The sequence below is a fragment of the Campylobacter troglodytis genome (genome assembly GCF_006864425.1).
GTDB classification, from domain to species: domain Bacteria; phylum Campylobacterota; class Campylobacteria; order Campylobacterales; family Campylobacteraceae; genus Campylobacter_D; species Campylobacter_D troglodytis.
In genome coordinates, this window is sequence record NZ_QHLI01000018.1 from 1 (window position 1) to 46,321 (window position 46,321).

Sequence of the window (46,321 nt, forward strand, 5' to 3'; positions counted from 1 at the left end):
CCAAGGCTGAGGTGCGTGGATTAACATTAAATCAATATAATCAAGCCCAAGTTTTGCCAAGGACTGCTCTATACTCGCCCTTGCAGCCTCGTAGCTTTTGTGCTGTGCTGCTACTTTGGTGGTTACAAAAAGCTCATCTCGCTTTAAGCCTTTTGCCATAGCATTTCGCACGCCCTCGCCTGTGCCAGCCTCGTTTGCGTAGGCTTGTGCGGAGTCAAAGTGGCGATAACCCACATTTACAGCCGCTTCGATGGCTGCACCTACCTTGTCATTGTCGATTCTCCAAAGCCCAAGCCCTAGTTTTGGCACTTTGACGCCATTTGATAGGGTAAAAAACTCGTTAAGAGTTGAATTTGTCATAGCCTGTCCTTTCTGTGAAGTTGCCAAATTCTCGCTTGAATTTGCCTTGTCGCTTGAATTTGTGGCATTGTTCTTGTTTTCACTGCAAGCAACAAAAATAGGCATTAGGCTTAAAGCACCAAAACCAGCACCGATTTTTGCGAATTTGCTTAAAAATTCGCGTCTTTGAAAATTGCTTGAATTTGTGTTTAAACTCACACAATTTTCGCCTTGAAATTTGCTTTTGCAAATTTCACTTTGAATTTTACTACTCATTTTTTGCTCCTTTCTTGCAAAATTTTGTTAGCATTATAAAGCATTACACCTAGTGTTTGTCAAGGGTTTTTTGAAAAATTTTGAAAAAAATTCAAAAATTTTCAAATTTTTTGCGAAAATTCGCCAAATTTTGACAAAAAAAGTGAATTTAGCCCTTATTTTACGGCTTGCGATGAAAAACACCAAAGCCACGATGAAAATGAGTGTGCCATAAAGCAAAAACATTTCAAAAAGCCCTATGCTTGCCACGAGTGGCTGTGTGAGTAGTGGGGAGAGAAACTGCCCCAAAAATATGCAGCTTGACAAAATCCCCACGACTTTGCCACGCACAGCCTGCGGAGCGAGCTTTAAAATCCACGCAGAATTGTTGATATACACAAGCCCAGAGCCAAAGCCGATGATAGCCATCGCCACAAGCAACGCACCAAAATCGTGGATAAAAACGATGATGAGAAAGCCCGCACCAAAAAGCACCATACCAAAGGCATACAGGCTAAAAAGGCTGAATTTTAGGGACATTTTCTTATAAAACAACGCACAAAGTCCGTATGTAAGCGGTGGAATGCCGATAGCCACGCCCACAAAAGTGCTGTCAAGCCCCAAATAATCGCGTATGTAAAAGGGCAGCTGCGTAGGGCAAAGATAATACACCACAGAGCCAAAAAAGCCCATAAACCACGCACCAAGATAGGGCGTAAAGCTCATTTTCACGGGTGCTTGTGCGACTTTTTTGCGTGTGAATTTTGGCTCAAAAAGATAAAGCGCGTTAGCAATCAAAATCACAAAACCAAAGGCATACACCAAAAAAATGTATCGCCACGAAAGCGTAACGAGTAACCCACCCGCAAGCGTGGCAAGTGCGCCGCCAAAAGCCATAACGAAGTTTTGAAGCCCAAGCGCACCTTGCATTCTGTCCTTGCCGCCTTTGGAAAAATAATCCCCTATCAAAGTCGTAGAAATCGTCATCACAAAAGCTGTGGCAATGCCAAACACCGCACGACACACAAGTATCAAATAAAGATTATCCACAAAAGCCGCCCCGCAACCTGCTAGCGTCCAAATCAAAATGCTAGGATAAAGAAATTTAAGCTTGCCAAATTTATCCACCAAAGCCCCTGCCACAGGCGCAAAGAGCAAGACAAAGAGTGCTGGCATCGTAACGATAAGGCGCGTGAGAATTTCGACATTTGCCGTATCTTTAAAATGCGTTTCTATGGCAGGCAGGGCAGGGCTTACGATGACACCCGCTAAAATCGTCATCATCGACACAGAAAAAAGTGCGAGTTTAAAGCCCACTCTCTCGGTAATATCCACAAGTTTTTTGTCAAATTTGCTATCATTGCTCGCGTATTTGTGTGGCAAAGCCTTGAATTTCGCACTTTTTTGCGTTTTTGTGAATTTATCGCTCATCATTTGCCAAAAACTCCGTCATTTTAGTTTGTAGGATTTAATCCTATCAATCGAAAACACCTTATCCTCGCCGCTAATAGAGCTTGTGTGGCAGTCCTTGCAACGAGCGGGATTGTCGTTTAAATTCACGCTTTTATCGGCGTTGTAAGGCATAAATTCCCACGCTTTGCCACGCTTTTGCATAGCTATGTAGCGATTTAACGCACCCTTTTTGCCGCCCTCGTTGAAGTATTCCTCAACCACGATTTTAGCACCATTTGGCAAGACACCATCTCTTTGAAGTGCGATTATATCGTCCTTTGAGATATACATATCCTCAATGACACCCCCTCGAAACTTGCTGTAATACATAACGCCTTGCTTGTAATCATCGCTTAAATCTTGTGCGAGAAGCGACGCAAAACTTACAGCAAGTGCAAGGCTGATAAATTTAGTCTTTTTAAAGGCAACACTTGTTTTCATTTTTTATCCTTTCTTTTTTCGGCTTGTCTGCTTTCGTTTAAAAAATTCACGCAAAAGCCTGAATTTTCAGTTAAATTTAAGTCAAAGGTGCAGTATTTCGAGCGAGAAATCGCTTTTGGCAAACGAGGCTAGACTAACAGCGAATGCGGTCTGCCGAAGTTTGTTAAAAGCGATTTATCGCCGAAAGACGAGCCTGCCTTGTGAATTTTTTAAACAAACACTTCAAAATCACAAGACAACGACATCAAACGCACCCACAAAAATGCCTCAACTATCTATTCAAACTCTCCCCAGCGGTTCTCTCATTAAACCACTTAATCCTTTGTGGGTCTTGATGGTCTAACAAAGGCTTATTCGTTTCAAGTTTGGCAATTTGTGCCATATCAGCTACTGTAAGCTCAAAGTCAAAAATAGCCAAATTCTCACGCATTCTCTCAATCTTTGAAGTCTTGGCAATGCTTACAATGCCCCTTTGATACACCCACCGCAAAATCACTTGAGCCACAGTTTTTTTGTGAGCTTTGGCGATTTTTGTGAGCGTTTTATCAGTAAGAATGCCATCACGCGTTTGTTTTAAGGGGCTAAATGCCTCCATTTGAATGCCAAGTTCTTTGAGATTTTGCTGTGCCTTAACTTGCTGAAAATGCGGATGGCATTCGATTTGATTGACAGCAGGTGTTATCTCATTGTTCTGCACGAAGTCCATAATGCGAGCGGGGTTGAAATTACTCACGCCGATAGCCCGCACAGCCTTGTCCTTGTAGAGCTTACTCATCGCCCGCCACGCTCCGTAGGTGTCATTTACAGGCTGATGAATGAGATACAAGTCTGCATAAGGGGTTTTAAGCTTTTTTAGGCTCTCAAAATACGCCTTGCCAGCCATTGCCTCGTTTGCGTATGGGCGAAAGAGCTTGCAGGTGATGAAAAGCTCGTCTCGTTTCACGCCTGTTGCTTTAAACGCCGCACCTACGCCTTCTTCGTTTGCATAGCTTTGTGCGGTATCAAAGAGCCTATAACCTGCCTCTAATGCTTGCTCCACAGCCTTTTGCGTTTGTTTCATATCGCCAAGTTTGAGCGTGCCAAAGCCAGCGGCGGGCATTTTCACACCATTGTTTAGCGTAAAGCTAGGCATTGTGGCGGCGATTTTCTCGCCTAAAGCTGAATTTGCCGAAGCTGCCCTTGCCTTGCTTGTGAAAATCGACACTCCGCCAAATAAAGCTACACCTGCTGTTAGCTTGGCTGAATTTTTAAGAAATTCACGCCTTGAGCTTAAATCAGCGGTGTTTGCTTGTGATGGCAAATTTTTGGCGAATTCTTGTGAATTCGCAACGCCGCTTGAATTTGTAGCGGTTTTTGGCAAATTTTCGCCGCCACGACTTGAATGAACGGCAAAGCCGTTTGAATTTGTGGCGAAAGCACCACGAGAATGCACCTTTTGCATTGTCTATCCTTTCAAATAAATTTGCAAATTTATTTTGCTTTTGAAATTTTACAAGATGAGAGTGGCTCTCAGTCAAGGGTTTTTTGAAAAAAATTTCAAATTTTTTGAAAATTTTTTATGAAAGGCTGAATTTATGGCGAATTTTTGGGTGAATTTTTTTGGTGTTTTGTGAAGTTTTTTAAGAAAGTTACAATTTGGCGTGAATTTTTTATGATTTTTATAAAAATCTGTGAATTTTTTTGTCAAAACACCTAAAAAATTCACAAAATTCCATTGCAAAAACGCTTAAATTAAAGCGTTTCCACGAGTGCAGTATTTTGGATGAGAAAATGATTTTTGCGGACACGAACTAGACATAATAGTCTGTTAAGTCCGCAAAAATCATTTTATCGCCGAAAGACAAACGAGAGACACGCTAAAATTATGGCGTTTGATAGCAAGAAACACTCAAAAATTCACACTAAAATTCAAGCAAAATTCACGCTTTTACTAGCGGTAGCGGTCTGCCGAACGCACAAAAAGCATTTTATAGCCAAAAGACGAGCCAGCCGAATTTAAAAAGCCCACAAAGAAAGCTAAAATTCACACAGCGACAACCTAAAATTCAAGCAAAACTTACCCGCCCCCCAAACCCCCCTCCGCAAGGGCGGGGGGCTTTTTTCACTAAAATTCAAAAGCAAAGCCTAAAATTCAAGCAAAACTTAACAAAACATTCACGCTTTTACTCTTTTCTTTGCACTTGCTCCGTCTTTTAGGCTTTTGTAGTTTCGCTCTTTATCGTAGTATTCTTTCAGTGCCTTGCTTTTGCCTACGCTTGTGTGGTTTTTGTCCTTTTGTGTGAGGATTTTGATTTTTTTATCAAGGCATTCAAGTGCCTTGCCGTAGGCTTCTAGAGTGCGAAGTATCTCTGTGCGTTGAAGTTGTAGCATTTCGATACGCTGTGGCAGGCTTGAATCGCCAAGTTTGCAAAGCTCGACAAACTCGAGCACCTTGGCGATGCTCATACCCGTCTCACGCATACACTGCACTAGCCCCACCCACTGCAAATCCCGCTCGCTAAAATAGCGGTAGCCGTTGTCGTCCCTGTCAATATGCGAGAAAAGCCCGCATTTTGCCCAGTAACGAATCGTGTGGCAGCTGACTTTTGTGATTTTTTCGACTTCCTTAATAGTATAAGCCATTGTGTAGTCCTTTGTTTTAGTGAATTTTAGTGTGGATTTATTAACATTTGGAATTAGAAAATGGATTGTAGAAAATAGAAAAGGAAATTTAGGCAAAGTGTGAAATTACAAGAATTTGAACGAAAGCGGACAAGGCGAAGTATTGCGAGACGATTTTAAGGGTTGTGCAGTGAAAATCGAACAAGGCTAGGTAGTGAAACCTGCCGCCGTGAGATTTTCACAAACTCCCTTAAAAGTGTCCGCAAGACAAGCCGCTAGCCACTACTTCACCAAATTTTTCAAAGACTCTCTCGCTTGCTCCTCAGTTACCGCCCCCACAATCTCGTGCGGCACATAAGGTGCTTCCAAAAAGGCGATTTCTTTTGCACTCAGCTTTATTTTCATAGCATCCACTGCCTCGTCAATGTATTTTGTCTTGTTCGCACCGATGATGGGCGAGCCTACACCCTTTGCAAGTAGCCACGCAAGCGAAATCCCACTCATCGACACGCCCTTTTTCTTGGCAAGTTCATTCACGCGAGCAGCGATGAGCTTGTCTTGTTCTTGCATTTTATCATACTTACCCACAGCCGTTTTGTCCGTCTTGCTACGCAAAGTGTCGCTTTTCCACTCGGTGCGTGCTAAACGCCCAGAAGCTAGCGGCGAATAAGGCATAAGCGTTACATTTTGCTCTTTGCAAATAGGGATTAGCTCGCGTTCGTCCTCGCGGTAAAGCAGATTGTAGTGATTTTGCATAATGCTAAATGGCGTTAGCTTGTTATCCCTTGCCACTTGCTGCATATTCATAAATTGATAGCCAAACATAGCACTAGCCCCAAGCGCACGCACCTTGCCAGCCTTTACCACTTCGTGTAAGGCTTGCATAGTCTCTAAAATCGGCGTGGTGTAATCAAACCTGTGGATAATGTAAATATCCAAGTAGTCAGTGCCTAGCCGTTTCAAAGTGCCATCAATCTCCCTTAAAATCGCAGCCCGAGACAGCACACCCTTGTTGAAATACACCTTTGACGAGATGACGACATTTTCTCGCTTTGCGTGCTTTTTCAAAGCCTTGCCAAGATATTCCTCGCTAGTGCCAGCAGAATAGACATTTGCCGTGTCAAAGAAGTTTAGCCCCTTATCCAAGGCGTGCTTGATGATGGCTTCGCTGTCCTTTTCATTAAGTGTCCAGTCGTGCAAAGTGCCTGCCTTGCCAAAGCTCATCGCACCTATGCAGATTTGAGAAATCTCAATGTCCGTGTTGCCTACCTTGACGAAATTAACGCCGTTTTGGGTGCGTGTAATCTTTGCACCACCGCTGTTTGCATTACTCATAGTGTTTCCTTTGTTTGAATTTGCGGTATTTAAACCGCCTTTGTTTGATGAATTCGCTGAATTCACGCCTGAATTTGCCGAGTTTGCACTAGCACAAGCCGTCATCAAAGGCAAAGCACTAAGCATCGCAAAGCCCGCAAACTTGGCTGAATTTGTAAGAAATTCACGCCTTTTGCCTTGAAATTCACTTGAATTTGTGTTTAAATTCAAGTCGTTTTCGCCTAATTTTAGGGACTTGTTGCCCTTAATTTTACTACTCATTTTTTATCCTTTCTTTTTTGCCAAATGCTTGAAATGCTAAATTTCTCGCATTTTCGGCAAAAATCTTAAAAATTTGTAACAACATTATAAAGCATTACACCTAGTGTTTGTCAAGGGCTTTTTGAAAAAAATTTTAAATTTTTCAAATTCTTTTGCAAAAAATTTAAAAAATTCATAAAAACCCAAAAAATCCGTGAATTTTTTTGAATTTTTGCGAAAACAAAACGCAAAAATTCAAAAAAAGCCGTGAATTTCTACGAATTTTTAGCTCAAAAATAAGCCAAAATTCACGCAAATGCGTAAGGTTGGATTGCCACGCAGTTTTTTGTAAAAAACTGCTCGCAATGACGGCTTGGGTTGAATATTTAGCCCAAAATCAAGCCAAAATTCACGCCTTTTATCAAAGCACAAAAATCCACAAAGCCACGCAAATTAGCTTAAAATTCAAGCCTTTTTATGATTTTTGTGGGATTGCCACCCACGATAACATTGCTTGGCACACTTTTTGTAACGACAGCCCCAGCGGCGATTATGGAGTTTTCACCCACTTCCACGCCCGGACAAATAATAGCCCCAACGCCCACCCACACACGATTGCCGATTTTCACGCCCTTGCAAAGTGTGGTAGAGCGGTTTTGTGGGTTAAAATCGTGGTTTATCGTAACGATATTTACCTTTGGGGCGATGAAAGCACTCTCGCCTATTTCAAGCCCACCTCTATCCATAAAAGTGCAGCAAGTATTGATAAATACGCCTTTTGCAAGGTGCGTGCCTCGTCCAAAGTCCGTGCAAAAGGGCGGCATTACCCACACGCTACTATCTAATTCATAGCCAAAAAGTTCGCTCAAAATCTCACGCACAGCCTCAGGCGAATGGTAGGCATTGTTGAGATAAGCGGTAATTTTTTGGGCGTTTGTGATGGCTTTTAGCATTTGCTCCCAGCCCTCGCTTTGATAATTCACGCCCTTTCCTGCCAAATCTTTTTTGAAAATCTCAGCACTAAAATCCACTCTTTCAAGCCCTAAACTTTCGCTTAAAGTCCTCATTGCCTTACCTTTTAAGAATCCCACGCGAAAGATGATTTATTTGTATCCATTGCATTTAGGGTTTTTCTATCGCTCTCATCAAGTGCGAAGTCAAATACAGCGATATTTTCATGCATTCTTTGCTCTTTGGAAGTCTTAGGAATCACCACTATGTCTTGCTCGATGAGAAAACGAAAAGCCACTTGTGCCACGGTTTTGCCGTGTTTTTGGGCGATTTTCATCAGCGTTTCGTTTTTGAAAAAGTTATTACGCCCTGCTACAAAAGGACTCCACGACTCTAAAATCGTCCCATACTTTTGCATAGCCGCTCGTAAGGGCTTTTGCTGATAAAAAATGTGCGTTTGGCATTGATTTATCGCAGGGGCTATCTCGCAAGACTTCACAAAGTCCGCAAATTCAGTGGCTTTAAAATTTGAAATCCCCAAAGCTCTTATGCGTCCGTCTTTATAAAGCTTCTCCATAGCCTTATACATCTGCTTTGAGCCGCTGTAATTATCGTATATAAGCAATAAATCCACAAATTCAAGCCGAAGTTTTCTCATCGACTCGTCAAAGCGGCGAAAGGTTTCATCATAGCTCATATCGCTTGACAGCTTGGTAGTGATGAAAAACTCGTCTCTTTTCACGCCAGAACTCGCCACAGCTGCGCCCACTTCGGTTTCGTTGCCATACATTTGTGCCGTGTCAATAAGGCGGTAGCCTATCTTAATCGCTTGCAAAATCGCGTTTTGCCCGTCTTTGCCACGCAAATCATAAGTGCCAAGTCCCAAAATAGGCATTGTAACGCCGTTGTTAAGCGTAACAAATTCCATTTTTATCCCCTTTAAAGTTGAATTTGCGGAATTTTCTGAATTCACGCTCTTTGTCGCTGCCATCAAAGGCAAGGCATTAGCAAGCATTGTCAAGCCTACTATTTTGGCTGAATTTTTTACAAATTCACGCCTTTTGCCTTGAAATTCACTTGAATTTGTGTTTAAATTCGTGTGAATTTCGCCTTGAAAATCTGCTTGAATTTTATTTGAATTCAAGGCAGTTTCGCCTAAATTTAGGGACTTGTTGCCCTTGTTTTTGTCTTTCATTTTTTATCCTTTCTTTTTTGCCAAATGCTTGAAATGCTAAATTTCTCGCATTTTCGGCAAAAATCTTAAAAATTTGTAACGACATTATAAAGCATTACACCTAGTGTTTGTCAAGGGCTTTTTGAAAAAAATTCAAAAAATTTGCAAATTTTTTTGTAAAAAATTTAAAAAAATCACAAAAACCCAAAAAATCCGTGAATTTTTTAAATTTTTGCGAAAACAAAATGCAAAAATTTAAAAAGCCGTGAATTTCTACGAATTTTTAGCCCAAAAATAAGCCAAAATTCACGCAAATGCGTAAAGTTATGGATTGCCACGCAGTTTTTTTGTAAAAAAAACTGCTCGCAATGACAGCGTGGCGTGAATTTTTAGCCCAAAATTCAAGTCAAAATTCACGCCTTTAACATTTTCGCAAAACTCAATTCCACCACGGTTTAAGCTCAAATTTTTCCCACAGCGGTGTTATTTGCCCAATTTGTGGCATTAAAAGCTCAAAGTCCCAACTGTCCTGTGTATAAAGTGTGTGAAGTTGCCTTAAAGGCTCATTCCAAGCGTGTGGAGCGAGTTTGAATTTGGCATTATGCACGCTCATTATGGCTTTTGCGTGAAGCTCTCTTGCTATTTGTAGGCTTTGGTGCGGAAAAGCGTGGATGAAAGCCCACTGCTCGTTGAATTGCCCATTTTCCAAAAAGGCTATGTCTATACTCTCAAAACGCTCGCCAAAGTCCCTAAAATGCTCTCCATAACCGCTATCGCCCCCAAAAAACAGCCTTTTGCCCTTGTGTTCGAGCAGAAAACTCGCCCAAAGGCTCTTGTTTTGGTCAAACAGCCCCCTGCCTGAAAAATGCCTTGTCGTTAAACAATAAAACACAAAGTCATCAAATTTAGCCACTTCGTCCCAATCAAGCTCGGTAATATCGCTCTCATCAACGCCCCACGCTTTAAGGTATTTGCCAACGCCTAAAGGCACGATAGCTTTATCCACTTTATGTGCGAGTGCTTTTATCGTTTTTTTGCTCAAATGGTCGTAGTGATTGTGTGTGATAATGAGAAAATCGATATTTGGAAGCTCATAGGGGGTATAAATATCCGCACCATTAAAGGCTTTGATAATAAAAGGCACGGGGGCTGCATTATCTTGCAAAATCGGATCGATTAAAATGTGCTTACCGCCTAGCTTTATAAGGTATGATGAATGTCCAAACCACACAAAACTAGCTTCTTGCATTTGCGTTAAATCACTTTTGATACTAGAAATTCGTACTTTTGGCGTATTTAGCAATGACAAAATGGCTTGAAATTTGCTTTGGGGCGAATTTTTGTGTGGAATTTGTGAATTTTGAGTTGAATTTAAATTCACGCTTTTTTCATTTAACTTTTGTGAATTTTCGTTTGAAAATTTTGTTGAATTTTGTGAATTTTCGCCCAAATTTTGCGATTTCAAACCCAAATTTTTCGCCATTTCTTCTTGCAAATGCACCAAATCATCGCCGCTTATCATCATAGACGTATTTTGTTTATTGACAAAACCGCCCTTAATAAAGCCAAACATAGCCCCCACCGCCTTATCCTTAACGAAATTTGGCGATTTTTCAATGCGTTCTTGCGATAAATCTTTCATAAAATTCTCCCTTTCTAGCCAAAAACCAAAGCCAAATGCTAACACAAAAAGCAAAATGGCAAGTTTTATCACCTTTCTTTAACACAATTTTGATCTTCATCAAAGCCCTTTCACAAAGGCTTGAATTTTTCTTTTATCAAGTGTATCAAATGCCTTGTTTAAGGCTATTTGCCTTTGATTTAAAGAAAGCAAATTTGGCACTATTTTTTCGTAATTTTTAAAGCTATAATCCAAAACCCCAGCAATTTGCTTAATCTTGGCGTATTTTTGCACGCTTTTTACGCTTTCTCCAAGCGAAAAACCAGCATTTGTGATGATTAAAAAAAGCCTTTTATCTTGCAAATTTACGCTGTTTAAAAGGCTTTTCATAGGCGCGCAAATATCCATACCCCAAAGCGGAGCGGCTATGATGACATTTTCAAAGCCCTTTAAATCAGGCTTTGCAAGTATTTGCGGCAAAATGTTTCCTACTCTTTGTTCATTTGCAAGGGCAACCGTGGCTTGATAGTCCTTTGGATAGGGCTTTGCCGTTTGCACCTGCCACAAAGCCCCACCCACAAGGCTTTGAGCGTAGCTTACCAAAATGTGAGTATTGAGCGTTCTTGTGTAATACACAAAGATATTTTTGCTTGAATTTGGGTTTGAAATTGTGCTTGCTAAAAGTGGCGAAAGCCCCATCATTACGCTAAATCCTGCAAATGCAAATTTGCTTGAATTTTTAAGAAATTCACGCCGATTTAAATCTTTCATTTTTTGTCCTTTCTTTGAATTTTGTGAATTTTTTAGTAAATTTGCTTAAAAATTCACGGATTTATTCAAAATCACGGCGAAAATTCACGCCAAAGCGTGAATTTAACGGACGAAGTCCGTTTTTGAACGCCATTTGACAAGGCGAAGTATTGCGAGACGATTTTAAGGGTTGTGCAGTGAAAATCGAACAAGGCTAGGTAATGAAACCTGCCGCCGTGAGATTTTCACAAACTCCCTTAAAAGCGTCCGCAAGAATTCGCCGTTGCCACGCAAACAAAAAAAACTAACGCTTATCAAACGCACTATTCCCCGCATCCGCAAAATCCGCCACCTTACCCGCATAGCTTTCAGTAGCTGTCATATCACTTTGCACGAAAGCGATTTTATTTCTCGCACTCTTAAACGCCGCATCGCCCATAAACAAGCTAAATGGGGGCTTTTTCATATGCGAAGTCTCATAAATAATGCGTGCAAACTCAGTAGGGTTGCCTGCTTGCTTGCCGTTGTAGGCATTTGTGCGTTCAATGAAGGCTTGTCGCTTTTCATTATAATCACTCAGTGTAAGCTCACCCAAATTCATACTCGCACCCAAAAATTCAGTGCGAAACGCCGCAGGCATCACATTTACAACCGCTATGCCAAAATCCTCTAAATCCTGCATCAGCCCTTCACTGAGTGCAGATAGGGCGAATTTACTCATACTATAAGTCGTGGAAACCCCAGGCACTCGAAAGCCAGCGATGGAGCTGAGATTGTAAATGCGAGCCTTGATATTTTGGGCGTTGCCGCCCTCACTTAAAGCCTGCGGACGCATTATTTTAAGGGCGTTTTGTGCGACAATGAAAGGTGCGAAAACATTTACCTCAAACTGTTGTCTTAACTGCTTTTCGCTCACTTCCTCGACAAAGCCTAAAAGCCCGTAGCCTGCGTTATTTACGACATTATCAAGGTGTCCAAATTTCTTTTGAATTTGTGCTAGATTTTGTGCGACTTGCCTATCTATGTTTTTGTCAAATGTCAGCACGAGTGGCAAGAAATTATCATCTGTCGCCAAGCCCTTAAATTTAGCCTCCACGCCCTTTTTGCGTGAAGTAACAGCGATTTTATCGCCCTTTTCAAGCAGGTATTTTGCCAAAGCAAAGCCCAGCCCACCGCTTGCACCTGTGATAAACCACACTTGTGGATTATTTTGTGTGTTTTGCATTGCGTTTCCTTTCGTTGAAGTTGCGGTGTTTGCACCGCTTTTATTTGATGAATTCACATTTGAATTCACGCCTTGATTTGTCGCCAAAAGTGGCGAAAGCCCCGTAGCAGCAACTGCTACACCTAATTTTGCAGAAGTTTTGATAAACTCTCTGCGAGATTGTGTTTTCATTTGCAGTCCTTTCTTTTTTTTCGGCTTGTCTTGCGGACACTTTTTTTGTTTCGCTACGCTCACAATCCGTTGGGTGTGGAGACACTTCGCAAACTTAGTGCGGATGAACTATCTGTTCTATCCACACTCATTTGCTCGTGCAACCCCTTCTGCTTGCAGTTGCAAAACGCGTAGCACGAAGCAAAAAAAAAAAAATCGTCTCGCAATACTTCACCTTTGTTTTCTCAAATTTTAGCTTTAAAAATTTGGTAACTACATTATAAAGCATTACACCTAGTGTTTGTCAAGGACGAATCTAAAAAATGTAAATTTTTTTAGATTTTTTAATTTTTTATGAAAACCATGAATTTTTTGAAGTTTTGTGTAAATAAGATGCGAGAAATTTGCAAAAGCCTTAAAATTTTGTGAATTTTTTACAATAAATTCACAAAATTGTTTGAATTTTGCCTACAAAATTAAAAACTTTGCCAACTTACTTGCGAATTTTTGGCTAAATTCAAGCAAAAAATCAAGCTATTTAAACACACTTAAAATCGCAATTTAAGCCTAATTATCATCGCATTTATATTTTGGCAAATTTTTGTAATAATGTTTGCTATTTTTGTCAAACAAATCTACATTCATTTCCTCCATATCCTCGTATATGGCAATTTTGCGTTTGATTTTTTTAAGCGAGGATTTAAGTTTGGCTAAATGTTCCTCGATTTTGATTTGCTGACGTTGCAGTAGGTGTTTGCGTTGTGTGGCGGTGTCCTTGCCCTGCGAAAAGAGGTAGAGATAGCGGCGAATGTCCTCTATACTCATATCAATGCCACGCAAGCACTCTATCCACTGAGCCCACTCGACATCGCTTTGTGCGAAGTAGCGTGTGCCGTGCTCGTTAAGCTGGGTAAATGGGAAAAGCCCCTTGCTCGCCCAAAAGCGAAGTGTGCGAGAGGCTATGCCCGTTTGACGTTCGACATCTATGATGGTGTAAGACATTTTTACTCCTTTATTTTTTTAAGTCTTGAATTTAGGCTATTTTTTAAACTTTTTTGTTTGAAAGTTTGAATTTTTCGTTGTAAATTCAAGTTTTTGCTTTAAAAATTTAATTTTACACTATAAATTCAAACTTTTTTTTGAATGCTTGAATTTTACCAACAAAAGCTAAAATTTAAATGCTGAATTTAGAAATGTAATTATAAAACATTACATCTAGTGTTTGTCAAATGCTTTTTAAAAAAATCAAAAAATTTGCAATTTTTTCAAAATTTTGTGAATTTTGAAAAAAATTACCCAAAACACTGCTTAAACAATAAATGAAAAGTGCAATGCCAATAAGCGTAAAGTCAAGTTTTGTAACACTCAGTAAAAATTCGCTCATATAGCTATAAAAACCAAACATAGCACCGATTGAGAAAATCACAGCAGCAAAGCTTATCCACACTATAGGTTTTACAAGTATATAAAGCTGTCTTTTTTGACTTTTTGCCTTTGTGCCTACCTTGCTTTTTACAAAAAAGAGCGTGGCTACAAAGGCTATGGCGTTGATAAGTGCAAAGAAAATAAAGCTTGTTTGAAGTGAGGTTTTACTTGCAATATAACTTGTAAAAGGTATGCCAAGTGTCATACCTGCCGAAACAGCCATAAAAATTTTGCTTGTTGTTTTTGCTGCTTCGCTTTCGGGCACGGATTTTGCTGCAACACTAAAAGATAAAGCACAATACACAGGATGAAAAAACGCTGGAATTGCACGCAAAAACAAAAGCAGTAAAAAATTCGTGGTAAATGCAGCTACAAGAGAGCTTATGCTAAACACAGCAAGACAGATAAGCATTACTTTTTGCGCATTAAATTTTGTAGCCAGCAAGGGCGTAATCGGTGCAGTAAAAGCCACAATAAGAGCAAAAAGACTTACCATCCAGCCTGCATCAGCTACGCTGACATTAAATTCTTCGGCTATAATGGGGATAATACCCATAGCTCCAAGCTCAGTAGTTAAAATCGCAAATACCCCAAACATAAGGCTTGGCATAAATAAAATAGGCGATTGATACTTTTAGCTAAAATGACCTAGGATTTTTCCTAATCAATTTTAACAAAATTTTATACAAATTTTCATTCTTAACTTTTACATTAGATCGAAATTCACTCTCTTTCAAATGCGTAAAAAGAAAAATTCTCTTGCCGTGAAACTGACTTAATCTAGCCTTTGTAAGGTCCCCAAAAATTCACAATTTCGTTGATATGGTTTCGCCCGTTTGCAAACTCGTTTTTGCTATGTTTTACTCTGTAATGAGCCTTTGCTCCTTCTTGCAAAGTTGCAAGACAAAACGAAGCAAAAAATCCACCAAGGCACCGTAGGCTTTAAGCTTATCGCTGTAAATTTCACTTTCTTCAAGCTATGAAAAGTCCTTTATTATAGGCAGTAGCTCTTTGGCGGAGCAAGTGTTTGAGCGTATAAACGCAACCATTTCGCTTTAACATACCGAACACAGTCGTTTTCTTGCCAGCCCCACGCCCACGCTTACCACGAACACGCCTTGCCCATTCTGCTTACAGTTGCGAGTGTAACGAAGTAAAAAATAATTCTCATCAACTTCAATCTTGCCACTCATTTTCTAGAGAAACTTCGTTTTGCTGATTTTTCGCACTCTTTAAGGGTTAAAAGCTTGCTACACAATTGCATTAACACAAGGGCGATAAACCTTGCACAAAACGGCGATTTTGCTTACGCAAATGTCAGCACAAAAGCACTCTAAAATTGATTAAATTTTCGCTTTTAAATGTAGGACAAAAATATATACTAAGATCGATTTTACCAAGCTTTGGGCTGTAATTATATTAGCTAAAAGTATCAATCGCCTTAAAATATGTGTTTTTGTAATTATCGTTTTTCCTTGGAAAATAAATTCTTTGTGTAATTATACGACCTGATAGCTACTCTTTGTCAAGGGTAAATTTTAAAAAAATTGCAATTTTTTTGTATTTTGTAAAATTTATGCAAAGTGAATGTAAAAAAATGTTATTTTATCTTTTGCTTTTATAATATGTCATAATGCAAGCTTTAAATAAAATTTAAATGTTAAGGACAAAAAACCTACACAAAAGTTTAATGAATTCTTAGCAAAAAAGGAGTTTTTAAAGATCTTTAAAAAGCATTGATTTATCGCATAGGCTTGTTGAGCAAAGCGAAGAGGCTTTAAAATTTAAAGAGCTTTTTGGATACAAGCTAAGATAAGTAAGGATTAAGATTTATAAAATAACTTTTTAAAAAAAGCCCTTATCAAATAATCATAAATCCTTGCAAAAAATTTTAGCTTAAATTTAAATTATCCTAACTAATTTTAAAAAAGCCAAGATAAACTTAGCCTATCTTTAAGGCAAGAAGTGAGGTTTAAATTCAAGCTTTTAAGCTTAAAATTTTATAAAAAATTCCTTACAAAAAACGGTTTAAGTGCTAAAACTAAAATATATTTTTTATCAAAAAAATTATATTTGTCCTTAAAATATGCTAAAATTCTACTTTTAATAAATTTTAAATATTTTAAGAATTTAGCCTGAATTCTTAAAAGTAAAAGGAGTTTTCAATGTTTCTTAGATTCATCAAGCAGTATTATTTTGCTTTGATTGTCTTGCTAGTCATTTATGCACTTGCTGTGAATAAAGAAATAGGCGAGCTTTGTGCTGGTGTGGCTATCTTGCTCTTTGGTATGATCTTCTTAGGAGATGGCTTTAAGGGCTTTTCAGGGGGCTTTTTAGAAAGGGTGCTTGCAAACTGGACCAAGACCTCGCTTCGTAGCGTTACCTTTGGAACTGTGGCTACTATGATAATGCAAAGTTCTAGCATAGTAACAGTTCTTGCTGTAACCTTTGCAGGAGTTTCTTTGATAACCGTGCTTCAAGGCATAGGGGTTATGTTTGGGGCAAATTTGGGAAATTCCTTTGGTTCTTGGCTTATAGTTGGGGCTAGTTCCATTAGCATTTCAGCCCTTGCCTTACCATTCATCGTGGGGGGGCTACTTTTGAATTTTCGTCCTAGCAAGGCTCAAAAATGCTTGGGCAAGATTTTGGCAGGCTTTGGCTTCTTCTTTTTGGGTGTTTTTTACATTAAGCTTGGCTTTGAGGGCTTTAAGGAGATAATGGATCTTTCTCAGTATAGGCTTGAGGGCTACAAGGAGGTCTTTGGCTTTTTGTTTATAGGTGCTTTAATGACAGGGATCATTCAAAGTTCTCACGGCTCCTTAGCCATCATCATAGCCGCCTATGTTGAAAATCAAGTAAGCTACTCAGGTGCTCTTGCTGCCGTGCTTGGCACAAGTGTGGGCGGAGTTGTTACCGCACTTGTAGCCTCTCTTGGATCTACTACTGAGGGTAGGCGCTTAGCAGTTGCAAATTGTATGTTTAATTTTATCACTGTCTTCATAGTGGCTGTGTTTTTCCCACTTTTTCAAATTTTAAATGATCTCATTGGCACAGCACTTGGCTTTTCTGAGGGCTCACCCTTTCGCTTAGCCATCTTTCATACCCTCTTTAATCTCTTTGGCATAGTGCTTTTAATAGCCTTTATACCAGCTATGGCAAGCTTTTTAAACAAGGTCATTAAAGGCTCTGCAAAGTCAAAAAGCACAGTTTCTTTCATCAACGATGGGCTCTTATCTTATCCAGATACAGCCATTCAAGCCTTGACAAATGAAGTGAAGCATCTTTATGATAATGCCTTTAACATTATAGCTCACGCCATAGGCTTTCATAGGGTTGATCTAAGATCTGATCAAAGGCTTGAAGAGGCTCTTAAAAGGGATGATTGGCTAAAACAAGAAATTGATGTCAATGGGCTTTATAAAACAGAGATCAAATCTTTGTTTAATAGCATAGTTGATTTTTCAACCAAGCTTCAAGGAAATGTGGACGAGCCAAAGCTCATAAGAAGGATAGTTGGGCTTCAAATTGCCTCTCGCAAGATAGCAGAGGCTACTAAGAGTGTAGGGATCTTGCAAGTAAACATCAAAAAATTCACCCAGGATACAAATCTAACGCTTAAAAAGGAATATGATGATCTAAGATTAGACCTAGGAAAGCTCTTACAGCTAATAGAAGGCATGAAGATCTCTCCAAAAAAGAAGATCAAGGATATGAAGCATATACTTAAAAAGCAAAAGCAGCTTTTTAAAAGAGAGGATAAAAATGCCTTTGTTGCCATCGAGGGGCTAATTCGCAAAAAGTCCATCAGCTCAGCAGCTGGAACCTCTTTGTTAAATGACATATCCTTTACAAACACGGTTGCAAAAGAGCTTATCACTGCTATAAATCATATTTACGGTTTATCTAAAAATGAGGCCATTGGTGATTATGAGATAAAGCAAAAAAGGGCTTTAAGAAAGGCTAGTAAGAAAAAAGGCGAGGAGAGCGTAGAGGGCTAAAATTTAAGCTTCTTCTAGCTTTAAAACCTTATTAAAGCTTTTAGCTGTCAAATTTTAAGTTTCATTGTGGCTTTAAACTTCTTAAAGCTTGAGGATAGCAAAAAAGGCTAAATTTAAGCCCTAGCTTTAAGCTGTTAAATTTCAAGCCTCATTTTAGCCTTAAACTCTTAGAGTTTTTAGCTAGTGAATTTTAAGAGCTGTGAATTTACGAGCTTGAAATATCTTTTTTAAGATCCAAGAAGAGATCTTGCAAGTGATCTCTTTTGGATCCCTTGCTTTTTTAAATCTTTTTTAAAATCTTGATTAAAATTTGCAAAAAAAAAAAAAAAGAATCTATGCTATAATTTAGCCTTCAAACAAGATTAATATAATCTTAAAGCCAAATTTAATTTTAAAAGGATGACAATGCTAGAAAAATTACACTTAGAACTTGACAAGGCACAAGGTTTATGGAATTTTGATGAGATGCTAAGTATATACGAAAAAGCCTTCAAACAGGGGGGGGGGGGGGGTAAGCCCCGATAAATCAAATTTAAGCCTAGATGAGCAAGGTTTAAGCTCAAAGGAGCTTAGTTTAAGCTCTGTCAATAAAACCTTAAACACTAATCCCTCTTTAAGCCAAGAAATTTCAGACAAAACTATAAATTCAAACTCCCCCACAACCTCTTTAAATACAGAAGCTTCAAGCAAAGAGCCTATCAATTCAAACCCAAGCTCACTTAAATTTAGCGACAAAAATTCAGATCAAGCCTTCCTCAAAGACTTTGCAATCTTTTTATACGACAGTGCAAATTTTAACAGGCTTTTTGAGCTTTTGCAAGCTTTCAAAGAAGAGCCTAGCTTTTTTAAAGAGTGCAATTTTGATCTTTCTTTCAAGGAATTTAAAGAGACCTTAAAGGATCTTTTGCAAGGAAAATTAAATACAAACGATCTTTTAAACGCCAAAGAAGCACTAATTCGCAAGGATATAATCGCCCTTTTTGTGCTTAAAGAAGAGATTAAAAAAGAAGCTCTCACAAAGGAGCAAGCCATAGGCTTTTTAAAAGGAGTTCTCTTTCACAGCCCATCTAAGATCACAAAGGCCGTGTTTATAAAAGCTTGCGTGGATTATTTTGAGCTAAGGGATCTAGCCTTTTTTAACATACATTCTATAAATCTTATCATCATCTTGCAAAATGACTTCTTTGGTGTCTTTGGAGCCTCTTTATACTATGATAAATGGAGCTTTTCTTTTAAGAAAAACTTCTTTGGCAAGGAAGAGTTAAAAACTCCTTGCAAGGTTGCCCTTTGCGTGTGTGGGGCATTGAGAGGCAGAAACTGGCCTACACTTTTAAATAAGATCATAGCAGATCTAGGCTTTGAGGTGGATGTGTTTTTGTTTGCCTGGGATGAGGAGTTCACCTGGGCAGGACTTGGAGGAGGGTCATCTTTAATTTATAGACGTGCTTATGATAATCCAACCTTAAAAAGCAAGGCTGTAAAAGAAGTAGCTACAAATGCCGAACTTGCAAAGCATTTTCCCAAAACCTATGCAAAATTAAACAAGGAAAAAAGCGTTCCCTTGTCCTTAGACAAAATCAAGCTAATTACAAATTTAAAGGCTTTCAGACTTGAAAAGGGAGAGGATTTTATGAAAAAATATGCCATAACTAATCCAAATCCCAATGTGGTGAAGTATTATTACGCCAAAAATCAGGTATTGAAGCTTTTGCAAAATTATGAGGCACAAAACAAGCTTAAATATGATTATATCATCCAAACTAGGCCTGATTGGCCCTTTAAATTAAACAAAAACTTAAAAGATTTTGAAAAGCTAGCCCCTCAGGACATACTTGTAGAAACAGGAGTAGGAGGGCTTACAGATGCTCTTGTCGTAGGACCTGCTAGTTCTATGAGCATTATGCTATCCATTTGGGATCTAGGAAATTTCAATAAGGCTAATGTAGCAATGTTTAGATCCTTGCCAAATGCTATGGGAACGCACGGACTAAGCTTTGCCTTTTGTTCTTTGGCTGGACTTAGGGTAATTTCATCAAATCCTGTTCCAAACTGGAGAGGCTTTTCAAATGATGATTGGATCTTGCCAAATTTTGACAGCGAGCTTGAAGAAGACATCAAGGCTTCAAAGCTAGACAAGGACACCTTGGATAAATGCCGTGAGTTTTTTGAGGCTTTTAAGGATCTATTTAAACACAAAGAAGGAGAGCCTTCAAACATAGTAGAATGCCTGAATTTAAACAAGCAAGATGCCTTAAATGCCAGTAAAGGCGAGCTTGCTACAGCCTTGCAAACAGTTGAAAGACAGTACAAGGCCTTGCTAACGCAGTATAAGCAAACTCAAGATGAGGCAGCTTACAAAAACTATCTAAGCTTTAAGCTAGGCCAAGCCCTAATCAATGCTTATAAGAATTTGTGGCGTGGGGATCTGCTTAAATTCTTCTTTTATGAGGCCTTTAAGATTAGAAAAGAACACAAAGATGCCATAAAGAGAAAAAAGAACTTAAAATAGGCTGTGAATTTGGCGTGGCTTGAAAGATTAGGCTCAATTAAGTTTAATAGAATTTTATCTTATCAATTTTAGTAAATTTCAATAAAGCTTTTGTCCTATTTTTATCTAAGTAGACTTTTAGCCTTGCTTGAAAGTTTTTATGAGAATTTAAACAAAAACTTGCATTCTTTGAGCCTTATTGAAAAATTTAAAGCTTAAAAGAGAGGTAAAAAATTCAAGTATTTTTGAAAATTGTATTAGAGGCTTGAATTTAAAGACTCTTACTTGGATAAAAAATGATAAAAATTCACGCAGTTTAAAAAAATTCATGCAATTTTAAAAAAATTCACACTTTTTTGTAAAAAATTCACGAGGGCAAAAACCTCGCAAATAAAGCCTTTATAAAACAACAAAGGTAGAAAATGACTCCAAAAGAGTATGAAAAAATTCATCAAAAATGCCTTGTCATAGACCTAGATGGCACTTTGAGCATAGATGAAAATAAGCCTTACAAGGATAGGGCTATAAATGCCGCCTTAGTTGCTACCTTGAAAGGCTATAAAGATAGGGGATTTAGGATAATAATTCACACAAGTAGGTCTATGAGAAGCTATGCTGGGGATGTGAAAAAGATTATAAAACACAGCTTGGATGAGATCTTAACTTGGCTTGATAAGCACAAGATCCCTTATGATGAGGTGGTGGTGGGCAAGCCTTGGTGCGGGGCAAATGGCTTTTATGTGGATGATAGGGCTTTGCGTCCCAGCGAATTTGTGAGTTTAAGCTATGATGAGATAAGTTTGCTTTTAGCAAGGGAAAAAGAAGTTACGGAGGCTAAATTCAATGAAAAAATTAGTTTAAACAAGCTAAATTCGCAAAAAAATTCAAGCACAAACTCATACAAAAATTCAAGCAAAAAGTCTTTAAATTCAAAGCCTAAAAATTCAAACAAAAAGCCTTTGAATTCAAAGCCTAAAAAGCCTTCAAAGCCAAAAAATGCTTCGCATTCAAAGCCTAAAAACTCAAGCAAAAATGCCTTGAATTTAAAAACTCAAAACTCTTTAAAAGAGCTTTCAAAATTAAAGTTTAACAACTTGTCTCAAACATCACACTCAAAAACTAAGAATCAAGCTAAAAGCACTAAAAATTCACAAAATCTGCCTCAAAATAATTTCCAGTTAAAATCTCAAAACTCAGCCAAAGAAACCTTAATTTTAAGCCCTCAAAAACTAGACACAAAAAAGATTAAAAATTTACAAAACCCACATAAAGATAGTTTAAATTCAAAGTCTAAAAATTCACACAGTGCAAATTCAAAGCCTTCAAATTCAACAGTCTTAAACTTAAAAAATTCAGCCAAAAAGTCTTTAAATTTAAAGTCTTCAAATTTAAAATCTAAAAATTCAAATAAAAATTCTTTAAATTCAAAGTCTGAAAACTCAAACAAAAATGATTTAAATTCAAAGCCAAAAAATGCCTTAAATTCAAAGCCCTCAAAATCAAAAGGTGTTACAAAGTGATATTAATCACCTCCGCAGCCTTTTGTCCTAGTGAGTTTGGGGTAGAATTTGGCAAGATCCCACCTAGCTTTTTGCCACTTGGTGGCAAAAGGCTTTATGAGTTTCAAGCAAAGCTTTTTAAAAAATTTAGCAAACAAAGGCTTGTTTTATCTTTGCCTCAAGGCTTTAAAATCAGCAAGATAGAAGTAAAAAGGCTTGAAAATGCTGGCTTTGAGCTTATCTTTGTCCCACAAAGGCTAAATCTAGCCCAAAGCATAAATTACTGCCTAAATATGCTCTTGCCCCTAAAAGAAGGGCTGATTATCTTGCACGGAGATAGCTATTTTTTAAACCTTGTTGAAGCCTCCAACGCTCTTGGCATCTCAAAGGCTTTAAATAGCTATGATTGGGTCAGTTTAAATGACACAAATATAATGCCTTTTAATGTGAAAGATAGTCAAAATTTCACGTTACAAAGCGAAGATGAGCTTTTTAAAAACGACACAGCTAAAAATGTCGTTTCAAAATTCACTTCCCAAAGTGAAAATGTCATTTCAGAGCTTGCACCACAAAGTGAAAATCTCGGCATTAAAAATGCCACCTCAAAAGCCACTGTGAAAAAAGCCATACCCAAAAATGATACACAAGAAAGGATTGTTGTTTCAAAAGCTAAGACACAAAGTGAAAATGAGTTTTTCGAAAATATTTCAAATAAAAACACAGAGTCAAAAAATTCTACACAAGCAAAGATTGCTACTTCAAAATTCACGCCCCAAAGCCAAAACACAGTTCCTAAAAAGCTCTCTTCAAAAACCACAAACACCCCATCAAAACCCACCACGCAAAAACTTACAAGCTCAAAAGAATTCGTTCTTAATGGCTATTTTTGCATACAAAGCCCCTATGATTTCATCCGCTCTATGCTAAAGGCAAGCTATGATTTTATACTAGAGCTTAAAATATACTCGCAAACCCATCCCTTTGAGCTGCTTTTAATCGATGAGTGGTTTGACTTTGGGCTTTTAAGCGCTTATTTTAACTCCAAATCCTCACTTACAACCCAACGAATTTTCAATGACCTAGTCTTGCAAGATGGGTATTTAATCAAAAGTTCAAAGGATAAGGCTAAGATAAGGGCTGAATTTGAGTGGTTTAAAGCCTTGCCTGAGAAGCTAAGCCTTTTTGTGCCAAGGGTTTTAGAGCATAAAGAGGGCTATAAAATTGAGTATTTATGCCTTAATACCTTGGCTGAAATCTTTGTTTTCTCGTCCTTGCCTAGCCTTGCTTATAAGCAAATTTTTGCTAGCTTAAAGGACTTTTTAGAAAAATTACACTCCCTTAAATCAAAACAAAGCTTTGATTTTAATTACAAAAAAAAGACGGTTTCTCGTTTAAAAGAGCTTGAAAGGCAAAGGGGCTTGAATTTAAACCTGCCCTTTAAATTTAATGGCAAAGTCTTGCCGTCATTGCTTGAAATGCTTGATTTTTTAGATGAAGTTATGCCCTCAAACAAAGAGCAGTGCTTCATACACGGGGATTTTTGCTTCTCAAATATCTTTTATGATTTTCGCACACAAAGGATCATTTGTTTTGATCCAAGGGGGATGGATTTTAGTAGCACACAAACGCCCTTTGGAGATGCAAATTATGATCTAGCAAAACTAGCTCATAGCATTTTGGGGCTTTATGATTTTATAATTTTTGGCTTTGCAGACTGTGAATTTAAGGCAAATTCTACAAATTATGAAATAAATTTTTCTTTGCCCATAAATGAAAATATCAAAGAAATTCAAGCCTTGTTTTTAGCTAGTTTCAAGCTTTCAAAAAGTGAGTTTCTAGCACTTTGTGTGCATTTGTTTCTTTCAATGCTGCCCCTTCATTATGAGGATACAAACAAGCAAAATGCCCTACTAGCAAATGCCTTAAGGCTTTTTAGCGAGCTTTTAAGGGAGAGTAAAAAATCCAAGCAAAAATTAAAGCTTGTGAAAAATCACAAAAGGCAAACTAAGTGAAAATAGTATTTACAATGGCAGGGGCAAGCTCTCGTTTTACAATGGCCGGCTATACAAAGCCAAAATATATGCTTACATTAAGCCTTGAATTTGACGCCTTTTTTCACAAAATAAATGAAAATTCTTGCATTGAGAGTGGCTTTGAAGCTGAGCTTGACAATGAACTTGGCAAGAATTTTAAAAGCAAATTTAAAAAAGATCTTGAAGGTGTTTTCAAAAAGGCTTTTGAACAAATGCCTAAAAACAAAAATTCAACTAAGCTAGAAAAAGATTTCAGCAAGGTTGAAGCTGTGAATTTTACACCTTGCAAAAGAAGCCTTTTTTACTATGCTGTGGCTGGGTTTAGAACTTATTTTAAAGAATGTGAGCTTATTTTTATTTGTAGAAATTTGCAAGGCACAGAGGCTTTTATCAAAACTGAGTGTGAGACACTTGGCATTAAAAACTTTCGCATAGCCACCCTTAAAGATCTAACTCAAGGACAAGCACACAGCCTTTATCTTGGTTTGCAAGATCTTAAAATAGCACAAAATGAGAGCATTTTGGTTTTTAATATAGACAGTTTCAGACCAAATTTTAGCCTTCCAACAAGCTTTGATTTAAATGCTATTGATGGGTATTTGGAGGTATTTTTAGGGCAAGGGGAGCAGTGGAGCTTTGTTTTGCCCTTTAATACTAGCGAGTATGAAGGTTTAAATTCAACAAAAGAAAAGCCTTGCAAGGATTTTGGCTTAAAAGCCTTGAATTTTCCAAGGCAAGAGGGCTTAAATTCAAAGAATATTGATGAAAATTCAAGTGAATTTAAGGTAGCAAAAACGACAGAAAAGGAAAGAATTTCCCCACTTTGTAGCACGGGGCTTTATTATTTTAGCAAGGCTTATGATTTTATGCAAGCCTTTGAAAACACCTTTAAAAATGGGACAAAAATTAAAAACGAATACTACATAGCCCCGCTTTATAACGAGCTAATTCAAGGCAGCAAAGACATCCGCTATCATCTAATTGATACAAATGAAGTGATCTTTTGTGGCACTCCAAGCGAGTATGAGGCCCTGTTAAAAACTGTTTAAAATTTTTTGCAACAAAGCAAAATAAAGCCAAAAGCTTTTAAAAAATCTCAAACTTTTTCTATCTTAATTGAAGTATATCCTTAAAATTTAAAGCCGCTACACCCAAAATACAAGAAGATCTTAAAATCAAGTTTTTAAAATAAGCAAAAAGATCTTTTAAGGACATTTTAGCAAATTCTAGGAAACAGTGCCTTTAAAAACAAAAACCCTTAAAATTTTTGTTAAAATTCAAAAACTTGTGATCTTAAATTAAATTTTGTGAATTTTTTTTTTGTAAAGGGCTAGAATGAAAACAACTGTGTTTGAGTATCAAGAAGCTATGAAAGACATTAAAAGCGATCTTTTAGAAAGGGTTTTAAGTCAGCATAAGTCCTATGAGAGCAAGGATTATGATGAAAAAGCTGTTAAAACTGTCTTACAAAAGGCTAAAACAAGCAGGCTTAATGTAGAGGATTTAAAGGCTTTGTTAAGCGAGGCGGCTGAGCCCTTTTTGGAGGAGCTAGCCTTGCTTGCCCTTGCAAAGACAAGAGAGCATTTTGGAAATGCCATAACTGTTTTTACCCCCTTGTATCTTAGTAATTTTTGCGAGAGTAAATGCACCTACTGTGGTTTTCAAAAGGGCAATGCCATCTTGCGTGCAAGATTAAGTGAGGATGAGATTGTAGCTGAGATGAAAGAAATTTCGGCTACTGGTTTGCAAGAGCTTTTGCTTTTAACAGGAGAGGGCAAAGAGCATGCTAGTGTGGAGTATATAGCAAGGGCTTGTGAGCTTGCAAAGGACTATTTTAAGGTGGTTGGCGTTGAGGTTTATGTGATGAATGTTGATGAATACGCACTCTTGCATAATGCAGGCTGTGATTTTGTAACCATATATCAAGAAACCTACAATGTAGAAAAATACTCAAAAATTCACATCTTTGGGGAAAAAAGGGTCTTTCCCTACCGCTTCAACGGACAAGAAAGAGCCTTGCAAGCTGGTATGCGTGGGGTGGGTTTGGCTGCCTTGCTTGGCATAGATGATTTTAGAAAAGATGCCCTTGCTACCGCACTTCACGCTGCTTTTTTACAGCAAAAATACCCTCACGCAGAAATTTCTTTGTCAGCTCCAAGGCTTCGTCCAATTTTAGGCAACCGCAAAATAAGCCCAAAGGATGTTACCGAGGCTAGATTATTACAAGTTCTTTGTGCTTACAGGCTTTTTTTGCCCTTTGCAAATATCACCATATCCACGCGTGAGAGGGCACAGTTTAGGGACAATGTCATAAAATTAATGGCTACTAAGATCTCAGCCGGAGTTTCTGTTGGCATAGGAGAAAGATCAGGACAAAAAAAGGGCGATGATCAGTTTGAAATCTCTGATACTCGTTCTGTTGATGAGGTGCTAAATGCCATCAAAGCAGCTAATTTACAAGCTGTGATGGGGGATCATCTTTATGTGGGCTAGGCTTTGTAGTTAGCTGAATTTAACAAGCTTTTAGCTGGACAGACTTTTAAAAGAGCTTGATTTTTAACAAGTTTTTAGTTAGTAAAGAGTTTGGTTTCCAAAAATAAGGCTTTTTAAAGCTTAATTTAAATTCACTCAAAAACTCAGCCAAAGCTTGAATTTATTATTTAAACCGTGTGAATTTAAAAAGCTTAAATTCACATAACAATCAAGCTAGGTTTTAAGCTAATTTATTCTTTATGCTTTAAAATATTCTTGTATCAAATTAAAGTGTATTGAGACCTATTAAATCAATTAGCTTAAATTTAAATTCACAGCTTTTTGAGCTTCAAGCTGAATTTTTTAAACTCATTTATGATTTAGCTTGATCTTAAATTCGCGCAAAAATTAAAGTTAAAGGCTTTGTTGTTAAAGTGTATTAAACTTTTTTATATCAAGCCTTGCGAAGTAGTTTAAATTGCACTTTGTTATATCTCATAGAAACGAAATATCTCAAAATGCCGACATTTGTCATACAAAGCATTGCGAGTTATCTAAAAAATTAAAAAAGAGATGTTTTTGCTATGGCTACACCTTGCAACCCGTTGGGTCGCCTTTTTATAAAAAGGCTCAAAATGACAAAATGAGTAAAAATTCACACGAAACCTTAAATTATTTGCTTAAAATTCACGCAAATTTCAAGCAAAACCGTGAATTTTTTGGCATTTGTTAAGAAAATTCAAGCAACTTCACAATTTCACATAAATTCAAAAAATTTCACGCAAAATTCAAAAAAGTGTTGAATTTTTGTCATATAAAGCGTTGCGAAATATCCACAAGGCTTTGTCATTCTGAGCCTACGAAGTAGGCGAAGAATCCATAAATTCAAGGCATTTTACCATAAAATTCGTGAATTCTTCGCTTTTGCAAGCAAAAGCTCAGAATGACGAAATGGGTAAAAATTTACGCAAATTCAAGTAAAATTCACGCAAAGCCTAAAAATTCACAAAAATCAAACAAAATTCAAACAACTTCAAAAACCCTTTGAATTCTTTGCCTAAATTTTACGCAAAATTCAAAAAAGTGTTGAATTTTTGTCATATAAAGCGTTGCGAAATATCCACAAGGCTTTGTCATTCTGAGCCTACGAAGTAGGCGAAGAATCCATAAATTCAAGGCATTTTACTATAAAATTCGTGGATTCTTCGCTTTTGCAAGCAAAAGCTCAGAATGACGAAATGGGTAAAAATTCACACAAAGGCGTGAATTTTTGTGGTTTTTGCATTTTTGCGAAAAAATGTAAAAAAATTCACGCAGTTTTAAAAAAGGCGTGAATTTTTTGTATAAAATTCAAGCAAATTCATAAATTCCGCAATTTCTCACTCAAAGAATTCAGCCTTTAATCTCCATTCGCCTGTTTTGTTGTTTGGCGTGGCGATTTTCTTTAAAACCTTGACTATGTCGGTGTTGCCCTCGATTTTTAGGGGATATTTTAGCACATATTCCACAGCCTTGAAATGTATGTTATTCAAAGATGGCTTTGTGCCGTCCTTTTCAAAACTTTTCATTATTGCATAAATCAAAGTCTCGTAGCCATTTAATTCCAAAGGCTTGATTATGTCATTTTTTGCCATCGCTTTTCCTTTCAAATTCCATCAAACAAGCTTGGTTCTTTGGGCTTTAAACGCCACTCGCCTGTTTCTTTGTTTGGCACAGCAATTTCTTTCAAAATATCGCTAATTAGCTTTTTTTCGGGCGTTATGCCGTTTTTTAGCAAGGGGATTACTTCAAGGGTAATGTCATCAAGTGTAACTCGCCTATTTTGCCTTTCACACCCACGCAAAAAGGACAGCACAAAATATCTTGTCCGTGTTTTTATATCTATCAAATGGCTTTTGAATTTCTCACCCTTTTTTATGTGGTATTTTCCGCTTGTTTTGTCTAAATCGAAATTTTCATTGATAAGTGGCGTTAAATCATTATACATTTTGCCTAATTCGTGGTAAAAACCAAGTTCCAAGCCACGAATTTGCAAATCCGCATAAATCTCTTCCAAAGTCGCCCCATTATCTCTAGCTATCAATGCTTCTATATTATTTAGCACCAAAGCCAAAGTGTCGCCGACTTTTTCCTTTATGAGTGCTTTTGGGTTGCGAACCTTGCGAAAATATAAAATCAACTGCCCAGCTAAAATGCGTTGTTTGTGCTGTCGTTTGATAAAGCTTGTTTGTCCGTTGTCTTGCCTAATGCTTACGACATACTCAAAGCCCGCATTTTCAGCCGCATCTACTAAAATTTGCCATAGCTGTGGGTCTTGGTGCTGAAAGACAAAGGCTAGCCAGCGGTTGAATTTCAAAACACGATACATTTCATTTAAGGATTTTTTCATTAAAATAATGTATTCATCTCGTGATTTTTCTAAACTTCCCTTTTCAATACACTCTTTTTCCCTTAAATCATCATCCACACTAAAATCAAGCCAAGCATTCCACAAGGTGCTTAAATCCAAATACGCTATTTTATTGCTATAAGGCGGGTCGGTGTAGATAAAATCCACGCTTTCATTTTCGATTTCCTTTAAATTCGTAGCGTCTGCTTGAAAGATTTTTTCCCCATTTATCTTGTCTAAAATGGAGTCTGTTTTGCTTAAATCCTGCCTTTGAGAAAGCATAGCACCACTAAAATCCTTTATAGTTCGTTCTAGCGGTGCAAAATAAGCGTTGTAAAAATGCGGTGAATTTTCTTGTATGCGTTTGCTTTTTATGACATATTCTACCTTATTTTTAAATGTCTTTGCAGTGTCTAATATGGTCGGTTCTTTTGCCACTCTATATCTAAAATGCCTAAACGCCGCAGAATCTCCGCCGCCCGTTTTTGATTTGTGAAAGGTAAGGTTTAAGGACTTAACCGCATTGTGAAAAGCCAAAAGCAAAGAATATCTTAAATTCCTTTTAAATAGCCTTGCTTCCTTTGTCCCACTTGGTGTGGTGTGTTTGAAAATGAGCTTGCGAAGTAGGGCGAGTTCGGCTAATTGCAAGGGCGAAAAAAGCCCCAAAACACTTGGCACATCGCTACCCTTTGGCAAAAGCTCATCTTTGGGTATCCATAGAATTTCATCTTGTTTTTTAGCGGTTGCACTCTCGCCAAATTCCTCATCGATGGCGTTTTTATAATACTTTGCGTTTTTTAAAAGTGCCTTTGCCTCTTTTTCATTTTTGGGACGCAAGGCGTTAAATTCAGCTAAAATCTGCTCGCTTAAATCCCACAAATCCCCTAAATTCACCTTTGCCGTGAGTGCTTTTACCATAAAAATCGAAAGCGGATTTAAATCCGTGTGAATGCCAAGCCTGCCGTTCATCATAGCCTCAATAGCCGTAACCCCGCTACCTCCGAAGCTATCAAGCACCACATCGCCTTCATTTGTAAATGCTTTGATATTTTGAGCGACTATGTCCCAGCTTTGCTTGGTAAAATAAGGCATAGTGCCAAAATATCTGTTTGCAATTTGCTTTCTAGGCTTTAAAATCGCCTTTGGAATTTCGCGTGAAAGATACCATTCATCGCTTTGCTTTGGCGTTGTGGGCTGAATTTTAGGCTTTTTTGAAGTAAAAAATTCTTGCAAATGCTTGAATTTAGCGTTTAAATCCTTTTCAATGTCTATTTGAAGCACTATTTCTCCACTGCCAAACCTATAAATGATGAATTCCTTGCCGTTGCAAAGGGCGAAAAATTCGCACTCAAAGCCTAGTGCGTAGCTTTGGGCTTGCTTGTAATGCTTGCTGTCCTTGTGGATTTTCTCGCTTGGAGCTTTGGCATCAAGTATGCAAAACTCTTTTTGTTCGCGATAAAGCACATAATCAGGTATCAAATTCACGGGGTTTTGGGGGTGTGTGCCAAATTGAATGTCCGTTTTTCTGCCCTCAGCGAGCGTCATTTCAAAAGCTTGGGGCTTTTTGGGGTTTTTTAAAACAAAGCCCAAAGCCTTTAAAATAGGGTCGATTATCGACTGACACACGGAAATTTCGTTAAGCGTTTCAAGCAAGGAAAAATCAAAATTGTTAAGCATTGTTTAGCCTTTTTGTAAAAAGACATTATAATAAATTCAAGCAAATTTAAAGCTAAATTCAAAGAATTTGCACTTTTAAAAGCTTTTTAAATGGCTTTTAAAAAATTAAAAGCTTTGAATTTAGACTTTAAGTTAAACTGTGAATTTTAGCTTTACAAAAGGCATTTTAAAGGCTTTATAAAGGAATTTAAATTTGATTCTTTATCATAATAAGTGCATACAATTATTTCTCACCAAGCTTTGCAAAATAGCTTAAATAAATTTTTGTTGCACTAAGCATTGCGAGTTATCTTAAAACCTTTGTCGGACAAAGCGTTGCGAAGTATCCACAAGGCTTTGTCATTCTGAGCTTAGACAAGAGAATACTTTCAAAACATAAAAGATATTTCGGCTAAGCCTCAATATGACAAATTTAGAGATGTTTTTGCTTCGGCTTTCGCCTTGCAACTCATTGGGTCGCCTTTTTATAAAAAAGCTCAAAATGACAAAATGGGTAAAAATTCACGAAAATTCGTAACTTCTTTGCTTAAAATTCACACAAATTCAAGTAAGGCTGTGAATTTTTTGGCATTTTTTAAAAAAATTCACACAAATTTTAAACACCCCAACGCAAATTCAAACAAAATTCACACAAACATTTCACAAAACCGTCTTTTGTCTCATAAGCTTTGAAAAATAGCTTAAATAAATCTTTGTAACACTAATCATTGCGAGTTGTCTCAAAAACTTTGTCATACAAAGCGTGTGCTAGTATCTCAAAATGCCGACATTTATAATATTAATCATTGCAAGTTGTCTTAAAAATTAAAAAGAGATTTTTTGATTTGAATCTGTCTTGTAAGACACTTGATAGCCTTGTTTGCAAAGGATTCAAAGTGGCAAACTTTTTAAAATAGCCTTAATCCCTTAAAAAGCCAGTTAATGGCGAGGAAGCATTGGCAAATTCAGCCTGAGGGGCAAGTTTGGCTAAAAATGCTGTTCGTCCTGCCTCAACGGCTAGTTTAAAAGCCCTTGCCATAGTCGTTATGTCGCCAGCGTTTGCAATGGCTGTGTTTATCATCACGGCAGCTACTCCCATTTGCATAGCCTCACAAGCTTGTGCTGGTGTGCCAAGTCCTGCATCTACAATGATGGGTAAGTTGATCTCATCAAGCAAAATTTGTATAAACTCCCTTGTTTGTAAGCCCTTGTTACTACCTATGGGTGCGCCAAGGGGCATAATCGCAGCTGCTCCTGCATCACGCATAGCCCTAGCTGCGTAAAGATCAGGATACATATAGGGTAGGGGGGTAAAGCCTTCTTTGGCAAGTAGCTCGACAGCCTTTATCGTCTCAAAGTTGTCTGGCAGTAGGTATTTGCTGTCTCTTATGACTTCGATCTTGATTAAATCGCTCTTGCAAAGCTCTCTTGCAAGACGGGCTATACGCAAGGCTTCCTCTGCGTTTCTCGCTCCGCTTGTATTTGGCAAAAGGGTGATATTTTTAGGGATAAAATCAAGTATATTCTCTAAGCCTCCTAAATTTACGCGGCGCAAAGCAAGGGTGATAATCTCAGCCCCTGCTTGTTCTATGGCTGCTTTGATTAAATCAAGACTAAATTTGCCAGAACCCAAGATAAAGCGCGAGTGAAATTCGTATTTTCCAAGTTTAAGTAAGTGCATAATATACCTTTAAATTTAGGGCTTATTATAGCCTTTTAAAGCTAAGATCACAAGAAGAGCGGATAAGGTGTGGCTTTAAATGAACTTTGTAAGCTATGGGAAGGGCTGTGTTTGTTTTCATTGGCATTAAAAGTTTATTGAATTTGCCTAAAAGATTAAAAGGCATTTTTGATTTTAAATTCTAACATGTGTTTTTGAATTTTTAAGTTCTTAGTTTTGTGTCTTTAAAAAATTCAAAATCGCAGTTTGTATAAGGTGAGTGTTTGACGAAAACAAGCAGTTTTTGCAAATACAATTTTACTCTTTTCATAAAAGTATTGTTTTTACGCTCTTTTTTGGCAAAGAGGCTCAAAAATTCACGCAAAAGCGTGAATTTTTTGGCTCAAGATACTTTAATTTGATACAATATCATTTTAAAGTATGGATAGCAAAATGAAAAACAAGTATATGATTCGCTCCCGAATTGTCTCAAAAGAAATTTAAGGAATTTTGAAGTATGTTTTTGTTTCGTGCTACGCACTCGCAACTTTTCAAGAAGCCTTGATTTAGAGGCGAAAAAACGCTCAAATTTGCAACATTTCTCGTCCTTGTGTGAATAGAATTTTACGAGAAATTCGCATTTTAATAGCCAAAGAGTGTGAAAAAATCTCAGCGGTGAAATCGAAGAGGGTGAGAGCTACTTTGGTGCAAAGCGTGTTCGTGGAAAGCGTGGGTGTGGGGCTGGTAAAAAGACACCTATGCTTTTACTTCGTTAAGCCTCTTGTAACTTTGTGATAAGGGATGCTAAAGTGAAATGGCTGTGTTTATACGCTCAAACCCTTGCTCTGCCAAAGAGCTACTAGCTATCATAATGGACTTTGCAGAGCTTAACGAGTGCGAGATTTACAGCGACAGCTGGAAGGCTTATGATGGCTTGGTGGATTTGTGTGCAAAGGCTCATTATAGGGTAAAGCACGCCAAATTCGAGTTTGCAAACGGACGAAATCATATTAACGGAATAGAGAACTTTTGGGGCTTTGCTAAGTTTAGACTTGCTAAATTTCGTGGAATAAAAAAAGAAAATTTTGTCCTTCATTTAAAGGAAACAGAATTAAGACAAAAAATTTAGGACAAAATTCTCATCAAAATTTATTAAAGTTGATAAGAAAAAATCCTATTAAAGTATCTTGAGCCAATTTTTTATATTTTTAAGCTGTGAAACTTCCTTGCTAAAATGTTTAGTGTCTTTTAGAATGACAAAGATTTCATCTTAAATCAACACAAAAGCACAACTTTCACAAAGCCTCGCAAATTAGCTCACTCATCCTTACGCAGCCTACCTGCTCGCAACCCTCGCTCATAAGATCTGCGGTGCGCTGTCCTTTGTCTAACACTGAATTTATAGCAGATCTAACGGCATTTGCCTCATTTATCAGCCCTAAACTTAACTCCAAAAGCATAGCAAGGCTTAAAATAGCACCTATGGGATTTGCTAGATCCTTACCCGCTATATCAGGTGCTGAGCCGTGAATTGGCTCGTAAAGTCCAAATTTATCCCCTCTTAATGAAGCAGAGGGTAGTACGCCCAAGGAGCCCGTTAAAACACTTGCCTCATCGCTTAAAATATCACCGAACATATTTTCAGTAAGTATGACATCAAATTGCGAGGGGTTTTTGCAAAGCTGCATAGCCGCATTATCAACAAGCATAAACTCATAACGCACGGCAGGATACGCTTTTGCCACACTTTGCACCACCTCACGCCAAAGGCGACTTGATTCTAAAACATTTGCCTTATCCACGCATACAAGATGCTTTTTTCTAGCATTTGCAAGCTTAAAGGCTAGGCGAGAAATTTGAGTGATCTGTGAGGTGCTATAAACCAAGAGATCTTGTGCATTTGTCTCTCCATTTTGCTCGAAACGCTCGTGTTTTCCAAAATAAATCCCTCCAATTAGCTCTCTTACCATCACAAAGTCAATGCCCTTGCTTAAAATCTCAGCCTTTAAGGGACTTGAATTTGCAAGCTGAGGAAAAAGCGTTGCGGGGCGTAAATTCGCAAAAAGTCCAAGTTCTTTTCTTAAACGCAAAAGCCCTGCTTCTGGGCGTTTGTGAGGAGGCTCTTTGTCCCATTTTGCTCCGCCTATGGCTCCAAAAAGCACAGCATCGCTATTTTTGCAAACGCTCAAGGTCTCATCTGGCAAAGGCTCGCCCACAGCATCAAGGGCTGCACCTCCCATTAAAACTTCCTTACACTCAAATTCGTGGGAGAATTTTTGCTCTATTTTTCGTAGCACTCGCAAAGTCGCATCGATGATTTCAAGCCCTATGCCATCGCCTTTGATAACGGCTAGCCTCGCTTTCATTTAGCTTCCTTTTTGGCTATATAGTTGATGTAGCCTCCATCATTGATAATCTCTTGTATAAAAGGCGGAAAGGGCTGGGTTTTAAAGCTTTTTTTCGTGCTTAAATTTGTAATCTCGCCCTTATCAAAGTCGATCTCTACCTCATCTCCTGCATTGATATTTTCAGCTATTTCCTCGCTTTCAATGATGGCAAGTCCTATATTAATGGCATTGCGATAAAAAATGCGAGCAAAACTCTTGGCTATAATGCACTCAATCCCACTTGCCTTAATGGCTATGGGAGCGTGTTCTCTACTAGATCCGCAGCCAAAATTCCACCCACCGACCATTATGTCGCCTTGTTTTACCTTTTGAGTAAAGTCCTTGTCAATGTCTTCCATACAATGACTGGCTAATTCTTTGTTATCTGTGGTGTTTAAATACCTTGCAGGTATGATGACATCGGTGTCGACATTGTCTGGGTATTTGTGTGTAAAGCCTTTGATTCGCATTTTTGTTTCCTTTTCGTTTTTTGTGTTTTTGCTTATGAATTTTAGCGTTTCTTTGTGCCAAATTCACAAGGCTGGCTCGTCTTTGGGCGAAAAATCGCTTTTAACAAACTTCGGCAGACACTTCGTTTTTAGTCTAGCCTAGTTTGCCAAAAGCGATTTTTCGCTCGAAATACTGCACCTTAATTTTTTTAACTGAAAATTCAAGCATTTATCTGAATTTTCATTTTCGCTTTGGCTAGCTTGTGAATTTTTGCTCAACCTCTTTGAATTTGTGCTTGAATTTACAAAAACTAAAAAAGCTTAGATAAACAAAATTTATAAAAAGCCTCGTTTAAATTCAAAGACCGTAATACTCAAGCCACAATTTGACAGCAACTTGAATTTCAAAAATTCAGTAAAAAGCCCACAAGCTAAAAATTTAACATAAATTAAAAGCCTTAAAATTTTCTTCCATTCTTGCCAGCTATGATAAATCTCAAAGCATTTAGCCTAATAAAGCCTTCGGCATCCTTTTGATTATACACCTCATCCTCCTCAAAGGTGCTAAAGGCAGCATCAAAGAGGCTATCATTTGCACTTTCTCGTCCTATGACAGCCACATTTCCCTTATAAAGATCAAGCCTGACAAGCCCATTTACTCGTCCTTGACTCTCATCGATTAGAGCTTGAAGCATTAATCTTTCAGGGCTAAACCAAAAGCCATTGTAGATAAGATGGGCATATTTTGGCATTAGCTCGTCTTTTAAATGCGCTGCTTCTCTATCAAGGGTGATGCTTTCAATTGCACGGTGAGCTTTTAATAAGATAGTGCCTCCTGGGGTTTCATAACAACCTCGACTCTTCATACCAACAAAGCGGTTTTCAACTATGTCAAGCCTACCTATGCCGTGTTTTGAGCCAAGTTCATTTAAGTAGGCTAAAAGCCCTGCAGGGCTTAGTTTTTTGCCATTTATAGCTACTAGATCCCCTTTTTTAAACTCTAATTCTACAGTTTCACTCTCATTGGGGGCTTCTTGTGGGCTTTTACTCCATCTCCACATATCCGTTTCAGGCTTTGTGGCAGGGTTTTCAAGCACAAGCCCCTCATAAGAAATGTGTAATAAATTTGCATCCATGGAGTATGGAGACTTACCCTTCTTTTTTGAGATGTCTATGCCGTGTTGTTTGGCGTAGGATAGTAATTTTTCTCTGCTGTTTAGATCCCACTGTCTCCAAGGTGCTATGATTTTTAAATTTGGATTAAAGGCTAAATATCCAAGCTCAAAGCGAACCTGATCATTGCCCTTGCCTGTGGCTCCGTGGCTAACTGCGTCTGCTTTTGTTTCATTTGCAATTAAAGCTTGAGTTTTGGCTATCAAAGGACGTGCTATGCTTGTGCCAAGTAGATACTCGCCCTCATAAATAGCATTTGCCCTAAACATAGGAAAGACATAGTCTCTTACAAATTCGTCTTTTAAGTCCTTTATGTAGATATTTGCGGGCTTTATGCCAAGGGATAGTGCCTTTTTTCTTGCAGGTTCAAGCTCCTCTCCTTGCCCTATGTCTGCTGTGAAGGTGATCACCTCGCATTTATACTCATCTTGCAGCCATTTTAAAATGATGCTAGTATCAAGCCCACCAGAATATGCCAAAACTACCTTTTTTACCTTGCTCATAATCTAACCTTTCTTTGAAAGTCTTAATTATAGCAAAGAAGTTTTAATTTTGCGTAGAAATTTAATAAGCATTTTTTGTTCCTTTTTTTGAATTTTTAGCTTAAACTGTTAAAAATTTTGTTAGAATTTAAGTTATGAGAGTTGATAAGTTTTTAAATTCAGTGTGCATCACAAAAAGAAGGGCTATCTCAGAGGATATGTGCAAAAGTGGGGTTGTTTTCATAAATGACAAGCTTGCAAAGGCTAGCAAGGAAGTAAAAGTGGGCGATATAATTAGCATTAAATTCACCTCTCACACCGACAGCTACAAGGTCTTAGCCTTACCTACTACAAAAAATATCCCCAAAAGTAGCCAAACTGAGTTCGTGTTAAAGCTATGAAAGAATTTATTTTGGCTGAGTTTGAGCTTGAAAAATTATGCGAGTGTTTGCCAAAAAATGGGGTAATTTTATTGAAAGGCGATTTAGCAAGTGGGAAAACAACTCTTGTGAGGGCTTTTGTTTCATTTCTTGGCAGCAAGGATGCGGTGAGCTCACCTACCTTTTCGCTTATGCATAGCTATGACTGTGCTGAGGGGGTGCTTTATCATTATGATATTTACAATGTAGGCTTTGAGGGGCTTTTGCAAAGGGGACTGTGTGAGAATTTAAACGAAGAGGGGCTTCATTTGATCGAGTGGGGAGATGAGAATTTAGAGCTTTATCTTAAAAAACTGTCTTTAAAATATGCAAGAATTGAGATTATGCCCTGGCAAGATAAAAGGAAATACAAGCTTTATGAGTAAGTTAGAGGTTGTGAATTTAGAAAAGTTCATTAAAAAAACAAAGATCATACACGGTATTTCCTTAGAGGTGCAAAGTGGCGAGGTAGTGGGGCTTTTAGGACCCAATGGGGCTGGAAAAACCACCACCTTTTATATGATTTGCGGGCTAATATCTCCAAGTAGTGGCAAGGTGCTGCTTGATGGCAAAGATATCACCACAAAGCCTCTTAATGAAAGGGCAAAGGAGGGCATAGGATATTTGCCTCAAGAAAGCAGTGTTTTTAAGGATCTAAGCGTAGAAGATAATCTACTTTTAGCCGCTCAAATCATCTTCAAAGACAAGGCAGTGCTTGCAGAAAAGGTAGAAAAGATGCTTGAGCTTTTAAGCATAGAGCCTATAAGGCTTCGTAAGGGACTTTCTTTAAGCGGAGGCGAGAGAAGGCGCTGTGAAATAGCTCGCTCTTTAATGATAGAGCCTAAATTCTTGCTTTTAGATGAACCCTTTGCAGGAGTTGATCCCATAGCCGTGGCTGAAATTCAAAATCTCATAAAGGAGCTAAAAGAACTGGGAATAGGCATATTAATCACAGATCATAATGTTAGAGAAACCCTTGCAATTTGCGACAGAGCCTATGTGATTAGAGCTGGAAGCTTGCTTGCAAGTGGAAACTCAAATGAAATTTCAAGCAACAAGGATGTGCGTAAGTATTATCTTGGTGCTGAGTTTAGGTTGTTTGATTAATGTTAAAGCAAAAGAGCTCTCAAACAGTTAAAAATAAACTGTCTCAAACCCTTCGTTCTTGGCTTCCCATCTTGCAAGTTGGCATAGAGGAGCTTAAAGAAAGCTTAGATGATCTAAGTAAGGACAATCCCTTTGTCAGCATAAAAGAAGCACCGGCCAAGCTTGATAGAAGCAAAAAAAGCTATTTTGATCAGCTTACAAAAAACTCGGTTTCTGATAGCATAGAATCTTTAAGCATAGGCAAAAAAAGCGTTTATGAGCTCTTAGAAGAGCAAATTTTACCCCCACTTTTTCCAACCCAAAAATCTCAAGATCTAGCTAGAAAGATCATTAGCTGTCTTAATGAAGAGGGCTATTTTGAATTTGATGAGGAGCTCATTTCACCTTATAGCTACGAGGAGGCTGAGAGGATTAGGCAAAGATTTAAGTTTTTAGATCCGCCTGGAGTTGGTGCGAAGGATTTTAAGGAGGCTTATTTGTTTTGCCTTGAAAATTACGAGCTAGATGATGAGCTTTATGAGTTTTGTGTTATGGTGATTAAAGACTTTGAAAATATCAAGCTTTACAGCAAGGATGGGCTTTATAAGGAAGCTTTAAGGCTTATTAAAAAAATTCAAATTCCACCCTTCATAGAGTATTTTGAAGAAAGCACGGTTATAGTTCCTGATCTTTTTATTTACAAAGAAGATGAGGAGATTAAGATAAGGATAAATGATGATTACTACCCTGAGATCTCGCTTGAAACAGACGGTATGACGCACGAGTTTTTAAACTCTTACATCAAAGAGGCAAAAAATCTTGTAGATGCTTTGGAAATGCGCCGGGCTACTCTTTACAAGGTGGGGCTTATGATTATAGAACATCAATATGATTTTTTTGTGGGAAAGGAGATTAAGCCTATGAAGCTAAAAGATTTAGCTGAGGATCTAGAAAGAAATTCAAGCACGGTGTCAAGGGCGATTGCAAACAAATACCTCAGCTGCGAAAGAGGGCTAATACCTCTTAAATACTTCTTTACAACAGCACTTGATGAGGACGCACAGACCTCAAATGTAACAATTAAGGACTTCATACAGGATCTAATTAAAAAAGAAAATCACCAAAAGCCTTTGAGTGATGAGAAAATTTTAGAGCTGGTTCAAAAAGAATTCAAGGATGTAGGCATAGGAAGACGCACCATAGCCAAATACCGCAAACAGCTTAACATAGCTAGTTCTAGCGAGAGAAAGAGGCTTTATGAGCTGGGGTAGGGCAGATGGGGTTTTAAGCTACAAGGGCTTTGACTTTGCTTGTGCATTTAAGAGGGTTAAGTATTTGCGTTTAAAGCTTGGGGTTAGGGGGGATTTTAGATTAACCGTGCCTCTTAATTACAGCAAAAAAACCGTGCTTGAGTTTTTAGACAAAAACGAGGCTTGGATAGAGGAAAAATTTGCAAAAATGCAAAAAAGCCTAAAAAATAGCGAAAACGAGCTTGAATTCCTTGGCAAAAGATATGAGCTAAGATTTGATGAGGATGCCAAAAAAGTGAGTTTTTTAAAAGAGCCAAACTCAAAAACTAAGTTCTCAAAAAATGAGCAAGAAAATGAGCAAGAAAAATTAACACAAAAAGAAACCTTGAATTTTAGCACAAACATCATAGAAGAAAATTCAGAAGCAAAAAAAGGCATCATCATAGCAAAAAACAAGGATCAGCTTGAAGCATTTTTAAGGATGAATGCAAGAAAGATTTATTCTTTTTACATCAAAAAATGGCAAGGTTGCTTTGAAACACCAGTAAGGCATTTAAGCATTAAAAAAATGACTACAAGATGGGGTTCTTGTAACTCAAAAAAAGGCTATATAAATTTAAACCTAAGCCTCATAGCAAGACCCTTAAATGCCATTGAATATGTGGTGCTTCATGAGCTTGTTCACTTGAAATTTGCCCATCATCAAAAAAGCTTTTATGATGAGCTTGAAAGCTTAATGCCTGATTACAAGAAAAGAGAAGAGCTTTTAAAAACCATGCCATTTCAGTTTTAAAGGCTTAGTTTGACTTTGTTTGAATTTAAGCTTGTTTAAAATTCAAGCTTATTAAATTCACAGAAATCTTTTTAAATTCAAGTTTTTAAATTCACACAAGCTTGTTTTTTTGAAAATGGTGGTTTAAATTTATGTTCCTTTGTCAAACAAGATTATTTTGAATTTGTTTGAATTTAAGTTTTTAAAATTCACGTAAGCTTTTTAAATTCAAGCTTAATTTAAACTCACAAAAGCTTATTTTTAAAATAACTGTTTTAAATTTGAAATCATTTTTTGATTTAAAGCTTGAATTTTTCAAGCACCTTGCTGTTTTTAAATTCAAAGCTCTTTGAATTTTTAGCCACTTAACTTCAAACTTAGTTTAAATTTAAACTCCCAAAAATGCTATAAAAACTTAAAATTTTTGCAAAATGTGCCTAAATTATCTTTCTTAATTTTACTTTTTATGGCAAAAATGCTATATTTACGAGATAAATTTAGCTTGGAGGGCTGAGATGGTCTTGAAATTTGACTTTATTTATACCAGCGATAATGATTTTTTCGAGTATTTGTTGAAATTTTATGCTAGGAAGTTAATCTTTGCTACCCAAAAGGATCAAAACCGTTTAAGCTTGGTGGTAAAAGGGGGTGAAGAGGAGATAAAGGCATTTTGTGATAGCCTTGAAGCCTTGCCAAATTCAAGCTTTGTTCGTCATTTTAATGTAGAAGTGCTTGAAAATGAGGAGTTAAGACAAGAAGAGGCTCAAAAAAGCTTTGACAAAAAGGATTTTCTAACACATTTAAATGTAAAAGCATACCAAGAAAAAGGGGTTTTAATAGAAAACGAGTGGGGAGAGTTTGTTTGTGAGAGCCTTTCTTTTGATAATGGGCTTAGTTTTAGCCCTATAAATATGGATAATTTCAATGCCTTGCTTAATCAAAGCCTTGATTTACTTAATAATGGGCGAAGCTTTTTAATCAAAAATGAGCTAGGAATTTGCGAAGTAGGGCTTTTAAGTATGCAAAAAGATTTTTTAAACTTGCAAGAAAATTCAAGTCAAGAGGCAAGGATACAAGCAAATTCAGCCCCACAAAGTGGCACACAAGAAAATTCATCTCCGCAAAACGACACACAGCAAAATTCATCCTCACAAAGTGATATGCAAACAAATTCAAGCCAAGCATTAGCAAGGCAAACAAAGGAGCTTAAAACAATACAGCTTGAAGCAAATTTAGCCTCAAAGGAAATGACACAAGAAAATTCAGCCCCACAAAGCGACACTACAAAAAACAACACAAAAGAAAATTCAAGGCAAAACAGCATTTTGCCCCCAAATTCACAAGAAAAATTCTTAATGGCTACCGAGATAAAGGCTTTAAAAACAGCCTTTGTTTGCTCTAATGATAATCTTAAATTATTAGCAAGTCTTGAAAAGCCCCTTATAAAACTTCGCTTTTCGGCTATTTTTCGTCAAAACAGAGGCTTAAAAATCAACGAATTCAAGGTCAAACTCCCTCACAATCTCTTCTTTTTTGCCCTTGGAGCAAGGCTTTTTGAAAGGGGAGAGAATTTTTTAGCCTTTACAAAGCGTGAAAATTCAGGGGATGAGTTTGAGCTTTATGAGTGTGAGAAAAGGCTGGTAGTGCTTCGTGGGCTATCTTTTATCAACAAAAGGGCAAGAGAGCTTATTTTAAGCAAGGATGATAAAAATATGGCTAGAATTTCTTATATTTTAAGCCGTTTTGAAAAATCCGCCTTGCTTTTGGAGCTATCTCAAAGCTATGATGATATTTTGCTAATAGACAAGGAAAGAAATATGCTAAATTTAAGCCTACCACGCAGTGCAGGGCAAATTTATGCTGATATTTGTGCTGATGAGGTGGGAAAGAGGCTTTTTGATAATTTTAAGCTGAATTTTCAGCTTTTAAGCGGTGAATTTGAGCTTAAAAACAATTTTTTCTCACTTTTAGGACTTGTGGGGCTTACTTTGGGACTTGGCAAAACCGTGCAAACAGCGGCACTTAGGGTCTTAGAGCTAAGCGATGCGACCAAGATTCCAAGGGGGGTGAAGATAGATTATCGCTACAAGGAAAACAGCAAGGAATTTGACTACACAAGGACACTTCGCTCAGCTATGAGCTTTATGCTAGCAGGCGTTGAGGCTGAAAATATCGCTTATGGGGCTGTTGAGAGCCTATCCTTTTTTTTAAGGGATTTTTATGACGAATTAAGGGAAAAAAAGCTCGTTGAAATCGCCATCATTAGCGGCTCGCTTTTTGAGAGCAAGGCACTTACAAAAAACACGCTCAAACACCTAAAAGACTGCAAGGTAAGCGATGTGCCGCTTTGGATTTAAGATTGAAATTTCAGGGCTTGTGCAAGGGGTTGGCTTTCGCCCCTTTGTCTTTAAGCTAGCCACTCAAAAAAGCCTCTTAGGCGAGGTGTATAATGACACAAAGGGCGTTGTCATCGTGCTAAGATGCACTCAAAATGAATGCGATGCCTTTGTGAGCGAGCTTAAAGCGAATTTGCCAAGTCTAGCTAGGATAGATAGTTTAAACATTTCACAAATTAAGTGCGAGGCTTACGAGGACTTTAAGATAAGTTTCTCTCGCGTAAATTTAAAAACAAGCCCTATGTTAAGCGATTTTTCTTTTTGTGCTGAGTGTGAAAAGGAATTTTATGAGCCTACAAATCCTCGCTTTCACTACCCCTTCATCACTTGCACTCACTGCGGGGTGAGATTTTCCATCATCAAAGCACTTCCTTATGATAGAAAAAACACCACTATGAGTGAATTTAAGATGTGCGAATTTTGCAAAAGCGAGTATGAAGACCCCTTAAACCGCCGCTTTCACGCCCAGCCCATATCTTGTCCTAGCTGTGCGATTAAGGTCAGTTTAATGGTAGTTGATTTTTCAAAATTAGATAATTTTGAAAATTTGCAAGGGCTAAATAAGGGCGAAGGTAAAATAAATTCAAGCCTTAATGGTTTTGAAAATTTACAAGAACTTGAAATTAAAGCTAGCAAGATTAAAGAAAATTCAAGCCTTGCTAATGTTGAAAACTCGACAAATTTAACTTCAAGCCTTGCAAAAAATAGCCTTAAATTCAAAGAACTAGCCACAAATGAAGAGGCGTTCAAGCAAGCAGCTATGCTATTAAAAGAGGGCAAAATCCTTGCTATCAAGGGGGTTGGGGGCTTTCATTTGTGCTGCGATGCCTTAAATCAAGAGGCTATTTCAGAGTTAAGACTTCGCAAGCACCGCCCCGCCAAGCCCTTGGCTGTGCTTTGTAAGGATTTAAATCAAGCAAAAACCCTAGCACACATAAATGAAAAAGAAACTGTGCTTTTAAGCTCAAACATCAAGCCCATAGTGCTTTTAAAGGCAAAAAACGAGCTAGGACAAATAGCCTTTGACACCGACAAAATAGGCATTATGCTAGCCTACACCCCCTTTCAGCTCTTGCTTTTTGAGTATTTTAAAAACCCTATCATAGCCACAAGTGCGAATTTAAGCGGAGAAAGCATTATTTACAAAGAAGAGGATTTGTTTTCAAAGCTAGACGGGGTCTTTGACGCAGTTTTAAGCTATGACAGAGAGATACAAAATCCAAGCGATGATAGCATAGCCCAAATCATAGACGGTGAAACAATGTTTTTGCGAACCTCAAGGGGCATTAGCCCTGTTTATACTGGGCTTGATGAGCATTTTAAAAAAGCAAATGCCCTTGCCTTAGGAGCTGAGTTAAAAAATCAATTTGTAATTGCAAAGGATAAAAAGCTCATTATCTCGCCTTACATAGGCGATTTAAAAAGCCTTGATACCACAAACCGTTTTAATGATTTGCTTGAATTTTTTAAAAAAAGCTATGACTGTGAATTTAAAGAGATCATAGCCGATAAGCATCCTCAGTTTGCCTACACAAAGGCTTTTAAGCCTAGTACAAAGGTGCAGCATCACTACGCTCACCTTTGTGCCACGCTTTTTGAGCATAAAATTTACAGCGAAACACTTGGCTTTGTCTTTGATGGCACGGGTTATGGGGATGATGGGCATATTTGGGGTGGGGAGATTTTAAGGGCAAATTTATCAAGCTATAAAAGAGTGGGGCATTTTAGCGAGTTTAAACTCATAAATGCTGACATAAAAAATATAAAAAATCTTGCTTTAAGTTTAATTTGGCAGTTAAATTTAGAAGACGAGGCAAGGGATTTTTTATATAAAATTGAGTCTGTGAGGCTTAAAAACCTTGCTAAAATTCACGCACACAGCAAACTTTATACAAGCTCATTAGGACGCATAATCGATGCCTTTGGAGCTGTGATTTTTGGCAAAGAAAGGCTTGATTATGAGGCTCAAATAGGGCTTTTGATGGAAAAGCATTTCGATGAAAAGCTAGCTTATAGCTATGAATTTGAGCTTAAAGGCAGTGAAATTTGCGTGAAAAATGCCTTTAAACAAGCCTTTAAAGATGACGCTCGCCACGTTTGCACGGGCTTTTTAAATGCCTTGGCTAGCTGCATCATAAGCTACACTCAAAAGGACGAGCTTCAAAATGGCAAAAAGGAAGTGGCACTTTGCGGAGGGGTTTTTCAAAACAAAACCTTGCTTAAAATCCTAAACAAAAGAGGCTTTAAATATAAAGTATCTTTAAATTTCCCCCCAAATGACAGCTCAATCGCACTAGGACAAATGGTGCATTTTTTATACAAGGGTTGAAAACTTTTCAAACGGACACAGCGTTATTATGAGCCGTGAAAACGCCGAAGTAATCCACAAATCTAAGCAAAAGCTAAAAATCTTTTGTAATATTAAGCATTGTAAAACATCTATAAAATCACGCTTTATTATGAAATTCAGCTATCTGCATTATGCAATATGCGTTTCGCACCAAAAGCTTCCTTGAGAAAGTGGAATTTGCCCTATTTTAAGCCCCCTTTAGTGCGGAGGGCTTACTTCGCAAGGCTTGTAATCCGCCCTGTGCGGAGAGGGGGGGGGGGTTTGCTTCGGCTATGCTGCAACCTATCCTATGCGTAGTGGCTTTTGCTTCGTGCTACGCGTCTTGCAACCTGCCATATGCCAAGAGAGGTTTTTTGCTTCGGCTATGCCTTGTCATCCGCCTTGTGCGGAAAGTAAATCCTCAAAAGCCTATGCCGTGCGGTGTGGGTTTTACTTCGCTACTCTTGCAACCCACACTGTGAGGGTGTGCCGTCATTGCGAGACTTGTGACAGCAAGTCGTGGCAATCCATAAATTCCATAAATTTCAAAGCAAAACCCTAAATTTTGTCATATGAAGCGTTGTGAAATATCTCAAAATTCAAAAAAGAGATTTTTTACAACGCTTGGCTCTTAACCCGCTGGATCGCTTTCTTGCGAAAGCTCAAAATGACAAAAAATCCGTCATTGCGAGCGAAGTGCGGTAGCACAAAGCGTGATGGCTGGGGCGTAGCGGTTTTTGCGTAGCAAAAATGTGTTAGCAGACGCGTAGCACGAAGTAAAATCCACTAAAATTTAGGCTTTGCCTGAATTTGTCATACTGAGCGTGTGCTAAGTATCTACTATACACAAAGTGCGTTTTTACCCTTGTGAATTCGTCTAAAATTCAAACAAAATGCTTAAATTGCAAACTAATTTGAAATATTGTTTTTGCCAAAATTTTGTTTTGCAAAGACTTTGTAGAGTTTCAAGGGCTGAATTTTGTGGCAAAATATTCAAATTCAAGGCGACAGCCTTGAAAGTGCCAACAAGAAATGTTTAGTGCAAAAAACAAAGTGTTTTTGCTTACAGTTACAAGACGAGTAAACAGAAAGTAAAATCTAAAATTCACACAGCGAAAGCAAAAATTCAAAGCAAAAGTTCAAAATTTCGTCATTGCAAGCACGGTAACACAAAGCGTGATGGCTGGGGCGTAGCGGTTTTTACGTAGCAAAAATGTGTTAGCATACGCGTAGCACGAAGTAAAATCCACAAAGGCAAAGACATAGCCACTTGCCCTCATACTAAGCGTTGTGAAATATCTCAAAATTCAAAAAAGAGATTTTTTACAACGCTTGGCTCTTAACCCGCTGGATCGCTTTCTTGCGAAAGCTCAAAATGACAAAAAATCCGTCATTGCGAGCGAAGTGCGGTAGCACAAAGCGTG

Annotated in this window: 42 protein-coding genes and 2 pseudogenes; 18 read left to right on the plus strand and 26 right to left on the minus strand. The window is 37.8% G+C overall.

From position 1 onward, the window contains the following. The 18 genes and pseudogenes from DMC01_RS14925 to DMC01_RS16505 all read right to left on the minus strand — a co-directional run. Positions 1 to 615: aldo/keto reductase (locus DMC01_RS14925; protein ID WP_246059030.1), on the minus strand; the 615-nt coding region annotated here is incomplete at its 3' end. A 33-nt stretch (positions 616 to 648) separates the two neighbouring features. Then, a complete protein-coding gene (locus DMC01_RS05170; protein ID WP_185908724.1) occupies positions 649 to 2,025 on the minus strand; it encodes an MFS transporter in 1,377 nt (458 codons plus the stop codon). An 18-nt stretch (positions 2,026 to 2,043) separates the two neighbouring features. Continuing rightward, complete coding sequence (locus tag DMC01_RS05175; protein WP_142693218.1) at positions 2,044 to 2,487, minus strand: cytochrome P460 family protein; 444 nt, start codon at positions 2,485 to 2,487, stop codon at positions 2,044 to 2,046. Then, positions 2,484 to 2,609 carry a hypothetical protein gene (locus DMC01_RS15860; RefSeq protein ID WP_282432257.1) on the minus strand — a complete coding sequence of 42 codons (126 nt, stop codon included), beginning with the start codon at positions 2,607 to 2,609 and terminating at the stop codon, positions 2,484 to 2,486. The genes DMC01_RS05175 and DMC01_RS15860 overlap by 4 nt, the downstream gene beginning before the upstream one ends. Positions 2,610 to 2,758: 149 nt before the next feature. Beyond that, a complete protein-coding gene (locus tag DMC01_RS05180; RefSeq protein ID WP_246059031.1) occupies positions 2,759 to 3,928 on the minus strand; it encodes an aldo/keto reductase in 1,170 nt (389 codons plus the stop codon). Positions 3,929 to 4,641: 713 nt separating this feature from the next. Then, the gene (locus tag DMC01_RS05185) at positions 4,642 to 5,109 is read right to left on the minus strand and encodes a MerR family transcriptional regulator (RefSeq protein WP_142693219.1); all 468 of its coding nucleotides are present in this window, start codon (positions 5,107 to 5,109) and stop codon (positions 4,642 to 4,644) included. Positions 5,110 to 5,370: 261 nt separating this feature from the next. Further along, positions 5,371 to 6,684 carry an aldo/keto reductase gene (locus DMC01_RS05190; RefSeq protein ID WP_221887132.1) on the minus strand — a complete coding sequence of 438 codons (1,314 nt, stop codon included), beginning with the start codon at positions 6,682 to 6,684 and terminating at the stop codon, positions 5,371 to 5,373. Between the two features lie 437 nt (positions 6,685 to 7,121). Further along, positions 7,122 to 7,730: a DapH/DapD/GlmU-related protein gene (locus tag DMC01_RS05195; protein WP_246059033.1), complete on the minus strand. Its 609-nt coding sequence runs from the start codon at positions 7,728 to 7,730 to the stop codon at positions 7,122 to 7,124. Between the two features lie 11 nt (positions 7,731 to 7,741). After that, positions 7,742 to 8,809 (minus strand): aldo/keto reductase, encoded by a 1,068-nt coding sequence (locus DMC01_RS05200; protein WP_246059035.1) that lies wholly within the window; start codon positions 8,807 to 8,809, stop codon positions 7,742 to 7,744. 303 nt (positions 8,810 to 9,112) lie between these two features. Beyond that, positions 9,113 to 9,253 carry a hypothetical protein gene (locus DMC01_RS13295; protein WP_185908726.1) on the minus strand — a complete coding sequence of 47 codons (141 nt, stop codon included), beginning with the start codon at positions 9,251 to 9,253 and terminating at the stop codon, positions 9,113 to 9,115. Next, positions 9,228 to 10,430, minus strand: coding sequence for an MBL fold metallo-hydrolase (locus tag DMC01_RS05205; protein ID WP_142693220.1), 1,203 nt, complete (start codon positions 10,428 to 10,430; stop codon positions 9,228 to 9,230). The genes DMC01_RS13295 and DMC01_RS05205 overlap by 26 nt, the downstream gene beginning before the upstream one ends. After that, positions 10,402 to 10,530, minus strand: a complete 129-nt coding sequence (locus tag DMC01_RS15865; protein ID WP_282432258.1) for a hypothetical protein — start codon at positions 10,528 to 10,530, stop codon at positions 10,402 to 10,404. The genes DMC01_RS05205 and DMC01_RS15865 overlap by 29 nt, the downstream gene beginning before the upstream one ends. Continuing rightward, complete coding sequence (locus tag DMC01_RS05210; RefSeq protein WP_142693221.1) at positions 10,530 to 11,180, minus strand: NADPH-dependent FMN reductase family protein; 651 nt, start codon at positions 11,178 to 11,180, stop codon at positions 10,530 to 10,532. The genes DMC01_RS15865 and DMC01_RS05210 overlap by 1 nt, the downstream gene beginning before the upstream one ends. Before the next feature lie 283 nt (positions 11,181 to 11,463). Then, complete coding sequence (locus DMC01_RS05215) at positions 11,464 to 12,555, minus strand: SDR family NAD(P)-dependent oxidoreductase (RefSeq protein WP_142693222.1); 1,092 nt, start codon at positions 12,553 to 12,555, stop codon at positions 11,464 to 11,466. 59 nt (positions 12,556 to 12,614) lie between these two features. Further along, positions 12,615 to 12,761 carry a hypothetical protein gene (locus DMC01_RS13300; protein ID WP_185908728.1) on the minus strand — a complete coding sequence of 49 codons (147 nt, stop codon included), beginning with the start codon at positions 12,759 to 12,761 and terminating at the stop codon, positions 12,615 to 12,617. A gap of 340 nt (positions 12,762 to 13,101) precedes the next feature. Next, complete coding sequence (locus tag DMC01_RS05220; protein ID WP_142693223.1) at positions 13,102 to 13,536, minus strand: MerR family transcriptional regulator; 435 nt, start codon at positions 13,534 to 13,536, stop codon at positions 13,102 to 13,104. A 223-nt stretch (positions 13,537 to 13,759) separates the two neighbouring features. Then, positions 13,760 to 14,557 carry an MFS transporter gene (locus tag DMC01_RS05225; RefSeq protein ID WP_246059036.1) on the minus strand — a complete coding sequence of 266 codons (798 nt, stop codon included), beginning with the start codon at positions 14,555 to 14,557 and terminating at the stop codon, positions 13,760 to 13,762. 434 nt (positions 14,558 to 14,991) lie between these two features. Continuing rightward, positions 14,992 to 15,299 (minus strand): annotated as a pseudogene (locus tag DMC01_RS16505) (hypothetical protein); the annotation flags it as partial. 825 nt (positions 15,300 to 16,124) lie between these two features. On the opposite strand from DMC01_RS16505, the gene DMC01_RS05235 reads away from it, so the two are divergent. Then, positions 16,125 to 17,957, plus strand: coding sequence for a Na/Pi cotransporter family protein (locus DMC01_RS05235; RefSeq protein ID WP_142693225.1), 1,833 nt, complete (start codon positions 16,125 to 16,127; stop codon positions 17,955 to 17,957). A 468-nt stretch (positions 17,958 to 18,425) separates the two neighbouring features. Here DMC01_RS05235 and DMC01_RS05240 read toward each other — a convergent pair whose 3' ends face one another. Next, a complete protein-coding gene (locus DMC01_RS05240) occupies positions 18,426 to 18,692 on the minus strand; it encodes a hypothetical protein (RefSeq protein WP_142693226.1) in 267 nt (88 codons plus the stop codon). Between the two features lie 79 nt (positions 18,693 to 18,771). Here DMC01_RS05240 and DMC01_RS05245 point away from each other — a divergent pair, with 79 nt between their 5' ends. The 6 genes from DMC01_RS05245 (at position 18,772) to DMC01_RS05270 (ending at position 27,182) form a co-directional block, all read left to right on the plus strand. Further along, positions 18,772 to 20,466: a hypothetical protein gene (locus DMC01_RS05245; protein ID WP_142693227.1), complete on the plus strand. Its 1,695-nt coding sequence runs from the start codon at positions 18,772 to 18,774 to the stop codon at positions 20,464 to 20,466. Between the two features lie 401 nt (positions 20,467 to 20,867). Continuing rightward, complete coding sequence (locus DMC01_RS14930; protein WP_246059039.1) at positions 20,868 to 21,965, plus strand: hypothetical protein; 1,098 nt, start codon at positions 20,868 to 20,870, stop codon at positions 21,963 to 21,965. Continuing rightward, the gene (locus DMC01_RS05255; RefSeq protein ID WP_142693228.1) at positions 21,962 to 23,956 is read left to right on the plus strand and encodes a phosphotransferase; all 1,995 of its coding nucleotides are present in this window, start codon (positions 21,962 to 21,964) and stop codon (positions 23,954 to 23,956) included. The genes DMC01_RS14930 and DMC01_RS05255 overlap by 4 nt, the downstream gene beginning before the upstream one ends. Beyond that, a complete protein-coding gene (locus DMC01_RS05260; protein ID WP_142693229.1) occupies positions 23,953 to 25,026 on the plus strand; it encodes a glycosyltransferase family protein in 1,074 nt (357 codons plus the stop codon). Before DMC01_RS05255 ends, DMC01_RS05260 begins: the two co-directional genes overlap by 4 nt. Before the next feature lie 286 nt (positions 25,027 to 25,312). Continuing rightward, positions 25,313 to 26,470 carry a 2-iminoacetate synthase ThiH gene (gene thiH / locus DMC01_RS05265; RefSeq protein WP_142693230.1) on the plus strand — a complete coding sequence of 386 codons (1,158 nt, stop codon included), beginning with the start codon at positions 25,313 to 25,315 and terminating at the stop codon, positions 26,468 to 26,470. A gap of 457 nt (positions 26,471 to 26,927) precedes the next feature. After that, a complete protein-coding gene (locus DMC01_RS05270; protein ID WP_142693231.1) occupies positions 26,928 to 27,182 on the plus strand; it encodes a hypothetical protein in 255 nt (84 codons plus the stop codon). 646 nt (positions 27,183 to 27,828) lie between these two features. Here DMC01_RS05270 and DMC01_RS05275 read toward each other — a convergent pair. After that, entirely contained in the window at positions 27,829 to 28,083 is a 255-nt protein-coding gene (locus DMC01_RS05275; protein WP_142693232.1) for a hypothetical protein, read from the minus strand. An 11-nt stretch (positions 28,084 to 28,094) separates the two neighbouring features. After that, positions 28,095 to 30,515 carry a DNA methyltransferase gene (locus DMC01_RS05280; protein ID WP_142693233.1) on the minus strand — a complete coding sequence of 807 codons (2,421 nt, stop codon included), beginning with the start codon at positions 30,513 to 30,515 and terminating at the stop codon, positions 28,095 to 28,097. Between the two features lie 441 nt (positions 30,516 to 30,956). Here DMC01_RS05280 and DMC01_RS05285 point away from each other — a divergent pair, with 441 nt between their 5' ends. Next, positions 30,957 to 31,187 carry a hypothetical protein gene (locus tag DMC01_RS05285; protein WP_142693234.1) on the plus strand — a complete coding sequence of 77 codons (231 nt, stop codon included), beginning with the start codon at positions 30,957 to 30,959 and terminating at the stop codon, positions 31,185 to 31,187. 226 nt (positions 31,188 to 31,413) lie between these two features. On the opposite strand, the gene DMC01_RS05290 is transcribed toward DMC01_RS05285, so the two are convergent. Next, positions 31,414 to 32,175: a thiazole synthase gene (locus DMC01_RS05290; protein WP_142693235.1), complete on the minus strand. Its 762-nt coding sequence runs from the start codon at positions 32,173 to 32,175 to the stop codon at positions 31,414 to 31,416. A gap of 420 nt (positions 32,176 to 32,595) precedes the next feature. On the opposite strand from DMC01_RS05290, the pseudogene DMC01_RS16510 reads away from it, so the two are divergent. Next, a pseudogene (locus DMC01_RS16510) lies at positions 32,596 to 33,345 on the plus strand (IS1595 family transposase). Positions 33,346 to 33,449: 104 nt separating this feature from the next. Here the strand turns inward: DMC01_RS16510 and leuB are convergent. Beyond that, on the minus strand, positions 33,450 to 34,520 hold the full coding sequence (gene leuB / locus DMC01_RS05300) for a 3-isopropylmalate dehydrogenase (protein ID WP_142693236.1): 1,071 nt from the start codon (positions 34,518 to 34,520) through the stop codon (positions 33,450 to 33,452). Beyond that, entirely contained in the window at positions 34,517 to 35,011 is a 495-nt protein-coding gene (leuD, locus tag DMC01_RS05305; protein WP_142693237.1) for a 3-isopropylmalate dehydratase small subunit, read from the minus strand. The genes leuB and leuD overlap by 4 nt, the downstream gene beginning before the upstream one ends. Between leuD and DMC01_RS13305 the strand changes: the two genes are divergently transcribed. Next, positions 35,001 to 35,153 (plus strand): hypothetical protein, encoded by a 153-nt coding sequence (locus DMC01_RS13305; protein WP_185908730.1) that lies wholly within the window; start codon positions 35,001 to 35,003, stop codon positions 35,151 to 35,153. The genes leuD and DMC01_RS13305 overlap by 11 nt on opposite strands. A 295-nt stretch (positions 35,154 to 35,448) precedes the next feature. On the opposite strand, the gene DMC01_RS05310 is transcribed toward DMC01_RS13305, so the two are convergent. Next, complete coding sequence (locus DMC01_RS05310) at positions 35,449 to 36,669, minus strand: argininosuccinate synthase (protein WP_142693238.1); 1,221 nt, start codon at positions 36,667 to 36,669, stop codon at positions 35,449 to 35,451. A gap of 131 nt (positions 36,670 to 36,800) precedes the next feature. Between DMC01_RS05310 and DMC01_RS05315 the strand changes: the two genes are divergently transcribed. The 8 genes from DMC01_RS05315 (at position 36,801) to DMC01_RS05350 (ending at position 45,459) form a co-directional block, all read left to right on the plus strand. After that, positions 36,801 to 37,046 (plus strand): RNA-binding S4 domain-containing protein, encoded by a 246-nt coding sequence (locus DMC01_RS05315; RefSeq protein WP_142693239.1) that lies wholly within the window; start codon positions 36,801 to 36,803, stop codon positions 37,044 to 37,046. Continuing rightward, the gene (gene tsaE, locus DMC01_RS05320; protein ID WP_142693240.1) at positions 37,043 to 37,450 is read left to right on the plus strand and encodes a tRNA (adenosine(37)-N6)-threonylcarbamoyltransferase complex ATPase subunit type 1 TsaE; all 408 of its coding nucleotides are present in this window, start codon (positions 37,043 to 37,045) and stop codon (positions 37,448 to 37,450) included. The genes DMC01_RS05315 and tsaE overlap by 4 nt, the downstream gene beginning before the upstream one ends. Then, on the plus strand, positions 37,443 to 38,171 hold the full coding sequence (gene lptB / locus DMC01_RS05325) for an LPS export ABC transporter ATP-binding protein (protein WP_142693241.1): 729 nt from the start codon (positions 37,443 to 37,445) through the stop codon (positions 38,169 to 38,171). Before tsaE ends, lptB begins: the two co-directional genes overlap by 8 nt. Next, positions 38,171 to 39,421, plus strand: coding sequence for an RNA polymerase factor sigma-54 (locus tag DMC01_RS05330; RefSeq protein ID WP_142693242.1), 1,251 nt, complete (start codon positions 38,171 to 38,173; stop codon positions 39,419 to 39,421). Before lptB ends, DMC01_RS05330 begins: the two co-directional genes overlap by 1 nt. Then, a complete protein-coding gene (locus DMC01_RS14945) occupies positions 39,408 to 40,193 on the plus strand; it encodes a M48 family metallopeptidase (RefSeq protein ID WP_142693243.1) in 786 nt (261 codons plus the stop codon). The genes DMC01_RS05330 and DMC01_RS14945 overlap by 14 nt, the downstream gene beginning before the upstream one ends. Positions 40,194 to 40,687: 494 nt before the next feature. Then, positions 40,688 to 42,529 (plus strand): hypothetical protein, encoded by a 1,842-nt coding sequence (locus DMC01_RS05340; protein ID WP_142693244.1) that lies wholly within the window; start codon positions 40,688 to 40,690, stop codon positions 42,527 to 42,529. After that, entirely contained in the window at positions 42,510 to 44,897 is a 2,388-nt protein-coding gene (locus DMC01_RS05345) for a carbamoyltransferase HypF (RefSeq protein ID WP_142693245.1), read from the plus strand. The genes DMC01_RS05340 and DMC01_RS05345 overlap by 20 nt, the downstream gene beginning before the upstream one ends. Positions 44,898 to 45,207: 310 nt before the next feature. After that, positions 45,208 to 45,459, plus strand: a complete 252-nt coding sequence (locus DMC01_RS05350; RefSeq protein ID WP_142693246.1) for a hypothetical protein — start codon at positions 45,208 to 45,210, stop codon at positions 45,457 to 45,459. A 577-nt stretch (positions 45,460 to 46,036) separates the two neighbouring features. Here DMC01_RS05350 and DMC01_RS13315 read toward each other — a convergent pair. Then, positions 46,037 to 46,177: a hypothetical protein gene (locus DMC01_RS13315; RefSeq protein ID WP_185908732.1), complete on the minus strand. Its 141-nt coding sequence runs from the start codon at positions 46,175 to 46,177 to the stop codon at positions 46,037 to 46,039. Positions 46,178 to 46,321: the final 144 nt, after the last annotated feature.

Coding starts and splice junctions, on each gene's coding strand:
- DMC01_RS05205 (WP_142693220.1), bottom strand. CDS start 10,430: ATGAAAGATTTATCGCAAGAACGCATTGAAAAATCGCCAAATTTCGTT.
- DMC01_RS05290 (WP_142693235.1), bottom strand. CDS start 32,175: ATGCACTTACTTAAACTTGGAAAATACGAATTTCACTCGCGCTTTATC.
- DMC01_RS05190 (WP_221887132.1), bottom strand. CDS start 6,684: ATGAGTAGTAAAATTAAGGGCAACAAGTCCCTAAAATTAGGCGAAAAC.
- DMC01_RS05330 (WP_142693242.1), top strand. CDS start 38,171: ATGTTAAAGCAAAAGAGCTCTCAAACAGTTAAAAATAAACTGTCTCAA.
- DMC01_RS05280 (WP_142693233.1), bottom strand. CDS start 30,515: ATGCTTAACAATTTTGATTTTTCCTTGCTTGAAACGCTTAACGAAATT.
- DMC01_RS05225 (WP_246059036.1), bottom strand. CDS start 14,557: ATGTTTGGGGTATTTGCGATTTTAACTACTGAGCTTGGAGCTATGGGT.
- leuD (WP_142693237.1), bottom strand. CDS start 35,011: ATGCGAATCAAAGGCTTTACACACAAATACCCAGACAATGTCGACACC.
- DMC01_RS05200 (WP_246059035.1), bottom strand. CDS start 8,809: ATGAAAGACAAAAACAAGGGCAACAAGTCCCTAAATTTAGGCGAAACT.
- DMC01_RS05195 (WP_246059033.1), bottom strand. CDS start 7,730: ATGAGGACTTTAAGCGAAAGTTTAGGGCTTGAAAGAGTGGATTTTAGT.
- DMC01_RS05210 (WP_142693221.1), bottom strand. CDS start 11,180: ATGAAAGATTTAAATCGGCGTGAATTTCTTAAAAATTCAAGCAAATTT.
- thiH (WP_142693230.1), top strand. CDS start 25,313: ATGAAAACAACTGTGTTTGAGTATCAAGAAGCTATGAAAGACATTAAA.
- DMC01_RS05275 (WP_142693232.1), bottom strand. CDS start 28,083: ATGGCAAAAAATGACATAATCAAGCCTTTGGAATTAAATGGCTACGAG.
- DMC01_RS05170 (WP_185908724.1), bottom strand. CDS start 2,025: ATGAGCGATAAATTCACAAAAACGCAAAAAAGTGCGAAATTCAAGGCT.
- DMC01_RS05315 (WP_142693239.1), top strand. CDS start 36,801: ATGAGAGTTGATAAGTTTTTAAATTCAGTGTGCATCACAAAAAGAAGG.
- DMC01_RS05220 (WP_142693223.1), bottom strand. CDS start 13,536: ATGTCTTACACCATCATAGATGTCGAACGTCAAACGGGCATAGCCTCT.
- leuB (WP_142693236.1), bottom strand. CDS start 34,520: ATGAAAGCGAGGCTAGCCGTTATCAAAGGCGATGGCATAGGGCTTGAA.
- DMC01_RS05340 (WP_142693244.1), top strand. CDS start 40,688: ATGGTCTTGAAATTTGACTTTATTTATACCAGCGATAATGATTTTTTC.
- lptB (WP_142693241.1), top strand. CDS start 37,443: ATGAGTAAGTTAGAGGTTGTGAATTTAGAAAAGTTCATTAAAAAAACA.
- DMC01_RS05345 (WP_142693245.1), top strand. CDS start 42,510: ATGTGCCGCTTTGGATTTAAGATTGAAATTTCAGGGCTTGTGCAAGGG.
- DMC01_RS05185 (WP_142693219.1), bottom strand. CDS start 5,109: ATGGCTTATACTATTAAGGAAGTCGAAAAAATCACAAAAGTCAGCTGC.
- DMC01_RS15865 (WP_282432258.1), bottom strand. CDS start 10,530: ATGAAGATCAAAATTGTGTTAAAGAAAGGTGATAAAACTTGCCATTTT.
- DMC01_RS05350 (WP_142693246.1), top strand. CDS start 45,208: ATGCGTAGTGGCTTTTGCTTCGTGCTACGCGTCTTGCAACCTGCCATA.
- DMC01_RS13315 (WP_185908732.1), bottom strand. CDS start 46,177: ATGAGGGCAAGTGGCTATGTCTTTGCCTTTGTGGATTTTACTTCGTGC.
- tsaE (WP_142693240.1), top strand. CDS start 37,043: ATGAAAGAATTTATTTTGGCTGAGTTTGAGCTTGAAAAATTATGCGAG.
- DMC01_RS05180 (WP_246059031.1), bottom strand. CDS start 3,928: ATGCAAAAGGTGCATTCTCGTGGTGCTTTCGCCACAAATTCAAACGGC.
- DMC01_RS05175 (WP_142693218.1), bottom strand. CDS start 2,487: ATGAAAACAAGTGTTGCCTTTAAAAAGACTAAATTTATCAGCCTTGCA.
- DMC01_RS05235 (WP_142693225.1), top strand. CDS start 16,125: ATGTTTCTTAGATTCATCAAGCAGTATTATTTTGCTTTGATTGTCTTG.
- DMC01_RS05215 (WP_142693222.1), bottom strand. CDS start 12,555: ATGAAAACACAATCTCGCAGAGAGTTTATCAAAACTTCTGCAAAATTA.
- DMC01_RS14945 (WP_142693243.1), top strand. CDS start 39,408: ATGAGCTGGGGTAGGGCAGATGGGGTTTTAAGCTACAAGGGCTTTGAC.
- DMC01_RS14930 (WP_246059039.1), top strand. CDS start 20,868: ATGACTCCAAAAGAGTATGAAAAAATTCATCAAAAATGCCTTGTCATA.